The 44228-nt window shown below is 70.4% G+C and carries 42 protein-coding genes and 1 tRNA gene; 20 read left to right on the forward strand and 23 right to left on the reverse strand.

Going from position 1 to position 44228, the window contains the following annotated elements; translation table 11 throughout:
* Positions 1–37 precede the first annotated feature (37 nt).
* The 5 genes from fabF to fasR all read right to left on the reverse strand — a co-directional run bounded on the left by fabF (position 38) and on the right by fasR (position 4971).
* A complete protein-coding gene (gene fabF, locus QC385_RS42085) occupies positions 38–1309 on the reverse strand; it encodes a beta-ketoacyl-ACP synthase II (RefSeq protein WP_193510603.1) in 1272 nt (423 codons plus the stop codon).
* 86 nt (positions 1310–1395) lie between these two features.
* Entirely contained in the window at positions 1396–1644 is a 249-nt protein-coding gene (locus tag QC385_RS42090) for an acyl carrier protein (RefSeq protein ID WP_031131297.1), read from the reverse strand.
* 81 nt (positions 1645–1725) lie between these two features.
* Entirely contained in the window at positions 1726–2727 is a 1002-nt protein-coding gene (locus QC385_RS42095; protein WP_086839224.1) for a ketoacyl-ACP synthase III, read from the reverse strand.
* A gap of 16 nt (positions 2728–2743) precedes the next feature.
* Entirely contained in the window at positions 2744–3676 is a 933-nt protein-coding gene (locus QC385_RS42100) for an ACP S-malonyltransferase (protein WP_279546697.1), read from the reverse strand.
* 89 nt (positions 3677–3765) lie between these two features.
* A complete protein-coding gene (fasR, locus tag QC385_RS42105) occupies positions 3766–4971 on the reverse strand; it encodes a fatty acid biosynthesis transcriptional regulator FasR (protein ID WP_279546698.1) in 1206 nt (401 codons plus the stop codon).
* A gap of 61 nt (positions 4972–5032) precedes the next feature.
* On the opposite strand from fasR, the gene QC385_RS42110 reads away from it, so the two are divergent.
* Positions 5033–5683 carry a pirin family protein gene (locus QC385_RS42110; RefSeq protein ID WP_279546729.1) on the forward strand — a complete coding sequence of 217 codons (651 nt, stop codon included), beginning with the start codon at positions 5033–5035 and terminating at the stop codon, positions 5681–5683.
* Here the strand turns inward: QC385_RS42110 and QC385_RS42115 are convergent.
* Both QC385_RS42115 and QC385_RS42120 read right to left on the reverse strand, forming a co-directional pair.
* Positions 5680–6495, reverse strand: a complete 816-nt coding sequence (locus QC385_RS42115) for a serine hydrolase domain-containing protein (protein ID WP_279546699.1) — start codon at positions 6493–6495, stop codon at positions 5680–5682. The genes QC385_RS42110 and QC385_RS42115 overlap by 4 nt on opposite strands.
* A gap of 18 nt (positions 6496–6513) precedes the next feature.
* Entirely contained in the window at positions 6514–6981 is a 468-nt protein-coding gene (locus QC385_RS42120; RefSeq protein WP_279546700.1) for a GNAT family N-acetyltransferase, read from the reverse strand.
* Between the two features lie 98 nt (positions 6982–7079).
* Between QC385_RS42120 and QC385_RS42125 the strand changes: the two genes are divergently transcribed.
* Both QC385_RS42125 and QC385_RS42130 read left to right on the forward strand, forming a co-directional pair.
* Entirely contained in the window at positions 7080–7544 is a 465-nt protein-coding gene (locus tag QC385_RS42125) for a MerR family transcriptional regulator (RefSeq protein WP_279546701.1), read from the forward strand.
* Entirely contained in the window at positions 7541–8554 is a 1014-nt protein-coding gene (locus QC385_RS42130) for an aldo/keto reductase (RefSeq protein ID WP_279546702.1), read from the forward strand. Before QC385_RS42125 ends, QC385_RS42130 begins: the two co-directional genes overlap by 4 nt.
* A 190-nt stretch (positions 8555–8744) precedes the next feature.
* Here the strand turns inward: QC385_RS42130 and QC385_RS42135 are convergent, their stop codons facing one another.
* The 3 genes from QC385_RS42135 to QC385_RS42145 all read right to left on the reverse strand — a co-directional run bounded on the left by QC385_RS42135 (position 8745) and on the right by QC385_RS42145 (position 11583).
* Positions 8745–9593 carry a DUF4429 domain-containing protein gene (locus QC385_RS42135; protein ID WP_279546703.1) on the reverse strand — a complete coding sequence of 283 codons (849 nt, stop codon included), beginning with the start codon at positions 9591–9593 and terminating at the stop codon, positions 8745–8747.
* Between the two features lie 75 nt (positions 9594–9668).
* Positions 9669–10877 (reverse strand): alpha/beta hydrolase, encoded by a 1209-nt coding sequence (locus QC385_RS42140; protein WP_279546704.1) that lies wholly within the window; start codon positions 10875–10877, stop codon positions 9669–9671.
* A gap of 73 nt (positions 10878–10950) precedes the next feature.
* Entirely contained in the window at positions 10951–11583 is a 633-nt protein-coding gene (locus tag QC385_RS42145) for a TetR family transcriptional regulator (protein WP_279546705.1), read from the reverse strand.
* A gap of 115 nt (positions 11584–11698) precedes the next feature.
* Between QC385_RS42145 and QC385_RS42150 the strand changes: the two genes are divergently transcribed.
* Entirely contained in the window at positions 11699–13318 is a 1620-nt protein-coding gene (locus tag QC385_RS42150) for an MFS transporter (RefSeq protein ID WP_279546706.1), read from the forward strand.
* A gap of 235 nt (positions 13319–13553) precedes the next feature.
* Positions 13554–13865, forward strand: coding sequence for a hypothetical protein (locus QC385_RS42155; RefSeq protein ID WP_059415361.1), 312 nt, complete (start codon positions 13554–13556; stop codon positions 13863–13865).
* Positions 13866–13984: 119 nt separating this feature from the next.
* Here QC385_RS42155 and QC385_RS42160 read toward each other — a convergent pair whose 3' ends face one another.
* Entirely contained in the window at positions 13985–14719 is a 735-nt protein-coding gene (locus QC385_RS42160) for a potassium channel family protein (RefSeq protein ID WP_279546707.1), read from the reverse strand.
* A gap of 83 nt (positions 14720–14802) precedes the next feature.
* Positions 14803–17550: a pyruvate dehydrogenase (acetyl-transferring), homodimeric type gene (gene aceE, locus QC385_RS42165; protein WP_279546708.1), complete on the reverse strand. Its 2748-nt coding sequence runs from the start codon at positions 17548–17550 to the stop codon at positions 14803–14805.
* 416 nt (positions 17551–17966) lie between these two features.
* On the opposite strand from aceE, the gene QC385_RS42170 reads away from it, so the two are divergent.
* From QC385_RS42170 to QC385_RS42195, 6 genes are all read left to right on the forward strand, one after another.
* Positions 17967–18404, forward strand: a complete 438-nt coding sequence (locus QC385_RS42170; RefSeq protein WP_010048512.1) for a DUF3052 domain-containing protein — start codon at positions 17967–17969, stop codon at positions 18402–18404.
* 132 nt (positions 18405–18536) lie between these two features.
* Positions 18537–18995 carry a peroxiredoxin gene (locus QC385_RS42175; protein WP_010048511.1) on the forward strand — a complete coding sequence of 153 codons (459 nt, stop codon included), beginning with the start codon at positions 18537–18539 and terminating at the stop codon, positions 18993–18995.
* 147 nt (positions 18996–19142) lie between these two features.
* The gene (locus QC385_RS42180; protein ID WP_150480633.1) at positions 19143–19718 is read left to right on the forward strand and encodes a calcium homeostasis/redox stress adaptation protein; all 576 of its coding nucleotides are present in this window, start codon (positions 19143–19145) and stop codon (positions 19716–19718) included.
* A 94-nt stretch (positions 19719–19812) separates the two neighbouring features.
* Complete coding sequence (locus tag QC385_RS42185; protein ID WP_086601846.1) at positions 19813–20388, forward strand: TerD family protein; 576 nt, start codon at positions 19813–19815, stop codon at positions 20386–20388.
* Between the two features lie 125 nt (positions 20389–20513).
* On the forward strand, positions 20514–21659 hold the full coding sequence (locus tag QC385_RS42190) for a DUF475 domain-containing protein (protein ID WP_279546709.1): 1146 nt from the start codon (positions 20514–20516) through the stop codon (positions 21657–21659).
* 130 nt (positions 21660–21789) lie between these two features.
* Entirely contained in the window at positions 21790–22527 is a 738-nt protein-coding gene (locus QC385_RS42195; protein ID WP_279546710.1) for a TerD family protein, read from the forward strand.
* 39 nt (positions 22528–22566) lie between these two features.
* On the opposite strand, the gene QC385_RS42200 is transcribed toward QC385_RS42195, so the two are convergent.
* Complete coding sequence (locus QC385_RS42200) at positions 22567–23490, reverse strand: TerD family protein (protein ID WP_279546711.1); 924 nt, start codon at positions 23488–23490, stop codon at positions 22567–22569.
* 230 nt (positions 23491–23720) lie between these two features.
* Between QC385_RS42200 and QC385_RS42205 the strand changes: the two genes are divergently transcribed.
* From QC385_RS42205 to QC385_RS42215, 3 genes are all read left to right on the forward strand, one after another.
* Entirely contained in the window at positions 23721–24887 is a 1167-nt protein-coding gene (locus tag QC385_RS42205; protein WP_279546712.1) for an HpcH/HpaI aldolase/citrate lyase family protein, read from the forward strand.
* Between the two features lie 62 nt (positions 24888–24949).
* On the forward strand, positions 24950–27547 hold the full coding sequence (locus QC385_RS42210) for a phosphoribosyltransferase (RefSeq protein WP_279546713.1): 2598 nt from the start codon (positions 24950–24952) through the stop codon (positions 27545–27547).
* Entirely contained in the window at positions 27547–28371 is an 825-nt protein-coding gene (locus tag QC385_RS42215) for an HAD family hydrolase (RefSeq protein WP_279546714.1), read from the forward strand. The genes QC385_RS42210 and QC385_RS42215 overlap by 1 nt, the downstream gene beginning before the upstream one ends.
* On the opposite strand, the gene QC385_RS42220 is transcribed toward QC385_RS42215, so the two are convergent.
* Together QC385_RS42220 and QC385_RS42225 are read right to left on the reverse strand one after the other, a co-directional pair.
* Positions 28368–29096, reverse strand: a complete 729-nt coding sequence (locus tag QC385_RS42220; protein ID WP_279546715.1) for a DedA family protein — start codon at positions 29094–29096, stop codon at positions 28368–28370. The genes QC385_RS42215 and QC385_RS42220 overlap by 4 nt on opposite strands.
* A 47-nt stretch (positions 29097–29143) precedes the next feature.
* Positions 29144–29365 carry an FmdB family zinc ribbon protein gene (locus tag QC385_RS42225; RefSeq protein ID WP_279546716.1) on the reverse strand — a complete coding sequence of 74 codons (222 nt, stop codon included), beginning with the start codon at positions 29363–29365 and terminating at the stop codon, positions 29144–29146.
* Positions 29366–29616: 251 nt separating this feature from the next.
* Between QC385_RS42225 and QC385_RS42230 the strand changes: the two genes are divergently transcribed.
* The 3 genes from QC385_RS42230 to QC385_RS42240 all read left to right on the forward strand — a co-directional run bounded on the left by QC385_RS42230 (position 29617) and on the right by QC385_RS42240 (position 34384).
* Positions 29617–31770 carry a transglycosylase domain-containing protein gene (locus QC385_RS42230; protein ID WP_279546717.1) on the forward strand — a complete coding sequence of 718 codons (2154 nt, stop codon included), beginning with the start codon at positions 29617–29619 and terminating at the stop codon, positions 31768–31770.
* 56 nt (positions 31771–31826) lie between these two features.
* On the forward strand, positions 31827–33107 hold the full coding sequence (locus QC385_RS42235; RefSeq protein WP_279546718.1) for a hypothetical protein: 1281 nt from the start codon (positions 31827–31829) through the stop codon (positions 33105–33107).
* A 122-nt stretch (positions 33108–33229) separates the two neighbouring features.
* A complete protein-coding gene (locus QC385_RS42240; protein WP_279546719.1) occupies positions 33230–34384 on the forward strand; it encodes an amidase domain-containing protein in 1155 nt (384 codons plus the stop codon).
* A gap of 19 nt (positions 34385–34403) precedes the next feature.
* Here QC385_RS42240 and QC385_RS42245 read toward each other — a convergent pair whose 3' ends face one another.
* Both QC385_RS42245 and QC385_RS42250 read right to left on the reverse strand, forming a co-directional pair.
* A complete protein-coding gene (locus QC385_RS42245; RefSeq protein WP_279546720.1) occupies positions 34404–35804 on the reverse strand; it encodes a hypothetical protein in 1401 nt (466 codons plus the stop codon).
* A gap of 74 nt (positions 35805–35878) precedes the next feature.
* The gene (locus QC385_RS42250; RefSeq protein ID WP_279546721.1) at positions 35879–36730 is read right to left on the reverse strand and encodes a DUF4097 family beta strand repeat-containing protein; all 852 of its coding nucleotides are present in this window, start codon (positions 36728–36730) and stop codon (positions 35879–35881) included.
* Between the two features lie 200 nt (positions 36731–36930).
* Here QC385_RS42250 and QC385_RS42255 point away from each other — a divergent pair.
* A tRNA-Val gene (locus QC385_RS42255) sits at positions 36931–37002 on the forward strand.
* Positions 37003–37085: 83 nt separating this feature from the next.
* Here the strand turns inward: QC385_RS42255 and QC385_RS42260 are convergent.
* Complete coding sequence (locus QC385_RS42260) at positions 37086–37436, reverse strand: hypothetical protein (protein ID WP_279546722.1); 351 nt, start codon at positions 37434–37436, stop codon at positions 37086–37088.
* Positions 37437–37543: 107 nt separating this feature from the next.
* Complete coding sequence (locus tag QC385_RS42265) at positions 37544–38131, reverse strand: TetR family transcriptional regulator (RefSeq protein ID WP_279546723.1); 588 nt, start codon at positions 38129–38131, stop codon at positions 37544–37546.
* A gap of 95 nt (positions 38132–38226) precedes the next feature.
* Between QC385_RS42265 and QC385_RS42270 the strand changes: the two genes are divergently transcribed.
* Positions 38227–39270 (forward strand): NAD(P)-dependent alcohol dehydrogenase, encoded by a 1044-nt coding sequence (locus QC385_RS42270; RefSeq protein WP_279546724.1) that lies wholly within the window; start codon positions 38227–38229, stop codon positions 39268–39270.
* Between the two features lie 244 nt (positions 39271–39514).
* On the opposite strand, the gene QC385_RS42275 is transcribed toward QC385_RS42270, so the two are convergent.
* Positions 39515–40435 (reverse strand): ketopantoate reductase family protein, encoded by a 921-nt coding sequence (locus QC385_RS42275; RefSeq protein ID WP_279546725.1) that lies wholly within the window; start codon positions 40433–40435, stop codon positions 39515–39517.
* A gap of 102 nt (positions 40436–40537) precedes the next feature.
* On the opposite strand from QC385_RS42275, the gene QC385_RS42280 reads away from it, so the two are divergent.
* Positions 40538–40768 (forward strand): DUF2277 domain-containing protein, encoded by a 231-nt coding sequence (locus QC385_RS42280; protein ID WP_279546726.1) that lies wholly within the window; start codon positions 40538–40540, stop codon positions 40766–40768.
* 41 nt (positions 40769–40809) lie between these two features.
* Here the strand turns inward: QC385_RS42280 and QC385_RS42285 are convergent, their stop codons facing one another.
* The 3 genes from QC385_RS42285 to QC385_RS42295 all read right to left on the reverse strand — a co-directional run bounded on the left by QC385_RS42285 (position 40810) and on the right by QC385_RS42295 (position 44130).
* Positions 40810–41406 (reverse strand): DedA family protein, encoded by a 597-nt coding sequence (locus QC385_RS42285; RefSeq protein WP_279546727.1) that lies wholly within the window; start codon positions 41404–41406, stop codon positions 40810–40812.
* 256 nt (positions 41407–41662) lie between these two features.
* A complete protein-coding gene (locus QC385_RS42290) occupies positions 41663–42115 on the reverse strand; it encodes a DoxX family protein (protein ID WP_279546728.1) in 453 nt (150 codons plus the stop codon).
* 80 nt (positions 42116–42195) lie between these two features.
* The gene (locus QC385_RS42295; RefSeq protein ID WP_279546730.1) at positions 42196–44130 is read right to left on the reverse strand and encodes an FAD/NAD(P)-binding protein; all 1935 of its coding nucleotides are present in this window, start codon (positions 44128–44130) and stop codon (positions 42196–42198) included.
* Positions 44131–44228: the final 98 nt, after the last annotated feature.

Raw genomic sequence — 44228 nt, forward strand, 5'->3', positions numbered from 1 at the left:
CTCAAGAAGAGTCCGGGCCACTCGCCGTAAGGCGAAATCAAACCGTCCGGAACGCCAGCACCACGTTGTGCCCGCCGAACCCGAACGAGTCGTTCAGCGCCGCGATGCGCCCGTCGACCGGCAGCTTCCGAGCCTCACCCCGGACGACGTCGGCGTGCGCCTCGGCCTCCGGGTCGAGGTTCTCCACGTTGATCGTGGGCGGAGCCACCCGGTGGTACAGCGCGAGCACCGTCGCCACCGTCTCGACACCACCCGCACCACCCAGCAGATGCCCGGTCATCGACTTCGTCGCGGACACCGCGAAGTGGTCGGTGTCGTCACCGAACACCTTCCGCAGCGCCTTCAACTCGGCGATGTCACCGGCCGGCGTCGACGTCGCGTGCGCGTTGACGTGCACGATCTCCGCCGGGTCCAGGTCGGTCCGCTCCAGCAGGTTCTGGAGGGCCTGCGAGATGCCCCGCCCCTCCGGCTCCGGCTGCACGATGTCGTGGCTGTCGGCGGAGATGCCCTGGCCGACGGCCTCGGCGTAGACCCGGGCACCGCGCTTGGCGGCGTGCTCGGCGGACTCCAGGACGACGACACCGGCGCCCTCGCCGAGGACGAAGCCGTCGCGGGCCACGTCGTAGGGACGCGACGCGCCCTGCGGGTCGTCGTTGTTCTTGGACATCGCCATCATGTTGCCGAACGCGGCGATGGGCAGCGGGTGGATCGCCGCCTCCGTACCACCCGCGACGACGACGTCGGCACGGCCGGTGCGGATCATCTCGATGGCGTAGCCGATGGCCTCGGCGCCCGAGGCACAGGCGGAGACCGGCGTGTGCACGCCCGCCCGGGCACCCACGGCCAACCCCACGTTGGCCGACGGGCTGTTGGGCATCAGCATGGGCACGGTGTGCGGGGAGACGCGGCGGACGCCCTTCTCCTTGAGCACGTCGTACTGGTCGAGCAGCGTGGTCACGCCGCCGATGCCGGAGGCGATGACGGCGCCGAGCCGGTCCGGGTCGACGGCCGGGTCCTCGCCGGCCTTCGCCTCGAAACCGGCGTCCGCCCATGCCTCCTTGGCCGCGACCAGCGCGAACTGCGCCGAGCGGTCGAGCCGGCGGGCCTGCGGCCGGGGGATGACCTCGGTCGGCTCCACGGCGACGGGTGCGGCGATCTTGACCGCCTGTTCGGCGGCCCATTCCTGCTCCAGGGGCTTGACACCGGAACGTCCGGCGACGAGGCCCTCCCAGGTAGAGGCTACGTCGCCACCCAGCGGTGTGGTTGCGCCGATACCGGTGACGACCACGGTGCGATTGGTCGAGCTCACGGGAATTCTTTCTCCAACGGATCCGAGGATTAAGCGGCGCCACCGCCGGGTGGCGGGGCAGTCAGCCCAAAGGCCTGATCGGTCGATCAGCCCTGGTGCTTGAGGATGTAGTTCGTCGCGTCGCCGACGGTCTTGAGGTTCTTGACGTCCTCGTCCGGGATCTTGACGTCGAAGCGCTCTTCGGCGGCGACGACGACCTCGACCATGGACAGCGAGTCGACGTCCAGGTCGTCGGTGAAGGACTTGTCCAGCTGGACGTCCTCAACCGGGATGCCGGCGATCTCGTTCACGATCTCGGCGAGACCGGCGACGATCTCTTCCTGAGTGGCGGCCATGTCGGCGCTCCTTCGTAGATGTTCCAGAGGGTGTGGCAGGTGTTTCTCCCGTGCCGGACCGCATGATCCGGCACGGAGTGCCTAGGGGAGGGTAACGACAGTCGCGGCGTAGACGAGACCCGCCCCGAAGCCGATGACGAGCGCGGTGTCGCCGCTCTTCGCCTCGCCGGTCGCCAGGAGCCGCTCCATCGCGAGCGGGATCGAGGCGGCCGAGGTGTTGCCGGTGGTGCGGATGTCACGGGCGACCGTGACGTGCTCCGGCAGTTTCAGCGTCTTCACCATCGAGTCGATGATCCGCACGTTGGCCTGGTGCGGGATGAAGACATCCAGGTCGTCCACGGTGATCCCGGCCGCGTCCAGCGCCTGCTGGGCGACCTTCGCCATCTCGAACACGGCCCAGCGGAACACCGCCTGGCCTTCCTGGGTGATCGCGGGGAACTTCTCGACCGTCCCGTCCCGGTAGTCCGTCCACGGCACGGTCTGCTTGATGGTCTCGGACTTGTCGCCCTCCGAGCCCCACACGGTCGGGCCGATCTCGGGCTCCTGGGACGGGCCGACCACGACCGCGCCGGCACCGTCGCCGAACAGGAAGGCCGTCGCCCGGTCCTCCAGGTCGGTGAGGTCGCTCAGCCGCTCGACGCCGATCACCAGGACATACTCCGCCGAGCCCTCGACGATCATGCCCTTGGCGAGCGTGAGGCCGTAGCCGAAGCCCGCGCAGCCCGCCGAGATGTCGAAGGCGGCGGCCTTGTCGGTGCCCAGCTTGTCGGCGATCTCGGTGGCGACGGCCGGCGTCTGCTTGAAGTGCGAGACGGTGGAGACGATCACGCCGCCGATCTGCTCGACGGAGATGCCCGCGTCCGCGATGGCCTTGCCGGAGGCCTCCAGCGACATCGCGGCGACGGTCTCCTCGTCCGAGGCCCAGTGCCGCGTCTCGATGCCGGAGCGCGAGCGGATCCACTCGTCGGACGACTCGATCGTCTCCAGGATCACCTCGTTCGGCACGACCCGGGTCGGACGGTAGCCGCCGACACCGAGGATGCGCGCGTACGGGGCGCCCTTGCTGGGCTTGATCTTCGCCATGCTCTCCGGCTCCTTGTCAGGCACTGTGCTCGGCGATGAGCTCGCGAGCCGCGTCGAGGTCGGCGGGGGACTTCAGGGCCAGCGTCTTCACACCGGGCAGGGCACGCTTGGCCAGCCCGGTGAGGGTCCCGCCGGGGCACACCTCGATCAGGGCGGTGACCCCGAGCTCCTTGAAGGTTTCCATGCACAGGTCCCAGCGGACCGGGTTGGCGACCTGGCCGACCAGACGGTCCAGCACCTCGGGGCCGGCGGCGACCGCCTGCCCGTCCTTGTTGGACACGTAGGTGACCTTCGGGTCGCCGGGCGTCAGGGCCTCGGCGGCCTTCGCCAGCGTGTCGACCGCGGGGGCCATGTGGTGGGTGTGGAATGCGCCGGCCACCTTCAGCGCGACGACCTTGCGCACGCCCTCGGGCTTGTCCGCCTCCAGCGCGGCGAGCTGCTCCTTGGTGCCGGCCGCGACGATCTGGCCCGCGCCGTTGATGTTCGCCGGGGTCAGGCCGAGCTTCTCCAGGTGCGGAACCGTCACTTCGGGGTCGCCGCCGAGGAGAGCGGCCATGCCGGTCTCGGTGACGGCGGCGGCCTCGGCCATGGCGAGTCCACGGGTGCGGACGAGGCGGAGCGCCTCCTCGTGGGGGAGCACTCCGGCGAGCGAGGCCGCGGTGATCTCGCCGACGCTGTGTCCGGCGATGGCACCGACCTTGCCCGGCAGCTCGGCCGGGTCGTCGAAGAGCAGGTACGCGGACGCCAGTCCGGCCGCGACCAGCAGCGGCTGCGCCACCGCGGTGTCGCGGATCTCCTCCGCGTCGGCCTCGGTGCCGTAACGGATCAGGTCGAGTCCCACGGCGTCCGACCATGCCTCGAGGGCACCGCGGACACCGGGGAAGTCGAGCCATGCAGACAGGAAGCCAGGCGTCTGGGCGCCCTGGCCGGGAGCGACGAGTACGAGCACTCTCACACTCTCTCTTGAGGACGGGCACAACCGCCCGTGGGGACAGGGACGAAGAACACGGGGGGGTTTTGTCGAGCCCCGACAAAACCTTAGGGCTGCGGATCTCCATCGACCAGACGCCCCAGGATCAGTGCGATCCGAAGTGTGAACGCAGAGCGTACATCGGAGGGTGACCAGCCGGTGACGTCAGTCACACGTCGAAGCCGGTAGCGGACGGTATTGGGATGGACGAACAGCATCCGGGCGGCGCCTTCGAGGCTGCTCGCCTGTTCGAGATAGACGCTGAGAGTCTCCAGGAGCGCGGCCCCGGCCTCCTCCAGCGGTCTGTAGATCTCCTCCACCAGTTGCTCACGGGCCGAGGGGTCACCGGCCATCGCCCGCTCCGGCAGCAGGTCGTCCGCCAGCACCGGGCGCGGGGCGTCCTGCCAGGCGGAACACGCCTTGAGGCCCGCCGCCGCGGCCTGCGCGGACCGGGTCGCGGCCTGGAGATCCGGCACCACCGGGCCCGCCACGACCGGCCCGGCGGCGAACGGGCCGATGAGCGACTTGGCGACGGCCAGCGGGTTGTCGCTGCCGCCCGCGATGACGACCAGCCGGGCGCCGAGCACCCCGGTGAGCACCTGGAGCTTGGCGTGCCGGGCCGCGCGCCGTATGGCCTCGACGGTCAGTTCGCTGTCCCCGTCGGGCGCCGTCCCGAGCACGACACACACGTGCTCGGGCGAGTTCCATCCGAGGGCGGCGGCCCGCGACACGGCTCCCTCGTCGGCCTCGCCGCTGAGCACGGCGTTCACCACCAGGGACTCGAGCCGGGCGTCCCAGGCACCGCGCGCCTCGGCGGCCTGCGCGTACACCTGGGCGGTCGCGAAGGCGATCTCCCGGGCGTACACGAGCAGGGCCTCGCGCAGTACGTTCTCGTCGCCCGGGGCCGCGACCTCGTCGATCGCGCTCTCCATGACCTCGATGGTGGTGCGCACCATCTCCACCGTCTGCCGCAGCGTGATCGCCCGGGTCAGCTCGCGGGGCGCGGTTCCGAACACGTCGGTGGAGATGGCCTGCGGGGCGTCCGGACGCCGGAACCACTCGGTGAAGGCGGCGATACCCGCCTGCGCGACCAGACCGATCCAGGAACGGTTCTCCGGGGGCATGGCCCGGTACCAGGGCAGCGTCTCGTCCATCCGCGCGATGGCCTGCGCGGCGAGCGATCCGGACGACTTCTCCAGCCGCTTCAGCGTCGCGGCATGCGGGTGGACGTCGTGTGCTGCGGCTTCGTTCTTGCTGGTTTCGGGTTCGGGCACGGGACAAGACTGCCTTATCCGGACGGGAAGGTGCGTCGCCGGGTCTACGGTGGACTCCGTGATGGACGTACGGCGCGCCGACGAGCGCTACCGAGGTGGCGATCCGGCGGCCGGAATCGAGAGCCGGCACGCCTTCTCCTTCGGCCCCCACTACGACCCGGACAACCTCCGTTTCGGCGCGGTGATCGCCTGCAACGAGGAGCACTTGGCGCCCGGCGCCGGCTTCGACGAGCATCCGCACAGCCACACCGAGATCGTGACGTGGGTGGTCGAGGGCGAGCTGACGCACCGGGACTCCACCGGGCACGAGTCGGTGGTGCGCCACGGAGACGTGCAGCGGCTCAGCTCGGCGGGCGGGGTGCGCCACGTGGAGCGCAACGACGGCCCCGGCCCCCTCACCTTCGTCCAGATGTGGCTGGCCCCGCTCCGGCCCGGCGGCGACCCGTACTACGAGGTCGTCCACGGCATCGCGGACTCGACGCCGTACGCCGTCCCGGAGGCCGGCGCGATGCTGCACGTACGGCGTCTGGGGGCGGGGGAGCGGACGGCGGTACCGGACGCGGCGCACGCGTATGTGCACGTCGTACGCGGTGAGGTGCGCCTGGACGGCGAGACGCTGGGCCGCGGCGACGCGGCCCGGATCACCGGCGCCAAGGGCCTGGAGGCCGAGGGTGTGACGGAGGCGGAGCTTCTCGTCTGGGAGATGAACTAGAGGCCGGCCAGCACCGCGTCCGTGAACGCCGGCCACGCCTCGATCGCCCACGGCCCGAACGCCCGGTCCGTCAGCGCGACACACGCGGCCCGCGCGTCGGGGTCGATCCACAGGAACGTACCCGACTGTCCGAAATGTCCGAACGTGCGCGGCGAGGACGAAGAGCCCGTCCAGTGCGGCGACTTGGAGTCGCGGATCTCGAAGCCGAGCCCCCAGTCGTTGGGGTTCTGGTGCCCGTACCCCGGCAGGACGCCCTTCGTGCCCGGGTAGTGCACGGTCATCGCCTCGGCGACCGTACGGGGGTCCAGCAGGCGCGGGGCCTGCACCTCGGCCGCGAACCGCAGCAGGTCCTCGACCGTGGACACGCCGTCCTTGGCGGGGGAGCCGTCCAGGGTCGTCGACGTCATGCCCAGCGGCTCCAGTACGGCCTGCCGCAGGTACTCCCCGAACGGGATGTCGGTCGCCTTCGCGATGTGGTCGCCGAGCTGTTCGAAGCCGGCGTTCGAGTACAGCCGCCGTTCCCCGGGCGGGGCCGTGACCTTGTGCTCGTCGAAGGCGAGGCCCGAGGTGTGCGCGAGCAGGTGCCGGACCGTCGAGCCGGCCGGACCGGCGGGCTCGTCGAGCTCGACGGCCCCCTCCTCGTACGCGACGAGGACCGCGTAGGCGGCGAGCGGCTTGGTCACCGACGCGAGCGGGAACCGCTGTCCGGCCGGTCCGTGGGTGCCCAGCACGGTGCCGTCCGCCCGTACGACACCCGCAGTGGCGGTGGGAACCGGCCAGTTCTCGATCAACGCGAGGCTCTTCAGCGACATGCGTTCGAGCCTATGCGCTCAGAGCGTCAGCTCCAGCAAGGGGTCGGGCTTGGGACGGAAACCGAGGGAGACGTACAGCGGCTGGGCCTCCGGGGAGGCGGTGAGCTGCACGCGCCGGGCGCCGCGCTCGCGGAACCACTCCAGCAGCGTCGTCATGCACGCCCGTGCGTACCCACGGCGCCGGGCGGACGGGTCGGTGGCGACACTGAAGACGAAGCCCACCATGCCCCGCGGGTCGCCCGACTTCCCGATGCGGTAGTCGATCGTCCCGGCGACCAGCGACGCCAGAGCCCCCGGCCGCTCCGGATGGTCCACGACGAACGCCGTGAAGTCCCCGTCCGGCTCGCCCAGTTTGGCCCTCAGCGTGGGGAGCGATTCCCCGTGCCAGACGGCGGAGGGGTCACCGAACAACGAGTCGATCATGATCTGGCGCAGGCGGAGGACTTCCTTGGCGTCCTCGGGCAGGGCGCGGCGTACGGCACTCATGGCGCCCTACGCTAACCAGCCGGATCAAGAAGCGTCCTGCCGATTTCTTACCGTCCACGCTTGCTTGGAGTGCACTCCAAGGTTCTAGCGTTGGGGTCATGACGGTGATGGAGACCACGGGTACCAGGACCGACAGCTGCGCCGGTCTGCCCCAGCAGAACCGGCGTCCGGACGGCGAGGACCGCTACACGATCAGCGAGGTCGTCGCCCTGACGGGCCTGACGGCGCACACCTTGCGCTGGTACGAGCGCATCGGCCTGATGCCGCACATCGACCGGTCCCACACCGGCCAGCGCCGCTATACCAACCGCGACCTCGACTGGCTCGACCTCGTGGGCAAGCTCCGCCTGACGGGCATGCCGGTCGCCGACATGGTCCGGTACGCGGAACTCGTGCGTGAGGGCGACCACACCTACGGCGAGCGCTTCGAGCTGCTGAAGACGACCCGCGAGGACGTGCTGGCCAGGATCGACGAACTCCGGGGCACGCTCGCCGTGCTCGACCGGAAGATCAGTTTCTACGCGGACGCCGGGGGTGCCCTGGCGTCGGAGAGGTCCCGATGACGGACGGCAGGATCACGACGGCGAAGCTCGGCGACCACGGCCCCGAGGTGGGTGTCCAGGGCCTCGGCTGCATGGGCATGAGCTTCGCCTACGGTCCCGTGGACGCGGACGCGTCCCGGGCCACCCTCGAACGGGCGCTCGAACTGGGCGTCACCTTCTACGACACGGCCGACGCGTACGGCGCCGGCGAGAACGAGCGGTTCCTCGCGCCGTTCTTCAAGGCACACCGCGACGAGGTCGTCATCGCGACCAAGTTCGCCCTGTCGATCCCCCCGGACGACCCGACACGACGCGTCATCCGCAACGACCCGCCCTACATCCGCCAGGCCGTCGAGGAGAGCCTGAAGCGCCTCGACGTCGACGTCATCGACCTCTACTACATGCACCGGCGCGATGTGAACGTGCCGATCGAGGAGAGCGTCGGCACCATGGCCGACCTGGTCCGCGAGGGCAAGGTCAAGCACCTGGGCCTGAGCGAGGTGACGGCGGACGAACTGCGCGCCGCCCACGCGGTGCACCCCATCACGGCCGTGCAGTCGGAGTGGTCGCTGTTCAGCCGTGACATCGAGCCGCACGTCGTCCCGGCGGCCCGCGACCTGGGCGTGGCCCTGGTCCCCTACTCTCCGCTCGGCCGCGGCTTCCTCACGGGTTCCTTCGCCAAGGCCGAGGACCTGACCCCCGACGACTTCCGCCGCCAGCAGCCCCGTTTCACGGGGGACAACGCGGCGAGGAACGCGGCCCTGCTGGAACTCATCCGCTCGGTGGCCAAGGCTCACGACGCGTCCCTCGGCCAGATCGCCCTGGCGTGGGTTCAGCAACAGGCGACGATCCGCGACCTCCCGGTCATCCCGATCCCCGGCACGCGCAAGCCGTCGAGGGTGGAGGAGAACACGGCGGCGACCAGGATCGTCCTGACGGACGAGCAACTGGATCTGCTGGACGGCATCGCGGCCCAGGTGGCGGGCAACCGCTATGCGGACATGGCCTTTACCTCTGCAGGCAGGGAGTAGGGGGATGCCCTAGGGCGTGTCCGCAAAGTCCCGTCGTCCGCCCGGAGGGCGTGCCGGGCGTCGCGGGGCAGGCGGGACTTTGCGGACACGCCCTAGGGGCGCGGGGCTGTGTCGATGTGCGGCTCCGCCGCGTGTGCGCGATCAGCCACGCACGAACCCGCGCCCGCCCACGGCGAGATCCAGGCAGACGCTACAGCTCCGCCAACAACTCAGCCTTCTTGACCGAAAACTCCTCATCGGTCACCAACCCGGCCTGATGCAACTCCCCGAGATGCCGGATCCGCTCGGCGATATCCGCAGGATCCCGCCGCGGCCCCGCCGCGGACACAGCCGCCACCGGACTCGACGTCCGCACCGCCGCCAACACCGCCGCGGCGAACGGCAGCGACTCGTGCACGGGCCCGTATCCCAGCCCGAACACCACCGCGGCAGGGTCCTGGTCGGCCTGCGCGGCCGTCTCCGCCCCGTCGCGCCGCAACAACCGCAGATGCCCCTCGAAGACTTCGGGAGACCGCCACTCCACCCCGTTCAGCTCCCCGACGGAGAAGCTCTGGTCCCCGGCCTTCCACTTCGCCGACGACGCCCCCGTCCAGAACCACCGGAAGTTCACGGTCCGCCCGTCGAACGAGGCCTTCCCGTCATACGCCTTGAACGACAGCGGCCCCTTGGGCGGCTCCACGAGGAACCGCTCCGCCGGCCCGGACTCCGTCAGCAGCCCTTGCAGTTCCTCGGCGTAGTACTCCGCGAGGACCTCCCGCTCGGCGGGCAGCACCAGCCGGTAGGGATCGCCGCCGTCCTTGAGCTGTCCGGCGGCCGCCTCCATCAACGGGTCGGCACCGGGCCGCGGCTCGACGCGGAGCACCACCGTGCCGCGCTTCCCGCGCGTCAGTGTCACCCCGGCGATCGCCTCCAGGGGTACACGACGTTCCCCCAGTGCCTGGAACAGCTTGGGAGTTCGAATTCCCCGCTCGTAACGGATGAGCACGGAGTCGGACTCGAACTCCCAGGCGGCATGCAATCCGGCCAGTACGTCACCCATGCGGCTTATCGTATGCGGCACGCGCTCCTCCGTCCCCCTCCCGAGCAGACCGCAATTCCTTCGCCTCTACGCGCGTCAGGCCGCCGCCGTGCCGGACAAACCGGTCCGGCAGACGCCGTCTTCGTGCGCGCAGTGCACCGAGCGGTATGCGCCAACGCCGATCTCTGCGAAATTCATCAGACTTGCCGTGCCCGGCTCGAAGTAGCCGGCGTGACCCTTCGCGCCCTGTGCCGACAGCACCCGCGCACCGAAGCCGCTGGACACCGGGTCGGCCCCGTGGCCCAGCCCGCCGACCTCCAGGTACGGCACGTCCTGGATCCAGTCGTCGGCGTCCCGCATCGCCCACACCCGGGCGGTGGTCTGCAGCTGGGCGGCCTTCTCCACGCGCATGCCGGGGCTGCCGGCCACCGCGATGTCGGACACCCGGTCCGGCAGGGAGTGCGCGGCGACCCCGCACACCACGGAGCCGTAGCTGTGGCAGAACAGCGAGACCGGCGAGCCGCCCGGCAGCGCCCGCACGAGCGAGTTCAGCCGTACGGCCCCCTCCTTGGCGCGCATCGCCGTGGCCGAGTCGATGCCGAGTCCGCTGGGTGCCGTGTAGTCGGCCCAGGCGATCACGGCCGTGCGGGTCGAGGGGCTCGCCGCCCGCTCGGCCGCGTACAGGGACTCGGCCATGCCGACGGGCGCCGAGTACTTGCGGCGGGTGCGCTGGAAGGTGAGCAGGTCGGTGTCCACGCCGGGGACGACGACCGAGACCCGGTCCGCCTCATGCAGGTCGCCGAAGACCTCCGCCACCCGCCCCGAACCCTCGGGGTCGAAGGCGAGGATGCGGCGGCCCTTCTCCAAGAGGTCTTCGAAGCGGTGCATCCGGCGGCTCGCCTCGTGTTTCCCGGACTGGGTGAGGCGGTTGTCGTGCATGCGCTCCCGCTCGACCTCGCGTGCCTGGCCGAGCGCGATGCGATTGGCGCGGTAGCGAAGTTCGACCGGGGCGCCGTTCATGTTGCCGACCGCGAGCGGGTACTTGCGGACCAGGCTCGCGCGGTCCCGCTCGGTGAGCGAGGAGAAGAAGCGGGCCAGCTTCGTCGGCCGGGACTGCGGGTCGGGCAGCCGGTAGCCGCCGATGCGGCCGTGCTCCCAGGCGGAGAGCGAGGCTTGGAGCGGCGCGTCGCCCCGCTGGTTGCGCAGGGCGGTCCAGCCGGTGGTCGCCAGCATCACGAACACGACGGCCAGAGCGAGCAGTGCGCGCCAGACGTTCAACTGGGGGGTGGTGTCGAAGGAAGTCACTGAAAGGACACACTAGGAGAACGAAGGGGTCTCGCGTTAGCCAAGTGACCGGGATCACGTTTCGGTGAATGTGCTAAGGGGAGTGTCCCGTACGCCAGTTCCCGGCCAGGGCGGGACCCACCTGATCGAGGTAGGTGGCGGTCAGTTGGCGCATTCCCTCGAGGCTCAGGTCGTCCCCCGCGGACCACAGTCGCTCGGTGACGCGAATCACCCCGCCGAAGAGGGCCACGACGATCCTGGGCCGCGGATCCGCGTCCACGTCGAGCCCCTCGCGCTCGGCGATGATGCGCGCGAGCTCCTCCTCCAGTTCCGCCGCCCGCCGCAGATGGGCGGCGAGCAGTGCGGGCGTCGACTCGATCACCCGGTAGACGCGCATATGGAGGTCGACCGGCACGATCTCCTCGATCGTCTCGTTGATCGTGTCCCAGCTCTCCAGCAGGGCCCGGCGCAGCGCCTCCAGCGGGGCCTCGCCCGGCGGGCGGGCCCGTACGGCCTCGACGACCTGCGTCTCCGCGAGCCGCGTCACGTAGAACGCCGTCTCCTCCTTGCCGGCGAAGTAGCGGAAGAAGGTGCGCTGCGAGACGTCGACGGCGGCGGCGATGTCGTCGACGGTCGTCTCCTCGTACCCGCGCGTGGCGAACAGTTCCAGGGCGGCCCGCAGCAGCGCTTCCCGGGTGCGCTGTTTCTTGCGTTCGCGCAGGTTCAAGAGGTGCCTTTCTCTGAAGGGTTTGCCCAGTTCAGGCTATAGGGAGGGTGTCGTGTCAGTTACCGACTTGTGAATTGGTTTGTCAATTGTCAGTGACTGTCATTAGCCTCGACGCATGACTAGTCAGACCACCATCGACACGACGGGGCCGGGGGGCAAGGCACCGGCGACGCCGTCGGGCGCGACGCCGGGCAAGGGGCTGCGAGGGCACCCCTGGCTCACCCTCATCACCGTCGCTGTGGGGGTCATGATGGTGGCCCTCGACGGCACCATCGTGGCGATAGCCAACCCCGCCATACAGAAGGACCTCGGCGCCACCTTCGCCCAGGTCCAGTGGATCACCAACGGATACTTCCTCGCCCTCGCGGTCTCCCTGATCACCGCGGGCAAGCTCGGCGACCGCTTCGGTCACCGGCAGACCTTCCTCATCGGCGTCGTCGGCTTCGCCGCCGCCTCGGGGGCCATCGGTCTGTCCGACAGCATCGCGCTGGTCGTCACCTTCCGCGTCCTCCAGGGTCTCTTCGGCGCGCTGCTGATGCCGGCCGCGCTCGGCCTGCTGCGCGCCACCTTCCCGGCCGAGAAGCTCAACATGGCGATCGGCATCTGGGGCATGGTCATCGGCGCGTCCACCGCGGGCGGCCCGATTCTCGGCGGCGTGCTCGTCGAGCACGTCAACTGGCAGTCGGTGTTCTTCATCAACGTGCCGGTCGGTGTCCTCGCCGTCGTCCTCGGCGTCTGGATCCTCCTCGACCACCGGGCGGAGAACGCCCCGCGCTCCTTCGACATCCTCGGCATCGCCCTGCTGTCCGGCGCGATGTTCTGCCTGGTCTGGGCCTTGATCAAGGCTCCGGAGTGGGGCTGGGGCGACGGCAGGACGTGGGCGTTCATCATCGCGTCGGTCGTGGGCTTCGCGCTGTTCTCCTTCTGGGAGACGAAGGTCAAGGAGCCGCTGATCCCGCTGGCGCTGTTCCGTTCCGTCCCGCTGTCCGCGGGTGTCGTGCTGATGATCCTTATGGCCATCGCCTTCATGGGCGGGCTGTTCTTCGTGACGTTCTACCTCCAGAACGTGCACGGCATGAGCCCGATCGACGCCGGTCTGCACCTGCTCCCGCTCACCGGCATGATGATCGTCGGCTCGCCGCTCGCCGGCGCGATGATCACCAAGGTCGGCCCGCGGATCCCGCTCGCGGGCGGTATGGCGCTCACCGCGATCGCCATGTACGGGATGTCGACGCTGGAGACGGACACCGGCAGCGGCATCATGTCGGTCTGGTTCGCCCTGCTCGGCCTCGGCCTCGCGCCGGTCATGGTCGGCGCGACCGAAGTCATCGTCGGCAACGCCCCGATGGAGCTGTCGGGCGTGGCGGGCGGTCTCCAGCAGGCCGCCATGCAGATCGGCGGCAGCCTCGGCACGGCCGTGCTGGGCGCCGTGATGGCCTCCAAGGTCGACAGCGACCTCGCGGGCAACTGGACGAAGGCGGGGCTCCCGCCGCTGACGCCGGAGCAGGAGCACCAGGCGTCCGAGGCCGTCCAGGTCGGTGTCCCGCCGGTGGCGCCGGGGACGCCGGACGCGATCGCCGCGAAGATCACCGGCGTCGCGCACGACACGTTCATCTCCGGCATGAGCGCGGCGTCCCTCGTCGCGGCCGGTGTCGCCGTGGTGGCGGTGCTGGTGGCGTTCCTCACCAAGCGCGGTGAGAACGCGGGCGCCGGCGCGGGCGCCGCGCACATCTGACGGTCTTTTCCGGGTGTTCGCCTATCAGGGTGAACAAGACCGCCGAACACTCCCCTCCGGCGGGCATCGCAGGTCACAGTGGGTCAAGTCCTCCGCAGGGCATGGAGGACGGACGCTGCGGCGCGCTGCTGGAGGGGGGCAGCGCGCAAGCAGCGTGATTGAGGCCCGCTTTGGGGGTACTCGCCATGTCGTACCCGAACAAGAACCCCAACCGACCGAGGGTTTACGGGAGTTGATGATGGCGAGCTTCGGACACGGTACGCGCAGGCACCCCCGCTCACGTGGCCGGACGTGGTCACGGACCGGGCCGGATCGCGCGACGCTCGGAATCATCGGTGTCATCTGCGCGGTTGCCGGATTCTTCGTGCTGGGGATCATCCTCGGCCCCGTGGCGATCGTCTGCGGCTGGCTCGCCATGGGCCGCACCTGGTCGGGTTCCCGCCCGGCCACGGCCGTCGTCGCCCTCGTACTGGGCGCCATCGACACGCTCCTGGCCATCATCTGGCTGGCCGGAGCCACAACTCCGGGCAACGGCATGCTGTTCTGACCCGGGGAAGTGAGGGAAGGGCCCCTGGCCACAGGCCGGGGGCCCACCTTTGTGCACTGGCCGCCCAGCTGGGCACCCACCGCCCTCGGGGCGAACCGGCCGGGCTGGATCCCCGAGCACTACTCAACGGACGTTCCCTTCAGCGCCGCCACCTCCCCCCGCAGCCGCCGCACCTCCTCCGTCAACTCCCGTATCGCCTCCGTCTGCCGCCGCTCCTCCACATCGTCCTTCTCGAACCGCGCGATGAACCACGCCGCGATGTTCGCCGTCACCACACCCAGCAGGGCGATCCCGGACAGCATCAACCCCACCGCGAGCATCCGCCCCAGCCCTGTGGTCGGCGAATGATCCCCGTATCCCACGGTCGTCATCGTCGTGAACGACCACCACACCGCGTCACCCAGCGTCCGGATGTTCCCGTCCGGCGAGTCCCGTTCCACCGACAGCACCGCCAGCGACCCGAACATCAGCAGCCCGACCACCGCACCGGCGACGTAGGTCGTCAGCCGTATCTGCGAGGCCATCCGGGCCCGCTGCCCGACCAGCAGCAGCGTCGACACCAGCCGCAGCAACCGCATCGGCTGGAGCAACGGCAGCAACACCGACGCCAGGTCGAGCCAGTGCGTCCGCACGAACGCCATGCGCTGCTCGGTGAGCGCGAGCCGTACGACGTAGTCGAGTGCGAACGCGCCCCACACCACCCACTCGACGGCCGTGCACACCTCCACCACGTCCCGGCTCGCGTCGGGCCGGACGATCGGCACGGCGTAGGCGACGGCGAACGCCAGGGCCAGGCCGAGGAGGGGCCGCTGTGTGTGCTGTTCCCAACGGAGTTGGGCCGACTGCTGCTGCATGGCCGAATCGTAGGAAAGGTGAAGGGGTGGTGCGCCCACGGTGTACCCGTGAGGCTCACCACCCCTTGACAGGGCCCGACGTCCTACGCGTCGCCGCCCGCGGCCCCCGGGTCGGCCGCCGACACGTCGAGCAGCTGGTACCGGTCGATGGCCTGCTTGAGCACCGACCGGTCGACCTTGCCCTCACGGGCCAGCTCGGTCAGCACCGCCACCACGATCGACTGCGCGTCGATGTGGAAGAACCGCCGGGCCGCGCCCCGTGTGTCGGCGAAGCCGAAGCCGTCCGCGCCCAGCGACTGGTACGTCTGCGGCACCCAGCGCGCGATCTGGTCCGGAACCGCCCGCATCCAGTCGGACACGGCCACGACCGGGCCCTGCGCGTCGGCCAGCTTCCGCGTCACGTACGGCACCCGCTGCTCCTCCTCGGGGTGCAGCAGGTTGTGCTCCTCACAGGCCACGGCCTCGCGCCGCAGCTCGTTCCAGGAGGTCGCCGACCAGACGTCGGCCTTGACGTTCCAGTCCTCCGCGAGGATTTTCTGCGCCTCGACCGCCCACGGCACCGCGACACCCGACGCCATGATCTGCGCCGGGATCGAGCCGCCGGTGCCCTCGCTGAAGCGGTGGACGCCCTTGAGGATGCCCTCGACGTCCACGTTCTCCGGCTCGGCCGGGTGCCGGATCGGCTCGTTGTAGACGGTCAGGTAGTAGAAGACGTCCTCGCCGTGCGGGTGCTCCTCGGAGCCGCCGTACATCCGGCGCAGGCCGTCCTTGACGATGTGCGCGATCTCGAAGCCGAACGCCGGGTCGTACGCCACGCAGCCGGGGTTCGTGGAGGCCAGCAGCTGCGAGTGGCCGTCGGCGTGCTGGAGGCCCTCACCGGTCAGGGTCGTACGGCCGGCGGTCGCGCCCAGGACGAAGCCGCGGGCCAGCTGGTCGGCCATCTGCCAGAACTGGTCGCCGGTGCGCTGGAAGCCGAACATCGAGTAGAAGACGTAGACCGGGATCAGCGGCTCGCCGTGGGTCGCGTAGGCCGAACCGGCGGCGATCAGGGACGCCGTGCAGCCCGCCTCCGAGATGCCGTCGTGCAGCATCTGGCCGTTCGGCGCCTCCTTGTAGGCGAGCAGCAGGTCGCGGTCGACCGACTCGTACTGCTGGCCGAGCGGGTTGTAGATCTTCGCGCTCGGGAAGAACGAGTCCATGCCGAACGTGCGGTACTCGTCCGGCGCGATCAGCACGAACCGCTTGCCGATCTCCTTGTCCCGCATGAGGTCCTTGAGGAGCCGGACGAACGCCATCGTCGTCGCGATGGACTGCTGACCGGAGCCCTTCTTCACCGTCGCGTACGTCTTGTCCTCGGGCAGCGGCAGCGGCTTGGACCGGACGACGCGCGTGGGGACGTAACCGCCGAGCGACCTGCGGCGGTCGTGCATGTACTGGAGCTCCTCCGAGTCCGGACCCGGGTGGTAGTACGGCGGCACGCCGGACTCCAGCTCCTTGTCCGGGATCGGCAGGTGCAGCCGGTCGCGGAAGCGCTTCAGGTCGTCGACCGTCAGCTTCTTCATCTGGTGCGTGGCGTTGCGGCCCTCGAAGTTCGGGCCCAGCGTCCAGCCCTTGATCGTCTTGGCGAGGATCACCGTCGGCTGGCCCTTGTGCTCCACGGCCGCCTTGTACGCCGCGAAGATCTTCCGGTGGTCGTGACCGCCGCGCCCCAGGTGCAGGATCTGGTCGTCGGTCATGCCCTCGACCATCGCGCGCAGGCGGTGGTCGTCACCGAAGAAGTGGTCGCGGATGTACGCGCCGGTCTCCGTGGCGTACGTCTGGAACTGCCCGTCCGGCGTGGTGTTCATCTTGTTGACCAGCACGCCGTCGCGGTCCTGGGCGAGCAGCGGGTCCCAGGTGCGGTCCCAGACCAGCTTGATCACGTTCCAGCCGGCGCCGCGGAAGATCGACTCCAGCTCCTGGATGATCTTGCCGTTGCCGCGCACCGGCCCGTCGAGGCGCTGGAGGTTGCAGTTGACCACGAACGTGAGGTTGTCCAGGCCCTCGCGGGCGGCGATGGACAGCTGGCCCAGCGACTCCGGCTCGTCCATCTCGCCGTCGCCGAGGAACGCCCAGACGTGCGACTTGGAGGTGTCGGCGATCCCGCGCGCCTCCATGTAGCGGTTCATGCGCGCCTGGTAGATCGCACCGATCGGGCCGAGCCCCATCGACACCGTCGGGAATTCCCAGAAGTCCGGCATCGACCGCGGGTGCGGATACGACGACAGCGCGTGCGGCGCCTTCGACTTCTCCTGACGGAAGCCGTCGAGGTGCTGCTCGCTGAGCCGGTCCAGCAGGAACGCGCGGGCGTAGATGCCCGGCGAGGCGTGCCCCTGGAAGAAGACCTGGTCGCCGCCGTCGCCCTCGTCCTTGCCGCGGAAGAAGTGGTTGAAGCCGACGTCGTAGAGGGACGCGGAGGACGCGAACGTGGCGATGTGGCCGCCGACGCCGATGCCGGGGCGCTGGGCGCGGGACACCATCACCGCCGCGTTCCAGCGGGTCGCGTTGAGGATCTTCCGCTCGATCTCCTCGTTGCCCGGGAAGAACGGCTCGCTCTTGGTGGGGATGGTGTTGACGTAGTCCGTGCTGCGCATCTCCGGCACGGCCACGCGCTTCTCGCGGGCCCGTTCGATCAGCCGCAGCATCAGATAGCGGGCGCGCTCGCGGCCGCGCTCGTCGACGGCGGCGTCGAGGGAGTCGAGCCACTCCTGCGTCTCTTCGGGATCGAAGTCAGGAACCTGACTCGGAAGGCCGCCAATGATGATCGGGTTGCGATCGGATGCGGAAGCCACGCTGTTCCTTACCTGTCAGAGGGCCTGCGAGGGCCGCTGTTTCGCTGGGGTCGCCGGTCGTTGTCGCTCTGGCCGCGCCGCTCCCCATGGTCCACCTCGGGGCCGTAAACGTCATCTCTACCCAGCGGTAACCCGGGCGTGGGAACGGCTCCGTGACGTATGGGGCGAATACCTTCGAGTCTCGTACCCACAGACGATTCCCAAACGCCCAAACAGGGCAGAAAGGTGTGGTGTGCGTCACCTTGGACCATGATGGTGTGCCTGGTGTTGCGGTGACACCGCCAGGATCGTCACCGTTTCGGCGGTCTGAACGGCCGGGTACTTGCGCGATCGGTCCCGCCCGTGTGGACTACGGCCAATGCTTCGCGCACGCGCGTGGCTGAGATATTTCCCAAGACATGATCAGGAGGCACCCCGTGAGCGCGACCGCGGACCACGCGGAGGAGCGGACGAACCCTGCCGCCAGGCTGGGGTTCCAGCCCGGGCAGGTGGTCCAGGAGATCGGCTACGACGACGACGTGGACCAGGAACTCCGCGAGGCCATTGAGGGCATCGTCGAGGGCGACCTGGTGGACGAGGACTACGACGACGTGGCCGACGCCGTTGTGCTGTGGTTCCGTGACGACGACGGCGACCTGACGGATGCGCTGGTCGATGCCACCACGTACATCGAAGAGGGCGGCGCGATCCTGCTCCTCACGCCGAAGACGGGCCGTTCGGGCTACGTCGAGCCGAGCGACATCTCGGAAGCCGCCACCACGGCGGGCCTGACGGCGTCGAAGAGCGTCAGCGTCGGCAAGGACTGGAGCGGCAGCCGGCTGGCGACACCCAAAGCCGCCAAGTCGAAGCGTTAGCCGTACGGCGCGTTCACGCGTCGGTCGTACGGAAGGGGCGGGCCGGCATCGTCGGCCCGCCCACCGGTCTGCGCCGGCCCCTGCGTAGGGTGTGTCCCATTCGAGAAGCCCCATGAAGGGACACCCACAACGATGGCGATCCAGGTCGGCGAGAAGGCCCCCGACTTCGAGCTCAAGGACAACCACGGCGCGAGCGTGAAGCTGTCCGACTTCCGCGGTCGGAAGAACGTGGTGCTGCTCTTCTACCCCTTCGCCTTCACCGGCGTGTGCACCGGTGAGCTGTGCGAGCTGCGGGACAACCTGCCGCAGTTCTCGGACCGCGACACCCAGCTGCTCGCCGTCTCCAACGACTCCATCCACACGCTGCGCGTCTTCGCCGAGCAGGAGGGCCTGGAGTACCCGCTGCTGTCGGACTTCTGGCCGCACGGCAACGTCTCGCGCGCCTACGGCGTCTTCGACGAGGACAAGGGCTGCGCCGTGCGCGGCACCTTCGTCATCGACAAGGAGGGCGTCGTGCGCTGGACCGTCGTCAACGGCCTGCCGGACGCGCGCGACCTCAACGACTACGTGAAGGCGCTCGACACCCTGTGACGCCGGTCGGGCGTCATGCGCTCGACACCCGCTGATTTGTCGGCTTCAGGGCCTGCGAGGGGCGGGAACCCGTCACTAGGATCGACTCGTTGATCCGACATCCGAGCATCACGGGGCATCCCGCCCCTGAACACCTATGGAGGACTCGTGGGAGTCAGCCTCAGCAAGGGCGGCAACGTATCGCTGACCAAGGAGGCCCCGGGCCTGACCGCGGTCATCGTGGGTCTGGGGTGGGACATCCGCACCACGACCGGCACCGACTTCGACCTGGACGCCAGCGCGCTGCTGCTGAACCCGTCCGGCAAGGTCGCCAGTGACGCGCACTTCATCTTCTTCAACAACCTCAAGAGCCCCGACGGCTCGGTCGAGCACACCGGTGACAACCTCACCGGTGAGGGCGAGGGCGACGACGAGCAGATCAAGATCGACCTCGCCGGTGTCCCGGCCGACGTCGAGAAGATCGTCTTCCCGGTCTCGATCTACGACGCCGAGACCCGCCAGCAGTCCTTCGGCCAGGTGCGCAACGCGTTCATCCGCGTCGTGAACCAGGCCGGCGGCGCGGAGATCGCCCGCTACGACCTGAGCGAGGACGCCTCCACCGAGACCGCCATGGTCTTCGGTGAGCTCTACCGGCACGGCGCGGAGTGGAAGTTCCGCGCCATCGGCCAGGGCTACGCCTCGGGCCTGCGCGGCATCGCGCAGGACTTCGGCGTGAACGTCTGAGCCACTCAAAGGTCCCTCTGTCCGGCGCCGCACGGTTTACGTGCGGCGCCGGACGTGCAGGACCCACCTGAGAAACACACCCGGGGAGGGAACCATGGGCGTCACGCTCGCCAAGGGAGGCAATGTCTCCCTGTCCAAGGCCGCACCGAACCTCACTCAGGTGGTGATCGGGCTCGGCTGGGACGCACGCTCGACCACCGGAGCCCCGTTCGACCTCGACGCCAGCGCGCTGATGTGCAGCGGCGGGCGGGTGCTCGGGGACGAGTGGTTCGTGTTCTACAACCAGCTCAAGAGCCCGGACGGTTCCGTGGAGCACACCGGTGACAACCTCACCGGTGAGGGCGACGGCGACGACGAGTCGCTCCTGATCGACCTCTCCAAGGTGCCGCCCCACTGCGACAAGATCGTCTTTCCCGTCTCCATCCACATGGCCGACGAACGCGGCCAGACCTTCGGCCAGGTCAGCAACGCCTTCATCCGTGTGGTGAACCAGGCGGACGGCCAGGAACTCGCCCGCTACGACCTCAGCGAGGACGCCTCCACGGAGACCGCGATGATCTTCGGCGAGGTCTATCGCTACCAGAGCGAGTGGAAGTTCAGGGCCGTCGGGCAGGGGTACGCGTCGGGACTGCGGGGCATCGCACTGGACTTCGGGGTCAATGTTTCGTAACGCGATATGAGCAAAACCCGGGGCCCCGTGGGGTGCGAAGGGTGGCCGACTAGACTTCGGCTTCAAAAGTTCGTAAAGCCGGGTACGGCACGGGAGAGACCCGTACACACACGATTGGGTAGCCAGTGCTTCTGAAAACCTTCGGGTGGTCGTTCGCGGTCACCGCGCTCGGCCTGGTCGCAGCGGTCTTCTACGGAGGGTGGGCCGCCCTCGGGCTCGTAGCGATCCTGTCCGTCCTCGAGATCTCGCTGTCCTTCGACAACGCGGTGGTCAACGCCGGAATCCTGAAGAAGATGAGTGCCTTCTGGCAGAAAATCTTCCTCACGATCGGCATCCTGATCGCCGTGTTCGGCATGCGGCTGGTCTTCCCCGTCGTGATTGTCGCTCTCAGCGCACAGCTCGGTCCGATCGAGGCCGTCGACCTCGCGCTCACCGACAAGGACCAGTACCAGCAGCTCGTGACGGACGCCCACCCGGCGATCGCCGCCTTCGGCGGCATGTTCCTGCTGATGATCTTCCTGGACTTCATCTTCGAGGACCGGGACATCAAGTGGCTCGGGTGGCTGGAGCGCCCGCTGGCCAAGCTCGGCAAGGTCGACATGCTGTCGGTCTGCATCGCGCTGATCGTCCTGCTGATCTCGGCGATGACCTTCGCGACCCACGCCCACCAGCACGGCGGCACGCACGTCGACAAGGCGGAGACGGTTCTGCTCTCCGGTATCGGCGGCCTGATCACCTACATGATCGTCGGCGGTCTCTCCGGCTACTTCGAGGACAAGCTCGAAGAGGAGGAGGAACGCGAACACGAGCAGGAGGAAGAGGCCGTCCGCTCCGGCAAGCCGCGCTCCGCGGTCGTCGTCGCCGGTAAAGCCGCGTTCTTCATGTTCCTCTACCTGGAGGTCCTGGACGCGTCCTTCTCCTTCGACGGCGTGATCGGCGCCTTCGCCATCACCAACGACATCGTCCTGATGGCCCTCGGCCTCGGCATCGGCGCCATGTACGTCCGGTCCCTCACGGTCTACCTGGTCCGCGAGGGCACCCTCGACGACTACGTCTACCTGGAGCACGGCGCGCACTACGCGATCGGCGCGCTCGCCATGATCCTGCTCGTCACCATCCGGTACGAGATCAACGAGTTCATCACCGGCTCGGTCGGCGTCATCCTGATCGCCTGGTCCTTCTGGTCCTCCGTCCGCCGCAACCGCGCCCTGGCGGCGGCAGAGGGCAACGCGGGCTCGGACGACAAGACCGAGGTCTCGTCCGGGGTGTGACAACCCTCCGGGTGAGGAACGCTCTGTGCGGGGCGGCCACCGAGGCGAGTCCTCGGCGGCCGCCCCGTCGGTCGTCAAGGGCCGCGGGTACGGCGAGGACCCGCGGCCTCCAAGTCAAGGTGGGGGCGGAATGGGCCTGTTCGACGGACTCCGGCGCGGGCGCGATGTGCAGTTCGACTCGGGTCACGCGGCAACCAACGCGATCGAACTGACCAAGCGGCGCGCGCAGATATCACTCACCAAGCAGGGCGCGGCCACCGGCCATCTCCGGGTCAACCTGAGCTGGCGGATGCGCACCTCCGACATCGGCGGCCCGCAGCGCGAGAGCCTGCTGCGGCACCCCTTCAGGGCCCTCAAACCGCCGGAGGTCATCGGCCACAGCCAGAGCGTGGTCAACGTCGACCTCGACCTGGGCTGTCTGTACGAACTCCAGGACGGCACCAAGGGAGTCGTCCAGCCCCTCGGCGGCTACTTCGGCGACGTCAACGCCGCGCCGTACGTCAAGCTCAGCGGCGACGACCGCTTCGGCTCCGCGTCCGGCGAGACGATGTACATCAACCTGGACCACCGCGACAGCATCAAGCGGCTCCTGGTCTTCGTCTACATCTACGACGCGACACCCGCCTTCGACCGCGCCCAGGCCATCGTCACGCTCTACCCGAGCAACGGCCCCCGCATCGAGATCCACCTCGACGAACGCCAGCCGCAGGCCCGCTCCTGCGCCGTCGTCATGATCGAAAAGGTCAAGGACGAGATCATCGTGCGCCGCGAGGCGAAGTTCGTCTACGGCTTCCAGGCCGAGCTGGACCGGTTGTACGGGTGGGGGCTCCAGTGGGGCCGTGGCTACAAGACGAAGGTCGAGCGCTGAGGGCCGGCCCTCGCGGGTGCCGGCCCTCCCTGGTTCCGTCTAGCGTCCGATGAACTGCGGGCCCTGCGGGGGCAGGCGGAAGTCCGGGTCGGGGGCCGCGGCGGCGACCGGCTCTGGGTAGCCGTAGCCGGACTGTGCCCCCGTGACGCCCGCCGTCGCCGGCGCCTGCGGATAGCCGTAGGCGGGCTGGCTGGTGGGATGCGGGTAGCCGTACGCCGGCTGGGTCGCCGGGGGCTGCTGGGGCGGGTATCCGTACCCGGGCTGCGTGGGCACCACGGTCGGCTGCTCCGGCGGCAGCGGCCGGGACACCTCGGGGGCGGGCTGGGCCGGGGCCGAGGTCGTGGGCTGGGCCGGGTCGGCGGTCGCGGGCCGGTCCGCGCCGGCCGTGGCCGGCTGCCCGGACGTCTCCGCCATCGCCTCGGACTCGTCCACCGAGATGCCGTAGTCGGTCGCGAGGCCCTGAAGCCCGTTCGAATAGCCCTCGCCCAGCGCCCGGAACTTCCAGCCCTCCCCGCGCCGGTACAGCTCGCCGCAGATCAGCGCGGTCTCCTGGCCCGTCTCCGGCTTGACGTCGAAGTACGCCAGCGCCTCCGCGCCGGAGCCCGCCGCGTCGTACAGCAGAATGCGCAGGGCCCGTACGCGGTCGAACGTGACGCCGTCCGCCGAAGCGACCAGCAGGATCCGGCTGACTCCCGACTCGACACCGGCGAGATCTGTCTGGATCGTGTCGGTCAGGCCCTCGGCGACCCGCTTCTTGCCGAGCCGCCACACCTTCCCGGAAGGGTGCCGGGGCTGGTTGTAGAAGACGAAGTCCTCGTCGGAGCGCACACGACCGTCGGGGCCGAGGAGCAGCGCGGAGGCGTCGACGTCCGGAACCCCCTGCCCGGACGTCCAGCGCAGCACGGCGCGTACCGTGGTGACTTCCAGCGGGACGTTCGACCCCTTCAGCATCGCGTGCGTCATGCGGTCATCCTGCCTTCTCGGTCCTGCTCACGACAACGCGGGGGCCCGTGGTGCCACGAGCGGCGCCGACGGCCCTCGCCGACTACCGTCGACATGACCGGGCCCGGCTGTGCTTGCCCGCGTTACCTGAAATTCATGCCCGACGGGAACCTCTGCCATGGACATCTACGTACTATTACCGGCCAGCTTTCGACGATTCGCAGGTCGCACCACCACACCGGGGGAGTTCAATGCGTCATTTCGGGCACATCGCCCCTGAGGTGCGGAAGCGTCTCTTCTACCGCGAGCCGTGCACGTTCACCGCGGACTCGCCGGCCTGGCTGCTCTCGGCCGCCCTGGGCGCCACGCTCTACAGCCCGGCCACCCGGGAGCGCCTCGCCGACGACATCCTCAAGCAGGCCGGCCGCGGCGTGGTCTCCATGGTCCTGTGTCTGGAGGACTCGATCGACGACGCGGACGTCGGCCCGGGCGAGGAGAACGTGGTCCGCCAGCTCACGGCCCTCGCCGACCTCCCGGGCGCGGACCTGCCGCTGCTCTTCATCCGGGTCCGCGTCCCCGAGCAGATCCCCGACCTGGTACGACGCCTCGGGCCGGCCGTCCGGCTGCTGTCCGGATTCGTACTGCCGAAGTTCACCGAGGAACGCGGCATGCCGTTCCTCGAGGCGCTGGCGACCGCCGAGGCCGAAAGCGGCCGTCGCCTTTTCGCCATGCCGGTGCTGGAGTCGCCGGAGCTGCTCTACCGGGAGTCGCGCGTGCCGACCCTGGAGGGCATCTCCCGGGCCGTCGGCAAGTACCGCGACCGCGTCCTCGCCCTGCGCCTCGGCGTGACGGACTTCTGCTCCTCGTACGGACTGCGCAGAGGCCCCGACATGACGGCCTACGACGTGCAGGTCGTCGCCTCCGTGATCGCCGACGTGGTGAACATGCTGGGCCGCGCCGACGGGACCGGCTTCACCGTGACCGGGCCGGTGTGGGAGTACTTCCGGGTCCAGGAGCGCATGTTCAAGCCGCAGCTGCGGCAGAGCCCCTTCCTGGAGGTGCAGGCCGCGGAGCTGCGCGAGAAGCTGATTGAGCACGCCATGGACGGCCTGCTGAGGGAGATCTCCCTGGACCAGGCCAACGGACTGCTGGGCAAGACCTGCATCCACCCCTCGCACGTGCTGCCCGTGCACGCCCTGTCGGTCGTCAGCCACGAGGAGTTCTCGGACGCCCAGGACATCCTGCGCCCCGAGCGCGGCGGCGGGGGTGTGCTGAGGTCGGCGTACACGAACAAGATGAACGAGGTGAAGCCGCACCGGGCCTGGGCCGAGCGGACACTGCTGCGCGCCGAGGTTTTCGGCGTGGCGAACGAGGACATCGGCTTCGTGGAACTGCTCGCGGCCGGCCTGGGCGACTGAACGCACGGCATTCGAGGAACGCAGACTCGCCGGGGAGACCGGCGACTCGACGCAGGGAATTCATGGAGAAGGCAGTGAACGAGGGGGTGCGCCACCAGGTGCGCGACGGCGACGGTGATGGTGACGGGGTGCGGCGGTCCGGGACGGCCGGCGGTGCCGGCGGCATCTGGTCGGGCAGCTGGGTCGCCGAGCGGCTCGGCGTCGAGCTCGTCGGCGACGACCGGCTGACCGACCTGCTGGGACTGGCGCTGCGCCGCAACCCCAAGCGGGCCCACCTGCTGGTGTCGAACGTGCTGGGCAAGCACGTCCCGCGGTCCCCGTCCGTGGTCTACGGATACGGCTTCGAGCTGGGCCGCCGGGTGCGTGACCTGCTGGGCCCCGACGAGGCGCGCCGCGCGGTCGTCCTCGGCTACGCGGAGACCGCGACCGGCCTCGGCCACTCCGTCGCCGACGGTCTGGGCCTCGCCCCCTACCTGCACTCCACCCGCCGCCCCGTCGCCGGTCTCGCCCCGGCCGGCGGCTTCGAGGAGTCCCACTCGCACGCGACCTCGCACCTGCTGCTGCCGGAGGACCCCGCGCTGCTCACCGGGGACGGGCCGCTGATCCTGGTCGACGACGAGTTCTCCACGGGGAACACGGTGCTGAACACCGTCCGGGATCTTCATGAGCGGTATCCGCGGCGGCGGTACGTCGTGGTGGCGCTGGTGGACATGAGGTCGCCGGCCGATGCGGGTCGCCTCGCGGCATTCGCCGGGGAGATCGGCGCGCGGGTGGATCTCGTGGCAGCGGCTTCGGGCACGGTACGGCTGCCGGAGGGGGTGCTGGAGAAGGGGCAGGAGCTGGTGGCGCGGTACGAGGCGGAGAATGCCGCGACAGGTGATCGGTCGTCTGCGGCAGCGTCGTGGCCGGTCGCGCGAACAGCCCCCACCGGCCCGCACCCGGATGACAACCGCGCCCACCCCCACGTCACCCGCATAGACCTGCGCTGGCCCGCCGGCCTCCCCGACGGGGGCCGGCACGGCTTCACCCCCGAGCACCGCGCCCGGCTGGAGGCCGCTCTGCCCTCCATGGCCGCCCGGCTCGCCGCGGCGCTGCCCGCCGATGCCCGCCGCGTGCTCGTCCTCGGGTGCGAGGAGCTGATGTACGCGCCGCTGAGGCTGGGCCGAGAGCTGGAGCAGGTGACGGACGCCGAGGTGCGCTACTCCACCACCACCCGCTCGCCCGTCCTGGCCGTCGACGACCCCGGCTACGCGATACGCACCCGCCTCGTCTTCCCCGCCCACGACGACCCCGCCGACGGCCCCGGCGAGCGGTACGCCTACAACGTCGCGGGCGCCGGCTTCGACGCCGTCGTCGCCGTCGTCGACTCGGCTGCGGACACCCCTGGGCTGCACGCGCCGGACGGCCTGCTGGCCCAGCTCGCCGCGCACACGCCGCAGGTCCTCCTCGCCGTCGTACCGTCGTACGCCCCCGAGACCCCGCACGCCCCTGAAAGGCCCTCGATGCTGCCCGAGCCCCTCCGCGGCCCCGACTTCTCCTCGTACGCGCCCGAGGAGGTCGGCTGGCTGCTCCAGGACCTCTCGGACGTGACGCTGGAGGCGCCGACCGAGGAGCGCGAGGAGGCGATCCAGAGCGGCGGCGCGCACTACGCCGAGTCGCTGCCCGTGGAGTACCAGCCGACCGAGCAGTACCAGGAGCTGTTCCACGCCGCCCTGGAGGATTCGGCGGCCCGCATCGCGCAGGCGGTCGGCGTCGTCACCGAGACGGTCCTCGCGGAGCGGTCCCCGCGCCCCGTCCTGGTCTCCCTGGCCCGCGCCGGCACCCCGGTCGGCATCCTGATGCGCCGCTGGGCCCAGCACCGGCACGGGCTCGACCTGCCGCACTACGCCGTGTCGATCGTCCGTGGCCGCGGCATCGACGCCAACGCGCTGCGCTGGCTCGCCGAGCACCACGACCCCCGGGACGTCGTCTTCGTCGACGGCTGGACCGGCAAGGGCGCCATCACCCGCGAACTCGCCCAGGCCTTGGAGGAGTTCGAGAAGTCCGACGGCGTCACCGGCTTCGATCCCGAGATCGCGGTCCTGGCCGACCCGGGCTCCTGCGTACGGACCTACGGCACCCGCGAGGACTTCCTCATCCCCTCCGCCTGTCTCAACTCGACCGTGTCGGGCCTGATCTCGCGGACCGTCCTGCGGGCGGACCTGGTCGGACCGCACGACTTCCACGGCGCCAAGTTCTACCGCGAACTCGCCGCCACCGACGTCTCGGTGACCTTCCTCGACGCCGTCTGCGCCCGCTTCCCCGAGGTCGCCGACGCGGCCTGCGCCCAGGCCAAGGAACTGCTCGCCGCCGACCGCTCGCCCACCTGGGAGGGCTGGGCCGCCGTCGAGCGGATCAGCGAGGAGTACGGCATCCACGACGTGAACCTCGTCAAGCCCGGCGTCGGCGAGACCACCCGCGTGATGCTGCGCCGCGTGCCCTGGAAGGTCCTGGCACGCGCCGTGGCGGGCAGCGACCTCGACCACGTACGCCTCCTGGCCGAGCAACGCGGCGTACCCGTCGAGGAGGTGGCCGACCTGCCCTACACCTGCGTCGGGCTCATCCACCCCAAGTACACCCGGGGCGCGACCGGCGCCGACGGCAAGGCGGTGACGGTCTGATGCCCGCACTCGTCGCCAGCGACCTCGACCGCACCCTGATCTACTCCGCCGCCGCTCTGGCGCTGACGATGCCGGACGCCCGGGCGCCCCGGCTGCTGTGCGTGGAGGTGCACGAGAGCAGACCGCTGTCGTACATGACGGAGACGGCGGCCCAGCTCCTCACGGACCTGGGCGACAGGGCCGTGTTCGTGCCGACGACGACCCGCACGCGCAAGCAGTACCTGCGCATCAACCTGCCGGGCCCCGCGCCCACGTACGCGATCTGCGCGAACGGCGGCCACATCCTGGTGGACGGCGTCTCCGACCCCGGCTGGCACGCAACCGTGACCGCGCGGCTGGCCGAACAGTGCGCGCCCCTGGCCGAGGTGCAGGAACACCTGCTCAGGGCCGCCGACCCGGTCTGGGTGCGCAAGCACCGCGTCGCCGACGACCTCTTCGCCTACCTCGTCGTCGAGCGTGAACTGCTCGACGAGGAGTGGGTGAAGGAACTGGCGGTCTGGGCGGAGAACCGCGGCTGGACCGTGTCCCTCCAGGGCCGCAAGATCTACGCCGTGCCCAAGCCGCTCACCAAGAGCGCGGCGATGCGCGAGGTCGCCCGCCGGACCGGCGCCGATCTCACCCTCGCCGCCGGGGACTCCCTGCTCGACGCCGACCTGCTCCTCGCGGCCGACCAGGGCTGGCGCCCGGGACACGGGGAGCTGGCGGACAGCGACTGGACGGCTCCCGCGGTCAGGGCGCTTCCCGAGCGGGGGGTCCTTGCGGGGGAGCGGATCCTGCGGGAACTTCTGCGGGCCGCTGCCGCTGGGCCTGGCCGGTTCGCCTAGGAGCTCGGGGGGTGCGGTGGTTGTGCGGGTGCGGGTGCGGGTGCGGGTGTGTTGTGGCTTGTCGCGCCCCGCGGCGGAGCCGCAGATCGACACAGCCCCGCGCCCCTTTGGGGGCGTCGCAGCAGCCGTAGGGCCATGAACACCAGCACCGCGAGCGCCGCCACGGCGAGGACCACCTTCGAGTAGGCGGAGACCATGTCCGTCACCCGGTGCCAGTTCGCGCCGAGGAAGTAGCCCGCCAGCACGAACGCCGTGTTCCAGATCGCGCTGCCCAGGGTGGTCAGCCCCAGGAACAGCGGCAGGCGCATGCGCTCCACACCCGCCGGCACGGAGATCAGGCTGCGGAAGATCGGGATCATCCGGCCGAAGAACACCGCCTTGGTGCCGTGCCGCAGGAACCAGGCCTCCGTCCGCTCGATGTCGGAGACCTTCACCAACGGCAGCCGGGCCGCCATTGCCACCGTCCGGTCACGGCCGAGCAGCGCACCGACGCCGTACAGCGCGAGCGCGCCGATCACCGAGCCGGCCGTCGTCCACAGCAGGACGGCGAGCAGGCTCATCCGGCCGCTGCTCGCGGCGAAACCGGCGAGGGGCAGGATCACCTCGCTGGGCAGCGGCGGGAACAGGTTTTCCAGGGCGATGGCGAGCCCGGCACCCGGCGCGCCCAGCGCGTCCATCAGGTCGTTGACCCACTGCGGTCCCGTGTCCGCTGCGATGGCTGTCATGCCGCCACGCTAGGAAACCCAAGCTGAAGGACTCCTGAGGAAAGACGTCAGCCGCAGCAACCGCCTCCGCAGCAGCCGCCCCCACCGCCGCCCGCCCGGGGCGCCGGTGCCGGGGCGGAGGCCGATCCTCCGACCGCGACCGTGGAGAGGAGCTTCACCGAGTCCTCATGACCGGTGGGGCAGGCCGCGGGGGCGGAGGACTCGGCCATGGGACGGCTGAGTTCGAAGGTGTCGCCGCAGGTCCGGCAGCGGTACTCGTAGCGAGGCATGGGGACAGGTTAATCCGCGACGGCGGAAGTGCGGTCCTTCGGGATTCCTTTTGATGACTCTTGCCGTACCGGTGTGGAGGACCTGTAAAGGTCGCTGGTAACTTTCGAACGCGCGAGGAGCCGTAGGGGCGGGGAAAACGTGAGGCTCGCTGCCGTCGACCACGGCAGCCATGTCCTTCCGCGCGAGCACCACCGCGAGGGGGAGGGGAGACGCAGCCGTGTCCAAGGCTGGGCGGGAATCGGATGAGACCATGCAGTTGAAGGTCCCCGCTTCCATGAACGCGGACGAGACCATGCTGTTGCGCACCGTCGAGCCGGCAGCGACCGGCAACGCGGACACGCGCTCCGGCACGGCGCCGGAGGCAGGCCCCGCCAGGTCACGCCGTCGGCGCAAAGCCCCCCGTCCCTCCCCTCTGTCCCGTCTCCCCGCCGCAGCCCCACGGCTGACGCGACTCGTCACCCGCGCCGCGTCCCACGCCCGCCGCCTGCGGCCCCGTTACCCGCACGCCGACCGCTCCGGCTGGCGGCGCTGGGCGCCCTCCTGGCGGCAGTGGCTCGGCGCCGCGCTGGCCCTCTCCGGCCTGACCGTCGCCCTCCTCGGCTCCGCCTACGCCGCCACCGACATCCCGGAGAACCTCAACTCGTACGCCACCCAGCAGGACAACGTCTACTTCTGGTCCGACGGGACGCCCATGGCCCGCACCGGCTGGGTGCGGCGGCAGGCGATGCCGCTGGAGGACATCCCGGAGGACGTCCGGGGCGCGGTGCTGGCGGCGGAGAACGCGAGCTTCTACAGCGACCCCGGCATATCCCTCAGCGGCCTCGCCCGGGCCCTGTGGCGCACCGTCGGCCAGGGGGACACCCAGGGCGGCTCCACCATCACCCAGCAGTACGTCAAGAACGTCTACCTCAGCCAGGACCGTTCGGTCGGCCGCAAGTTCACCGAAGCCATGCTCGCCCTCAAGCTCGACAACGTGATGAGCAAGGACGACATCCTGGAGGGCTACCTCAACACGAGCTGGTTCGGCCGGGGCACCTACGGCATCCAGCGCGCCGCCCAGGCCTACTACGGCAAGGACGTCGGCGAGCTGGACGTCAGCGAGGCCGCCTTCCTCGCCTCCCTCCTCAAGGGCGCGGGGCTCTACGACCCGGCCCTGAGCAAGGCCAACCACGCCCGGGCGGTGGAGCGCTGGAGCTGGATCCTCGACCGCATGGTCGAGATCGGCACCCTGTCGCAGGCCGAGCGGGCCCGGTACAGGGAATTCCCCGAACCGCTCAAGCGGACGCCCGGGTTCGACACCGGCAAGCAGAGCGACTACCTCGTGGAGCTGGCCGCCCGATACGCCAAGAAGGCGGCGCACCTCACGGACAAGGAGTTCGACTTCGGCGGCTTCCAGATCTACACGACCTTCGACCGCAAGCAGGAGAGCGCCCTCACCGACGCCGTGGCCGAGGCCCGCGAGCAGGCGCGGAAGAAGGACGCGGCCAAGGCGAAATCCCTGCACTTCGGCGCCTCCTCGGTGGCCACCGACGGGCGTATCCTCGCCGTCCACGGCGGTCCCGACCACCGTAGGCAGGGCTACAACGAGTCGAACGCGACCACCGTGCCCGCCGGTTCGGCCTTCCTGCCCTTCGTCTACGCCGCCGCCCTGGAGAACGGCGTACACAAGACCCGGGACGGCGCGGCGAGCGAGGTCACCCCGCAGACGCTGTACGACGGGGACGACGGCATCGCCGTCACGACACCCGAGGGCCCCTACTGGGACCGCGGCGGCAAGCAGGTCACCTCCCACAACGACGGCGGGAAGTCCTACGGGCGGATCAGCCTGAGCCGGGCGCTCGCCCTGTCGGTGAACACGCCGTTCATGCAGCTCGGCATGGACACCGGCCTGGACCGGGTGCGGGACACCGCCCAGCGGGCCGGCCTGCTCTCCTCCAGTTTCGGCCCGCTGGTGCCCGCGATGTCCCTGGGCAGTGCCACGCCCAGCGCGATCCGCATGGCCAGCGGATACGCCACGTTCGCCGCCGGCGGTACGCACGTCGAGCCGTACTCGGTGGCCCGGATCACCCGCAACGGCTCCGAGATCGAGCTCACGAAGCCGGCGTCCCGCCGTGCGGTGAAGGCGAGCGTGGCGGCGGCGGTCCAGTCCGCCCTCACGGACGCCTTCCGCACCGCCCGCCCGGGGGCGGACCCGGGCGCCACGGTGGCCGGTAAGGCCGGCACCACGCAGAACGACACCGCCGCCTGGTACATCGGCACGGCCGACTCCGTGTCGACGGCCGTGGTGGCCTACCGCATCGACCTCACCAAGAGCCTTGAACCCCTCCCGTTGAACGGGATCGCGGGCTCTCCGGGCGACAGCGTCCCGTACCGCATCTGGTCCGGTGCCCGCGGCATCGGCTGAACCCGCGACCGGCACCGCCCCGTACCCCCCACCCCCCTTCGCAGAATGAGCCGCGCATGAAACCGCCGTCCGGCCGCCGCCGACGACCCCGCGCCCCCCGCCGCACCACACCCCCGAGGGTGCTGACCCTGGCGGCCCTCCTCGTCATAGCGTCCCTGGTCGCGGGCTATCTGGTCCTGACCCGCTCGGACACCACCGCCCCGACCGCCTCCTCCGGGGCCCGCAAGGAGCCCCCCTCCGCGAAGCCGGACCGGGAACCCCGGTGGGACGGCCGGACGAAGGTCCTCGGGGACGGCTCCACCTCCTACACCGGCCCACCGCACGGACAGTTGAAGCCGGTGCCGCTCAAACCGGGTGAGAAGCCGCCCCAGTTCGTCGTCTTCTCCTGGGACGGCGCGCTGCAGGGCGACGACGGGCTCTTCGCGCACTACCGGGAGCTGGCCGAGGAGTACGACGCCCACATGACCTTCTTCCTCACGGGCATCTACCTCCTGCCCAAGAGCAAGAAGGACCTCTACACCCCGCCCCAGCACTCCAAGGGCTCGGCGGCGATCAGCTTCGCCACCGACGAGCACATCCGCACCACGCTGGAGCAGCTCGGCAAGGCCTGGCAGGGCGGGAACGAGATCGGCACCCACTTCAACGGCCACTTCTGCGGCAAGAAGGGCGGCGGCGACTGGAGCGTCGCGGAGTGGAAGAGCGAGATCGACCAGTTCTACGACTTCGCCGAGAAATGGAAGACCAACACCGGCTTCCGGGACCTCGACCCGCTGCCGTTCGACTTCAGGCAGGAGGTCACCGGCGGCCGGGCGCCCTGCCTTGAGGGCCAGGAGAACCTGCTGAAGGCCGCCAAGGACTACAAGTGGCGCTACGACGCCAGCTCCGCGGGGGACTTCCAGATATGGCCCCGCAAGAAGAACGGCATATGGGATTTCCCGCTGCAGATGCTCCCTTACGAGGGCGGCAAGTACCAGGGCCTGTCGATGGACTTCAACTTCCTCTACAACCAGTCCGAGGGCGAGACCGAGGGGGATCCGGCGAACTACCCCCAGTGGGAGGAGCAGACCGTCGCCTCCTACATGTCCGGCTTCAACCGCGTGTACTACGGCAGCCGCGCCCCGCTGTTCATCGGGAACCACTTCGAGGACTGGAACGGCGGCATCTACATGCGGGCAGTCGACCGGGTCGTCAAGGCCATGTGCACGAAGAAGGACGTCAAGTGCGTGTCCTTCAGGGAACTGGCCGACTGGCTCGACGTGCAGAAGCCCGGAACCCTGCAGCGGCTGCGCGGCTTGGACCCGGCACAGTCACCCGACTGGTCGACGGTCGTGAAGTGATCGGTGCCGAAGGTAACAGGCGTAACACCCTTCACAGTAGCCACACATTTCATGCGAAGATCTCCTACCCCGGTAACCCTTTGGCCGGTGCAAGAGGGGAAACACCAGTGAAATCAAGGAAATTGAGCGGGACGCGGCGCCGCGTCACGATAGTCGGCGCCGCGGCGACCTCCGTCGTCGCCGGAGTCGCCCTGCTGCCCAACTGGAGCGCGGGCGCGGCGGTCAGCGACGATCCGACGGTGGACGCGCGGACCAGGGCCACCTTCCAGCGGCTGGCGGACGCTGTCTTCACCGACCGCACCAACGCCCTGGTCGACGGCGGGCGGGCCGACGCGGACAAGCCGCTGACCGACGGCTTCTCCGGCGACGTCGCGCTGTCCTCGGGCACGGCCCGCATCGAGGACGCCACCCGGTCCGCGCTGGGGCAGCGCAAGGAGAAGCTGGCGAAGGCCGGCGAGACGTACCGCGGTGCCAGCACCACCGTCACCCTGAACGCCGCGCGGGTGACGGGCCGTACGGCCAAGGCGGAGGTCACCGAGACCACGACCCTGACCTACGCCCGGACCCGTGGCGACGCGCCGAAGACCACCGGATTCCAGGCCCGGCACGAGCTGACCTTCAAGGCCGACCGGCAGGGCGACTGGCGGCTGACGGGCATCCGCGACACCGACCAGGGCGGTCTCGCGGTGAACACGCTCTCCAAGCCGGCCCCCGTCAAGGCGGCCACCACCGCCGACACCATGCCGAACGCCCCGCGCGCGGCGACCACCCTCAACCCGGCCGCCGCCCCGAAGACCGGCACGACGTACGACTACAAGGCCATGGCGGCCTACGCCGAGAAGCACTGGAACGCCTACAACAAGGACTACCCGGACTTCAGCGGCCGCGGCGCCGGCGGCGACTGCACCAACTTCGTCAGCCAGTCCCTGAAGGCGGGCGGCTGGAAGCACGTCCCCGGCTACGTGTACGACTACACCAGGTGGTTCGGCAACGCCGACATCCAGTCGCACTCGTTCATCGGCGTCAACGAGTGGTCCTGGTTCGCCCAGAACTCCAAGCGTACCAAGCCGCTCGCCAACGTCTTCCAGCTGGACGTCGGCGACGTCCTCCAGGTGGACTTCGACAAGGACGGGTCCAAGGACCACACGATGATCGTCACGTACAGGAGAGGTGGTGTGCCGTACGTGACCTACCACTCCAACAACACCTTCCGCAGGTCGGTGGCAAGCCTCGTCGCGTCGTACCCGAACGCGTACTACTACGCCTACCGCACCTGAGTCCGGACGGGGACCGGGCTCAGTGTCCGGCCCCTCGCTCCTCGCGGATCCCGGAGACGACGTGCGCCACGGCCCGGCGGACGGCTTCCGTTTCCGTGAGGAAGTGCCAGTAGTCGGGGTGGCGGCCGTCGAGCGTGGCGATGGCGCGTTCCAGGCGGGACACCGCGTCGTCCAGAGGGCGGGCGTGGCGCGGGTCGGGGGTGTTGCGGCCGGCCATGGCGAGGCGCTGGGCGTCGCGAATGGCGAAGCGGGTGCGGTCGATCTCCTGCTGCGGGTCCTTCTGCACGGCGTTCAAGCGGTGCAGGCGGTCGCCGGCGGCCGAGACGGCCTCGTCGGTGCTGTTCAGGAGGGCTCGTACGGTCGACAGCAGGGCCGTGGCATCGGCCCAGTGCTGTTCGTCGCGGGCGGTGCGGGCCTCGGCCAGTTTCGTCTCGGCCTGGCGCACGTTCTCGGCGGCGATGTCGGGGACGCGTTGCAGGTCCTGCCAGCAGGCCACGGTGAAGCGGCGGCGCAGTTCGCTCAGGATGGGGTCGACCTGCTCGGAGCGGGTGGTGAGGGCCTGGGCGCGGGTGCGCAGGGAGACGAGCCGGTGATCGATCTCGGCGGCGCGCTCCGGCAGCCGCTCGGCCTCCACGCGGACCGCCTCGGCCTCGCGCGTGACCCGCTCGGCCCGCTCCAGGGTCTGCGGCACGCCGTGCTGCCCGGCGCCCTGGTTCAGCTTGGTGAGCTCGGGGGAGAGGGCGGCGAGACGGGCGGCGAGGTCGTCGGCCTTCAGCCCTGTCGCCCGTACGGAGTCGAGGGCGTTGGAGGCGGCGAGCAGGGCCTGGCGGGCGCGCTCGACCGCGGGGGCGAGGCGGGCCAGCTGGGTCTCGGCCTTGCCGAGCAGCGGGCCGAGGCCGTCGGTGAACCGGTCCAGCTCCTGCTTGGCCCGGCCGAGTTCCTCCTTGGCGGCGGTCAGCTCGGTGCGGGCGCGGGCGGCGGCCGAGGCCTCCAGGTCGTCGCGGTCGAGGTCATGGGCGTCGACGGCGTTGATGTACTGGTGGCTGGCCTCGTCGATGCGCCGGCCGAGCGCGTCGAAGTCGGCGACGGCCCGCCGGGCGGCCGGGGAGTCGTCGACGGCGGTGATCGTCTCGATCGAGATGCGCAGGTCGCGCTGTGCGGTGTCGAGCTCGTAGAAGGCGGCCGCGGCGGCGTCCTTCGCGGCCTGTGCCTCGGCCCGCTGGCTCTCGGCCCGGCCGCCGAACCAGCGCCGGGTGCCCCCGCCCGCGAAGGCGGCGGGCAGCGAAAGAGCGGCCAGCAGGGGCAGTGCCATCAGGGTGAGGGCGTCCCCGAGCGGACCGGGGGTACGGGGGAGGCGGCGGCGCGGGCGGTGAGCGCGCGGCACCGACGGCGAGTACGGCTGCGCTGGAGTCGCCGTCACATCCCTCTCCCGTGCTGTGGTCCACCCTGCCCGCTGTCATTCTCCCACCGGTTGAGGACGAACACACGGGCCGGTTAGTTCGCCGTTCGGACCGTCACTTCGCCGTCGCCGGTGTGGGCGGACACCACATGGGAGCTGTTCTCGTCGCGGGGGACGGACACATCCACGCCACCGTCACCGGTCTCGGTGGTCACGCGGTAGGCGGCCTTGGGCAGTGCGATGGTCACCGAACCGTTGCCGCTGCGGGACTCCACGCGGTCCGGTACGGAGCCGAGCTCCAGGCGGACCGAGCCGTCGCCGGTGTGGGTGCGGACGTCACGGGAGGAGACGTTCGCCCGGATGGAGCCGTTGCCGGTGCGCATCCGCAGAGGGCCGGTGGTGTCGCTGACGCGAATGGAGCCGTCGCCGGTGCGCAGCTCCAGGGGGCCGGTGGTGTCGGTGACGCGGACGGAGCCGCTGCCCGTGCGGATGCTCAGCGGGTCCCGGAGGCCGCGGGCGCGCACGCTGCCGTCGTCGTCCTTGACCTTCACGGTGACGCCCCGCGGTACCTCGATGCGGTGCTTGGCCGAGCAGTCGACGACGACGCCGGAGCACTTCAGCCGCAGCACCAGCCGGTCGTCCCGCATGGACCAGGTGGCCCTGGGCTCCTTGCCGACGACGACCGACCCCTGGAACCACCGGGTGACCTCGATCTCGCCGGACGGGTTCTTGTCGGCGGCGACGATCTCGAGGGCCGAGTCGTCGGAGTCGACGGTGAGCGTACGGCTCCGGAGGTCGAAGGACCGGCGATCGGGTTCCTTGTCGTCCCCGGCGGACGCACCGCAGGCGCTGAGACCGGCGACGAGCACCACGACGGCACCGGCGACCGCGACCGCGCGGGCAGGGACTGGGCGGGTGGTGCCGGTGGTGCGAGTGCTGCGGGTCATGACGATCTCCCCCTGGACGGACGACGGGCGCGCTCTGGCGCTCTACGACCGTATGGATCCAGGGCCCGCCGGGGGATCCGGGCCACTCCCGGATCGAAGGTGGGGCTAGCCCCCGGACCGACCCCCGGATACGGGTTTGCGGGACCGTGCCCCCGGCAATGTAGGCTGTCGACTCGTCCTGGGCACATGGCCCGGGAGCCGGGTGCGTAGCTCAGGGGTAGAGCGCCTGCCTTACAAGCAGGATGTCGGCGGTTCGAAACCGTCCGCGCCCACCGGATCCCTCCGCCGTCGGATCGTCAGAAGCGCCCCGGGCCCTCATCGGCCCGGGGCGCTTCTCGATCTCCGTCAGTCTCGGTCAGGCTCCGTCGGTCTCCTCCGGCGGAGACTCGTGTGCGTGTTTCAGTGCCGAGCGGGCCCATACCCGCTCGGGACCGGTGAGTTCGGACCAGTAGCGGTGCGTGCTGACGAACACCGCGAGCTCGTGTTCACGCCGCCGGAGCTTCTCCACTTCGGCCTGTTCGTCGGCCGTCCAGCCGGGGGAGGCGGGGCGCTCCACCTTGCGCCAGCCGTTGTCGTCGCTGAAGCCGTCCAGGGGTTCGACCGACCAGGGGAGGCGCTTCAGCAGGGCCGACAGTTCGGCCCGGACCTGATGGAGTTCCTCCTGACCGGCGAGGAGGTCACTCGGAAAGTCATAGGTCGTTGCCACGGCCCAATGATACGCCTGTTCGAATTGGCCGGGCGAGTTCCTTCCCGTGGTTCATGCGAACGGGCGTGACTGGGCGCTCCAGTTGGCGGGCTGCCGCCCGACTGGCCTCAGTCGGCCGTCATGGCGCGGCGGACGCTTTCGCGGAGCAGGGCGCGACGCTGCTCGTGCCGTTCGGGGGGCTCCTGTGCGGTCGCGGCGTAGACGTTGCTGACCGGTGACCAGGCCATGGACATGGCGATGACGACGGCCATGAGGTCGAACGGGTCTCCCTGGCGTACCAGGCCGGCGGCTTGGGCCTCGGCGATGGCGCGCAGTTTGCGGTCGTCGAGGCGGTCGGGGTCTTCGACCAGGTGGCCGGCCGGGCGTCGCTCCAGGCGTGCCCAGGTGGCCAGTCTGATGAGGTCGGGGCGGCGGAGGTACTCGTCGTAGAGGCGTACGGCCCAGTCCGCGAGGTCGGCGGCGTCGATCGGGACGACGTTGACGATCCGCTCGAGCGAGCCGAAGAAGATGGCGTCGAAGAGCCCTTCCTTGCTGCCGAAGTAGGCATAGAGCTGAGCCTTGTTGGTGCGGGCGGCGGCCACGATCCGCTCGATGCGCGCGCCGGCGATTCCGTGCTCGGCGAACTCCCGGGTCGCCACATCGATGATGCGTTGGTACGTCGCGGCTCCGCGCGGGGTCAGGGGCTGCTCTGCCATGCGCCCAAGTTACCAAACAGAACAGTTGGTTTGCTCGGCTGCCCCGATGGCCCTAACCTCAAATAGACCGACCAGTCTGTCTATGAGGAGGCGCCATGAGGAACACCACTGGCTGGCAAGCGGACGGTCCGTCGAGGACGCTGCGGCGGACGCCACTGGAAAGGCGCGACCTGCGCCCCGACGACCTCGCGGTCCGGGTGGACTACTGCGGTGTCTGCCACTCCGATCTGCACGCCGTCAACGCCCGGGACCGCGAGGGAGGCCGGCCCCTGGTGCCGGGGCACGAGTTCACGGGCGTGGTGACCGAGACCGGACCCGCCGTCACCCGCTTCACCGTCGGCGACCCGGTCGCGGTGGGCAACATCGTCGATTCGTGCGGCGAGTGCGCCATGTGCCGGACCGGCCAGGAGAACTTCTGCCACGCTTTCCCGACCCTGACCTATGACGGCGTCGACCGGCACGACGGATCGGCCACACTGGGGGGCTACTCCCGCGAGTACGTCGTCCGCGACCGTTTCGCCCATCCCCTGCCCGCCGGTCTCGATCCGGCCGCCGCCGCTCCTCTGCTCTGTGCCGGGATCACTGTCTGGGAGCCGCTGCACGCCCTCGGCGTGGGGCCGGGAAGCCGCGTCGCGGTGGCGGGACTGGGCGGCCTGGGCCACCTCGCGGTCAAGATGGCAGTGGCGCTCGGCGCCGACACCTCGGTCATCAGCCGCTCAGCGGACAAGGCCGCCGACGCCCGTCGTCTCGGCGCCCACGGTCTCATCGTCTCCACCGACCCCGAACAGATGGCTGACGCCCGCGACCGGTTCGACGTCGTCATCGACACCATCTCCGCCCCGCACGACCTCGGCCCTTACCTGCGCCTGGTCGCCTTGGACGGGACGCTCAGCCAACTCGGGTACCTGGGACCCGTCACCGTGGAGACCACCGACCTGCTCATAGGACGCAAGAAGCTCAGCTCGGCAGGCAGCGGCGGCAGGCCCGCGACCGCCGCCATGCTGGACTTCTGCGGCGAGCACGGCATCACCGCCGACATCGAACTGCTCCCCTCGGCGCGAGTGAACGAGGCCCTCGACCGTCTCAGGCGCAACGACGTCCGCTACCGCTTCGTGCTCGACATGTCCGACCTGGGCTGAACGGCGAAGGCCAGGAACGGCCCCGCCCTGGAGCCGGGCGTTCACGCAATGGGCGCAGACCGCGTCTGACCGGCGGCGTTCGTCGTGCCCCGGGCGCTCCGGGCCACTGCCTTCATGTCCTGGCGACGTAGATACCGGCGCCGAGCATGGCGATGCCGATCACGGCGTCCACCCCGGCCGCGCTGTCAGTCAGACAGGATCAGTGCTCGTGGTCGCGGTCGCCGTTCGCGGCGCCACCGCCGGATCAGCCTCTGCCCGAGATCTCCGCGCCCGGGCCGGCGGACAGCTCGCCCACCACCCCGGCCGTCACCGGAGCCGGTAGGCCGTGCCGCTCGGCCGCGCGGAGCAACGCGCCGCCGATGGCGTCCAGTTCGAGCGGCCGGCCCGCCTCGGCGTCGCGCTGCATCGAGGATCTCATCGACGGCGGGAAGGCGTCGTAGCGGGCGAGGGTCTGTGCCGGGTCTCCCGGGCCGCCGCAGGCGCGGCTGATCGCGGCCGTCTCCTCGACCAGTGCGGTCAGTTCGTCGCGGTGACGAGTGCGGACGTCTCCGAGAGGGACGCCGTATCGCGTGGTCAGCAGGGCCATGGGGGCCAGGAACGACATCTTCGCCCACAGGGCCGCCGTCTCGTCGTCCTGGACTCGGGTGGCCGGGCCGGCGGCGGTGAGCGTCTCGGCGAGGGTGTCGAGTCGGGGCCGGGGCACCTCGGCGCCGGTCAGGTCGATCTCCGCGAAGGGGCTGCCGTGTTCGATGACGCCCGGGGCGACGCGGGTCGACTCGACGCGGATGACGGCGGGGGCGACACGGTCGGGGCGGTAGCGGGCGCGCAGAGCCGCCGGGTGTTCGACGCCGTTCAGGAACGGCACGAGGAGTCCGTCGGCCAGTGTGGGTGCGGGAACGCGCGCCAGGGCGGCGTCGAGGGCGGTGTGTTTGACGGCCACCAGGCACGCGTCGACAGGTTCGCGCAGGTGTGTGTCCGCCTCGACCCGGGCCGTGAAGTCGCCGAAGTGCCCGCTGCGGACCCGGATGCCGTCGGTGCGCAGCGTACGGGCCGTCTCCTCGCCGGACAGGCAGATCACTCGGTGGCCGGCGCGGGAGAGCAGGGCGGCGAGCAGACCGCCCACGCCGCCGGGACCCAGGACGGCCACGGTGAGTTCGTTCCCCATGTCGGGTTCCTCTCGTCGGTCGGCCCCACGGTGGTGGCCGCCTCGTGGAGATCATCGCAGCCGTCGCTGTCGTACGGGGGCCGGAAGGGCCAGACTGGGGGCATGTGCCGGAGTATCAAGACCCTTCGTCCGCCCGTGATGCCCGAAGAGGCCACGGAGGCGGACATTCGGGCTGCCGCGTTGCAGTACGTGCGGAAGGTGTCGGGTTTCCGCGCCCCCGCCGCTCACAACCAGGAGGTGTTCGAGCGCGCCGTGGAGACCATCGCCCAGGCCACGGCCGAGTTGCTGGACGGACTGGAGGTCCGTGGCGCCGGGGCCCAGCGGGCGAGCTAGGGCCGACTGACACACCCAGGGTGCCTCCGAGCGCCCACGCCCTACGACGCCCGCGGCTCCCTGCGCATCAGGTACGCCGCCCCCGCCCCCGCCCCGAACAGCGCCCCCACCGACACCACCGTCCCCAGCCAGCTCGCGCCCAGCCAGTGGGCGCCGAAGTAGCCGAGGGCGACGCTGTAGATGGCCCAGGTGAGGCCCGCCAGGGCCGACCAGGGGAGGAAGTCGCGGGCGCGGTGGCGGGCGGCGCCCGCGCCGAGGGAGACGACCGAGCGGCCGGCGGGCGCGAAGCGGGCCAGGACGACGAGGGCGCCGCCGCCCCGCGCGAGGGCCGCGCCGAGACGTTTCTGCGCGGTGGTCAGGCGCCGGGAGCGGGAGATCGCCCGGTCCAGACGGTCGCCGCCGCGCCAGGCGAGGCGGTAGGCGGCCAGGTCGCCCAGGACGGAGGCGGTGGCCGCGCAGAGGATCAGCGTCAGGATGTCGGGCACGTCGGCCGCCGAACCCGCGGCCGCCGCCGTAGCCGCCGTGATCACCAGGACGCCGCTGGGCAGCACCGGCAGGAACACATCGAGCAGGACCGACAGGGCCACCGCCGCGTAGATCCATGGGCTGCCGAACAGCCACCCCACGTGCTCCAGCACCGCGACTCCCCGTTGGTCCCCCGTGGGCCAGACCGTGCCGCGGTGGCGCGGCGGAGCGGCAGGAGTGGCCGATGACAGCCATACAGCGTACGCCTGGGGTGTGACGGGCGGTTCACGGGGGGCTCGTACGTTCGGTACCGAGTGTTCACCTCGTCCCGAGTCGTCACCCGGCCGCCGTGTCCCGGCGCGGAAGCGAGAACGGCGCCTCCCCTCGTGTGAGGGGAGGCGCCGCTCCGTCCAGCGCGGTCCGGGCGGGTCAGGCCGCCACCGGGGTCTGGTCCGTGGACTGCTGTCCCTGCGCCGACGTGCGCTTGGCCAGCAGCCGGTCCACGCCGAACGCACCGGAACCCGTGAAGATCAGCAGGAACATGGACCAGCAGTACATGGCCGCGCCCTCGCCGCTGTTCTCGATCGGCCACAGGCCCTGCGGCTGGTGGACCTTGAAGTACGCGTAGGCCATCGCGCCGGAGGCGATGAACGCCGCGGCGCGGGTGCCCAGGCCGAGCAGCACCAGCGTGCCGCCGACGAGTTCGATGACGGCCGCGTACCAGTTCGGCCAGGCGCCGGTCGCCGCGGTACCGCCCTTGCCGTCCACCCCTCCGAGGACTCCGAAGAGCGCGACGGCGCCGTGGCAGGCGAAGAGCAGGCCGATGACGATCCGGAACAGTCCGAGAGCGTACGGCTGCGCGCCATTGAGGCGTGCGGTCATGTGGGGGTCTCCTTCGGTCGGCCGGCCAGGGGAGGGCCGGTCGGGGGACAGAACCGATGAGTAACCCACGTTAGGTGCGCCTAATAGATGCTTGCAAGTTCAACATTTGGCCACTGGTTTACCTCCAGTTGGGCCGCACTTTCGGTCACAACCGCACGTAGAGCCGCTCTCGCCACCGCGTCCGCGTCCGAAAGCATGACCGAATCCACACCTGGGCGAGCTCCCGCGGCCGTCACCCAGTGCACGCCCTCCGTCGGGACCCCGAAGGCGAACCGCCTGGAGTGCGGGGCTCCTTGACGGTCTATCAGATGGTAAGGGCGTGGCGTCACATCCAACCCCCCTGTCTCATAACCGTCTACGGTGTGCGGACGGCACTGCCCGGTCCGCAGCAGCCCCGCGAGGAGGCCGTCGGCTGTTTTCCGCAGGTCGGTCTCCGGCAGTCGTGCCTCTATGAGGGTTCTCACACGGACGACCGAACCCGGCACATCGGGCGAGTGCGCCGCCCAGGCTCCGTCCGCCTCCGTCACCCTCAGGCGCGGCCCGAGCACGCGCACCACACTCGCCTCCACCAGGGCCACCAGCTCCTCGACGCGGCGCCGGGGCGGGCCGATGGACAGGAAGGCGTTGAGCGGCGTGTACCAGTGGTCCAGGTGGTCCCGGCGGGAGCCGCCGGCCAGGCCGCCGTGGTCGACGATCAGCCGGAGCTCGTTGCGCAGGTCGCGCAACACGTCCAGGGCCGCCTTCAGCGGGCCGCGCACATTGCCCAGGGCGGCCTGCGCGGCGTCCTCGCGCAGGTACGACAGCAGCCAGTCACGCCACTCGCCGGGGTGCGCGAAGTCCCGCCCGGCATACGGCCGGGAGATCCGCTCCCAGGACCAGCGGTCGGCGTCCGTCACCCCGAACTCGCCCAGCAGCACCGCCTCGTGGGGGTCGCCGTGCGGGACGGCCAGGAAGTGATCGGTGAACTCCTGGCACTGTCGCGCGGAGGCTCCTGCCCGCCGGAGCAGCGCGGCGCAGTACACCGTCTCCACCTCCTTCGCGACCAACGGCCATATCTCCGCCAGGAAGTCGGGCGCCTCCCCGGAGTCGGCGCGCTTGCGGAAGCCCGCGATCACCTCCGGTGTGAGGACCAGCGGGTCGTGTCGGCCGAACGCCCCCTTCGCGTTGTCACCGCGGGCCTGGTACGGGATGCCGCGCCGGGAACCGGCGTACAGCCGCGGTTCGCGGCCGGAGGGGAGATAGCGCAGGCCCTGGGCGTCCCGTACGAAACGCCCGCCGCGGCCGGTCGTCAACAGGGCCGTGTGGTCGAAGAAGTTGAGGCCGAGGCCGCGCAGCAGGACGGGTTCGCCGGGCGGTACGCAGGTCAGGTCGACGTCGGCCGGGTTGGCGGGCGGGACGTGGCGCAGGCCGTGCCGCGCGGCGTGGTCCGCCAGGCGCCGCAGGCCCGGGTCGGCGGTCGTCGGCAGGTGCCCCTGGGCCAGGACCACGGCGGACAGGCCGGTCAGGGTGCGGCCGTCGGAGAGGGTGAGGGCCTGGTGGCCGCCGGGGGCGTCGTCGAGCCGTACGGCCCGGGACCGGTGCGTCGCGACGCGGACGGTCGCCGGGGCGTCCCGTACGACCTGGGCGAACACCCACTCCAGGTAACGCCCGTAGTCCGCCCGGGTCGGGTACTCGTCCGGGCCGAGCGTGCCGCGCGCCCACTCGTACAGGCTCGGGCCCGGGCGGATCGGGCCCGAGCAGTCCACGCTGTCGTCGGTGAACAGGGTCACCTGGCAGGCCACGGTGTTCATCAGCAGCTCGGGCGACTGGTCGGTACGCCAGACGCGGCCCGGGCCCGGCGGGTCCGGGTCGATCACGTGGACCGTCAGCCGGGCTCCGGGCGGGAGGAGTTCCGGGGCGGAGGCGCAGAGGCGTTCCAGGACGCTGGTACCGCGCGGCCCGGCGCCGACCAGGGCTACGGAGAACGGTGCGGGTTCCTCGGCCGGTACGGGTCCCTCCGGCCGTTCCTGCGGCACGGGTCCCTCCGGCCGTTCCTGCGGCACGGGTCCCTCCGGCCGTTCCTGCGGCACGGGTCCCTCCGGCCGTTCCTGCGGCACGGGTCCCTCCGGCCGTT

Source organism: Streptomyces sp. DH10, assembly GCF_029813805.1.
Taxonomy (GTDB): Bacteria; Actinomycetota; Actinomycetes; order Streptomycetales; family Streptomycetaceae; genus Streptomyces; species Streptomyces coeruleofuscus.

Bases quoted from the DNA above. Each gene is read 5' to 3' on its own strand.
- QC385_RS42230 (WP_279546717.1), top strand. From the start codon at position 29,617: ATGCAGTTGAAGGTCCCCGCTTCCATGAACGCGGACGAGACCATGCTG.
- QC385_RS42280 (WP_279546726.1), top strand. From the start codon at position 40,538: ATGTGCCGGAGTATCAAGACCCTTCGTCCGCCCGTGATGCCCGAAGAG.
- QC385_RS42160 (WP_279546707.1), bottom strand. From the start codon at position 14,719: ATGCAGCAGCAGTCGGCCCAACTCCGTTGGGAACAGCACACACAGCGG.
- QC385_RS42150 (WP_279546706.1), top strand. From the start codon at position 11,699: ATGACTAGTCAGACCACCATCGACACGACGGGGCCGGGGGGCAAGGCA.
- QC385_RS42215 (WP_279546714.1), top strand. From the start codon at position 27,547: ATGCCCGCACTCGTCGCCAGCGACCTCGACCGCACCCTGATCTACTCC.
- QC385_RS42195 (WP_279546710.1), top strand. From the start codon at position 21,790: ATGGGCCTGTTCGACGGACTCCGGCGCGGGCGCGATGTGCAGTTCGAC.
- QC385_RS42090 (WP_031131297.1), bottom strand. From the start codon at position 1,644: ATGGCCGCCACTCAGGAAGAGATCGTCGCCGGTCTCGCCGAGATCGTG.
- QC385_RS42290 (WP_279546728.1), bottom strand. From the start codon at position 42,115: ATGACCGCACGCCTCAATGGCGCGCAGCCGTACGCTCTCGGACTGTTC.
- QC385_RS42185 (WP_086601846.1), top strand. From the start codon at position 19,813: ATGGGCGTCACGCTCGCCAAGGGAGGCAATGTCTCCCTGTCCAAGGCC.
- QC385_RS42115 (WP_279546699.1), bottom strand. From the start codon at position 6,495: ATGTCGCTGAAGAGCCTCGCGTTGATCGAGAACTGGCCGGTTCCCACC.
- QC385_RS42155 (WP_059415361.1), top strand. From the start codon at position 13,554: ATGATGGCGAGCTTCGGACACGGTACGCGCAGGCACCCCCGCTCACGT.
- QC385_RS42250 (WP_279546721.1), bottom strand. From the start codon at position 36,730: ATGACCCGCAGCACTCGCACCACCGGCACCACCCGCCCAGTCCCTGCC.
- QC385_RS42275 (WP_279546725.1), bottom strand. From the start codon at position 40,435: ATGGGGAACGAACTCACCGTGGCCGTCCTGGGTCCCGGCGGCGTGGGC.
- QC385_RS42135 (WP_279546703.1), bottom strand. From the start codon at position 9,593: ATGGGTGACGTACTGGCCGGATTGCATGCCGCCTGGGAGTTCGAGTCC.
- QC385_RS42220 (WP_279546715.1), bottom strand. From the start codon at position 29,096: ATGACAGCCATCGCAGCGGACACGGGACCGCAGTGGGTCAACGACCTG.
- QC385_RS42270 (WP_279546724.1), top strand. From the start codon at position 38,227: ATGAGGAACACCACTGGCTGGCAAGCGGACGGTCCGTCGAGGACGCTG.
- QC385_RS42130 (WP_279546702.1), top strand. From the start codon at position 7,541: ATGACGGACGGCAGGATCACGACGGCGAAGCTCGGCGACCACGGCCCC.
- QC385_RS42175 (WP_010048511.1), top strand. From the start codon at position 18,537: ATGGCGATCCAGGTCGGCGAGAAGGCCCCCGACTTCGAGCTCAAGGAC.
- QC385_RS42120 (WP_279546700.1), bottom strand. From the start codon at position 6,981: ATGAGTGCCGTACGCCGCGCCCTGCCCGAGGACGCCAAGGAAGTCCTC.
- QC385_RS42210 (WP_279546713.1), top strand. From the start codon at position 24,950: ATGGAGAAGGCAGTGAACGAGGGGGTGCGCCACCAGGTGCGCGACGGC.
- QC385_RS42110 (WP_279546729.1), top strand. From the start codon at position 5,033: ATGGACGTACGGCGCGCCGACGAGCGCTACCGAGGTGGCGATCCGGCG.
- QC385_RS42265 (WP_279546723.1), bottom strand. From the start codon at position 38,131: ATGGCAGAGCAGCCCCTGACCCCGCGCGGAGCCGCGACGTACCAACGC.
- QC385_RS42200 (WP_279546711.1), bottom strand. From the start codon at position 23,490: ATGACGCACGCGATGCTGAAGGGGTCGAACGTCCCGCTGGAAGTCACC.
- QC385_RS42235 (WP_279546718.1), top strand. From the start codon at position 31,827: ATGAAACCGCCGTCCGGCCGCCGCCGACGACCCCGCGCCCCCCGCCGC.
- QC385_RS42125 (WP_279546701.1), top strand. From the start codon at position 7,080: ATGACGGTGATGGAGACCACGGGTACCAGGACCGACAGCTGCGCCGGT.
- QC385_RS42225 (WP_279546716.1), bottom strand. From the start codon at position 29,365: ATGCCTCGCTACGAGTACCGCTGCCGGACCTGCGGCGACACCTTCGAA.
- QC385_RS42095 (WP_086839224.1), bottom strand. From the start codon at position 2,727: ATGGCGAAGATCAAGCCCAGCAAGGGCGCCCCGTACGCGCGCATCCTC.
- QC385_RS42205 (WP_279546712.1), top strand. From the start codon at position 23,721: ATGCGTCATTTCGGGCACATCGCCCCTGAGGTGCGGAAGCGTCTCTTC.